Genomic DNA, 55,379 nt, shown 5'->3' with positions numbered 1-55,379 from the left:
CCGTCGAAGGCCACGGGACGGCGACCCCGCTGGGTGACCCGATCGAGGCGGAAGCCCTGATCGCGGCGTACGGCCGGGACCGCGACCGGCCGCTGTGGCTCGGTTCGGTGAAGTCCAACCTCGGCCACACCCAGGCCGCCGCCGGTGTCGCCGGGGTGCTGAAGATGGTGCTGGCCCTGCAGCACGAACAGCTGCCGCCGTCGCGGTACGCGGACAACCCGAGCCCGCGGATCGACTGGTCGGCCGGGAGTGTCGCCTTGCTCGACCGGGCGCGGCCGTGGCCCGCCGGGGACCGGCCGCGGCGGGCCGGGGTGTCGGCGTTCGGGATCGGCGGCACCAACGCCCACGTCCTGCTGGAGGAACCACCACCCGAAAATCCTTTGACGCGCAAGGACTTCCCGGCGGCGCCGTGGCTGCTGGCCGCGGCCGACGAGGACTCGCTGCGCGCCGTCGCCGCCGGGCTCGCGGACGTCCCGGACAGCCTCGACGTCGCCTACACCCTCGCGACCCGCCTCGCGCCCGGGCACCGCGTGCTCGTGCCCGCCGGTGACCGTGAAGCGCTGCGAGCGGTCGCCGACGGACGGGTCCGCGGGCGCACGGTCCGGAGCGCGCCGCGGCTGGCGTTCCTGTTCTCCGGCCAGGGCGCCCAGCGGGCGGGCATGGGACGTGAGCTCGCCCGGTCCTTCCCGGTGTTCGCCGGCGCCTTCGACGCGGCCTGGGCCGCGCTCGGCGTGGAGCCGGCCGACGACGATCCGGACCGCACGGACCACGCCCAGGCCGCGCTGTTCGCGTTCGAGGTCGCGCAGTTCCGGCTGCTCGAGTCGTGGGGTGTCCGCCCGGACGTCGTGGTGGGGCACTCGGTCGGCGAGCTCGCCGCGGCCCACGTCGCCGGGATCCTGTCGGTGCGCGACGCGGCCACCCTGGTGAGCACGCGCGGGCGGCTCATGGCGGAGTTGCCTGCCGGTGGTGTCATGATCGCCGTCGCCGCGAGCGAGGACGAAGTCACGCCGCTGCTCACCGGGTCCGTCGCGATCGCCGCCGTCAACGGCCCGCGTTCGGTTGTCCTCTCCGGCGAAGAGGCCGCGACGACGGCGGTGGCCGAGCGGCTGGGTGGCGGGTCCCGCCTGCGGGTCAGCCACGCGTTCCACTCACCGCTGATGGACCCGATGCTCGGCGAGTTCGCCGCCGTCGTCGCGTCGGTGCGCCACGAACGCGCCGAGATCCCGTTCGTGTCGAGCCTGACCGGCGCCCGGGCCGACGTCCTCGAGCCCGGGCACTGGGTGCGGCACGTGCGCGAGACCGTGCGGTTCGCCGACGCGCTGGCCACCGCCGCGCCCGACACCGGCCTCGAGCTCGGCCCGGCGGCCGTGCTCAGCCGGCTCGCGGGTTTTCCCGCCGTGACGACAACCCTGTCGGGGGAAGGGGTGCTCGCCGCGCTGGGCGCGGTGCACACCTCCGGCGTCCCGATCGACTGGCGGACGGTGTTCCGCGGCAGTGGCGCCCGGACCGTGCCGGTGCCCACCTACCCGTTCCGGCGGACGCGCTACTGGCTGGAGCCCTCGGCGCCGGTCGTCACCGGGCCGGGGCACGCGCTGCTCGGCCCGGCGCTGGAAGCCCCGGACTCACCGCGGGTCGTGCACGGCGGTTCCCTCGACCCGCGCGTGCACCCCTGGCTGGCCGACCACATGGTCGGCGGCACCCCGCTGGTCCCCGGCGCGCTGTTCGCCGAGCTGGCGTTGCACGCAGGGGAGGCCGTCGAGGAGCTCGCCCTGGAGGCGCCATTGCCGTTCGACGCGACCGAGGACACCCACCTGCAGGTGGTCGTCGACGGGCCGCGGCTGGACGTCTACGCCCGGCGGCGGAGCGAAAAGGACTGGCGCCGCCACGCGACGGGCCGGATCCGGCCCCGCGGCCCGCTGCCCGGCACGTGGACAGGGGAGTGGCCACCGGCGGGCACGGCCGAAGCCGACGTCACCGAGGCGTACGGGTTCCACACCTACGGGCCCGCGTTCCGGGCGGTGAAACGGCTTTGGCGGCGCGAAGGCGAGGTGTTCGCCGACGTCGAGCTCCCGCCGGGCGCCGCCGGCCGGTTCGGCCTGCACCCGATCCTGCTCGACGCCGCCGTGCACGCCGTGGCCCTCACCGGTGAGGCGGCCGTCGAGCCGCGGCTGCCGTTCCTGTGGAGTGGCGTCGAGCTGTACACGCCCGGCGCCCGCCGGGCCCGGGTGCACGGCGTGCTCGACTCCGGCGCGCTGCGCGTCGAGCTGTTCGACACGGGTGGTGAGCCGATCGCGCGGGTGGCGTCGCTGCTCACCCGGCCGGTGCACCCGCGTGACACGATGCTCTACCGTCCGAAGTGGACACCGGTGTCGCCGGTCGCCGCCCGGGAGCCGGTCGCCGTCGTCGAAGCCACGGCGGGTGATGTGCGCGAAGCGACCACGGCCGCCCTCCGGCTCCTCCAGGAGCGGCTGCCCGAGCGGCTGGCCCTGGTCACGCGCAACGCCACCGGCCCGGAGCCGGACCCGGCCGCGGCGGCCGTCTGGGGCCTCGGCTGTTCCGCGGCCGCCGAGTACCCGGGCCGGCTGACCATGGTCGACCTCGAGCCCGGCTTCCCGCTCGAGCGGGTCCCGGACTTCGCCGGGGACGGCCGGGAGCCGCAGATCGCGATCCGCGACGGGGTGCCGCACGTGTTCCGGGTCGCGCGCGCGACGCCGTCCGGCACCCGGCCGATCGACCCCGCCGGGACGGTCCTGGTCACCGGTGGCACCGGCGCTCTCGGGGGACTGCTGGCCCGCCACCTCGTCCGCGGCCACGACGTCCGGCACCTGCTGCTGGTGAGCCGCCGCGGCCCGGCCGCGCCGGGCGCCGAAGAGCTGCGCGCCGAACTGGCCGCGCTCGGCGCCGACGTCCGGATCGTCGCCGCGGACGTCGCGGACCGGGCCGTGGTGTCCCGGCTCGTGGACACCTGCGACCCGCCGCTGACCGCCGTGGTGCATTCCGCGGCCGTGGTCGACGACGGTGTCCTCACCGCCCAGACTCCCGAGCGGTTCGCCACGGTGCTCGGCCCGAAGGCGGACGCCGCCGTGGTGCTGGACGAGGTGACCCGGCAGCGGCCGCTGACGGCGTTCGTGCTCTTCTCCTCTATCGCCGGGACGTTCGGCAAGGCCGGCCAGGCCAACTACGCGGCCGCCAACCGGTTCCTGGACGCGCTGGCCGTCCGGCGGCGGGCGGCGGGCCTGCCGGCGTTGTCCCTGGCGTGGGGCCTGTGGGACGTCGGCACCGGGCTCGGTGACCGCATCTCCGCGACCGCCCGGCAGCGGATCCACGCTTCCGGCGTCGTGGGGCTCACCGCCGAGCAGGGCCTCGAGCTGTTCGACGCGGCTCTCGGGTCGGCCGAGCCGGTCCTGGTCCCGGTCCGCTTCACCCCGGTGGCGGTGGAAACCCCGCCGGCGGCCCGCGGAGTCGTGCCGTCGACGACGGGGGAGCGCAGCTGGCCGGCCCAGCCGTCGGAAGCCGAGCTGCGGGAGATGCTTCGCGTCGAGGTGGCCGCGGTGCTCGGCCACCCGGACCCGCGGGCGGTCACCGACGACCGGCCGTTCCCCGAGCTGGGGTTCGACTCCTTGACCACACTGGAGGTCCGTGCCCGCCTGACGACGCTGGCCGGCCGCGACATCCCGGCGGTGGCCCTGTTCGACCACCCGACGGTCGCCGAGCTGGCGGCGTACCTCCACGGCGCCCGGCGCCGCGCGTCGTGAGTGGTAATTAGGGTTCTAACCCTAAAAAACATTCACGACCAGCCGCGGTAGACCGGCGTGCCTTGCCTCGAATCCGGCTCAGGGCACGACCAGCACCGGCCAGTGGCCCGCCCGGATGAGCTTGGTCGCGACCGAACCCGCGAACCGGTGCCCCGCCTTCTGCGACGCGCCGACCACCACCGTGTCGACCTGGCAGCGGTCGGCGGTGTCGCGCAGCGCCGTGTACGGGTCGCCGAACATCTTGAGCAGCGTGACCGGCACCTCGAGCTCCTCGGCGCCGGTGCGGATCTGCTCGCGCAGCTCGGTGTAGAGCTGCACGGTCGTGTCGTGTTCGGCCGCGGCCGCGATCGGCGGCCCGAGCGTGGTCAGGGCCGAGCGGCCGGCGATGAAGGCGACGATCAGCCGGCCGCCCTGGCGGCGGGTCAGGCCGAAGGCGTAGGCCGCCGCGCGCATGGCCGTGTCGGAGCCGTCGACGCCGGCGAGGATGGCCCGCGCCGCGGTCTCCCGGCGCGGGCCGAAACGCTCCACTGTGGACTCGAAGGCGTTGATCCCGGCTGCGCTGCCGCTCACCCCACCCACCCCCTTACCGGGCGACGGGTTCGGTCGTCGCCGGCTCGCCGGCCGGCTGCTCCAGGTCGATCGTCGTGCGCAGGGTGATCGGCTTGAGCAGCAGCGCCGCGATCACCCCGACCACCGCCACCGCCGCGGAGATCAGGAAGATGTGCGCGGTCGCGTCGCCGTACACGGTGTGCACGACGGTCTGCACCTGAGGCGGCAGCGCCTTGAGGTTGAGCGCGCTGACGCTGCCCGTCGACGCCTGGCCCGCCGGCACGTGCAGGGCGGCCGAGAGGTCGGCGGTGACCCGGTTGGCGAGCACGGCGCCCAGCACCGAGACGCCGATCGTGCCGCCGAGCGAGCGGAAGAAGGTCACCGTCGCGCTCGCCGCGCCGAGGTCGCGCAGGGGGACGTCGTTCTGCACGGCCAGCACGAGGTTCTGCATGGTCATGCCGACACCGACGCCCACGACGGCCATCGCGACCCCGACGATCCACAGCGGTGAGGCGTGGTCGACCAGGCCGAGCCCGAGGAAGCCGAGCACCAGGATGATCGTGCCGGCCACGATGTAGGGCTTGATCTTCCCGGTGCGGCTGATCAGCCGCCCGGAGACGGTCGAGGAGACGAGCACCCCCGCCATCAGCGGCATGGTCAGCAGGCCGGCTTCGGTGGGGGTGTACCCGCGGCCGATCTGGAAGTACTGGCCGAGGAACACCGCGCCGCCGAACATGGCCATGCCGACCGCGAGGCTCGCGATGATCGCCAGCGCCGGGGTGCGCTGGACGACGATCTTCAGCGGCACGACGGGTTCGCGCACCTTCGTCTCCACCAGCACGGCGAGCGCGAGCAGCACCACGCCGCCCGCCACCATGACGCCGGTCTGCCACGAAAGCCAGTCGAACGAGTTGCCGACGAAGGACACCCAGATCAGCAGGACGCTCACGCCGGCGGCGATCAGGCCGGAGCCGAGGTAGTCGACTCCGGCGTCGTCGCGCCGCACGGTCTGCAGCTTGAGGGTGCGCTGCAGCACCACGAAAGCGATCGCCGCGATCGGCACGCCGACGAAGAAGCACCAGCGCCAGCCGAGCCACGGCACGTCCACGATGAGCCCGCCGAGCAGCGGGCCGCCGACGGTGGCGACCGCCATGACGGCGCCGAGGTAACCGTTGTAGCGGCCGCGTTCGCGCGGCGGGATGATCGCGGCGATCACGACCTGGACCAGCGCTTGCAGGCCGCCGACGCCGATGCCCTGGAACGCGCGGGCGGCGATGAGCTGCCCGGTGTCCTGGCTGAACCCGCTGATCATCGACCCGGCCACGAAGATCACGATCGCGACCTGGACCAGCGTCTTCTTGTTGAACAGGTCGGCGAGCTTGCCCCAGATCGGCGTGGTGGCCGTCGCCGCCAGCAGGGTGGCCGTGACCACCCACGTGTACTGCGTCTGGCTGCCGTTCAGCGAGCCGATGATCAGCGGCAGCGACGTCGACACGACCGTCGAGCTGATCATGGCCACGAACAGCGCGAGCAGCAGCCCGGACAGCGACTCCAGCACCTCGCGGTGCCGCATCGCCGCGTCCGCCGTGTTTCTCTCGGTTTTCACAGCACCCCTTCACGTCCGGGTAAATTATTGCCCACTGAGCAAACTTGCGCAATGGGCAGTGTATTCCCGTCGCTAGGCTGGGCGGCATGGACACCGTCGACACGCTGCGCACCCGCAAGAAGGCGGCGACCCGGCAGTCGCTGCACGAGGCGGCGCTGCGACTGGCGATGGAGCGCGGGCTCGACGCCGTGACGGTCGAGGACATCGCCGACGAGGTGGGGGTGTCCCGCCGGACGTTCTCGAACTACTTCGCGAACAAGGAAGACGCGATCCTGCACGGCGACCGCGAGCGCACCCGGGTGCTGGTGGCGCTGGCCGCCGGCCGCCCGCCCGCCGAGCAGCCGTGGGCGGCCCTGCGCGCGGCGAGCCGCGAGCTGTACCAGGACCGGACCGTCCCCGACCCGGAGTGGGTGGCGCAGCTGCGGCTGCTACGCCGCCACCCGTCCCTGCTCGCGCAGCAGGCCAGCGACCAGATCGCCCTGGAGCGCGACCTGGCCGGCGTCCTCACCGCCCGCGGCGTCGATGACGAGCTGGCTCGCCTCATGACGGCGACGTTCCTGGCGGCCACCCGCACCGGCATCCTGCGCTGGCTGGAGGGCTCGGGCGAGCAGCCGCTGCCCGCGGTGGTGGACCGGCTGCTGGGCCGCGTCTCCTTCAGCTAGCCGGCCGGGGCTTCACTTTCCGTGGGGATCCGTCTGGTTCAACGCCGCGACCACCTGGGCGTAGTCACCGCGAGCCTCGCCGTACCGTAGGAACTTGACCCGCTCGACCTGGATCTCGGTCGCGTCCGGCTGGGTTTCCAGCAGTGTCACCACTTCGGTGATGAACTCGGCCAGCGGCATGGCGTGCTCGTTGTCGGCCTGGCCGGGCATGAGGTCCGTCTGGACCGACGGCGGCACGAGCTCGAGCACCTTCACCGACGTGTCGGCCAGCTGGAGCCGCAGCGACTCGCTCAGCATGTGGATCGCCGCCTTGGACGCGTTGTAGCTCGGGGTGACCTTCAGCGGGGTGAACGCCAGTCCGGAAGAGACGGTGACGATGGTGGCGTCCGGGCGACTCTGCAGGTGCTCGACGAACGCCGCGATCAGGCGGATCGGGCCCAGGATGTTGGTCGTCACGACGTTCTCGGCCGACTCCAGGAACGTCTCGGGCCGGTGCCAGTCCTCCGCCCGCATCACGCCGGCCATGGTGACCAGCACGTTCAGCTCCGGGTAGCGGGCGAGCACGTCCTTCGCGGCGGCCTCGACGCTCGACGCGTCCGCGGTGTCGATCGCCACGGTGCCGAGGCCGGGGTGCTCGGCGGCGATCGTCTCCAGCCGGTCGGTGCGCCGGCCGCCGACGACCACGGTGTTGCCGCGCTCCCGGAGGGCCAGTGCGAGTGCCAGGCCGATGCCGCTGGTGGCGCCGGGGATGAAGAGGGTGTTTCCGGTGATGTCCATGTCCTGAGCTTCGGCCACCGGCGACGCCGCCGCCAGAGAGCGGCTATCGGGGGACCGGCGATCCCTGGCCGGCCGCCGGGAAGGCGGGATACTGGGGAGCATGGATCGAGCGGAGCTGGCGGCCTTCCTGCGTCGCCGCCGTGAGCAGCTGCGGCCCGAAGACGTCGGCCTCCCACCGGGGGCGCGCCGCCGGACGGCCGGGCTGCGGCGGGAAGAGGTCGCGTCGCTGGCCGCGATGTCGACCGACTACTACACCCGCCTGGAGCAGCAACGCGGGCCGCAGCCGAGCGAACAGACGCTGGCCGCGCTGGCCCGCGCGCTGCGGCTGCGCGACGACGAACGGGACTACCTGTTCGTGGTCGCCGGCCGCAACGCTCCTTCGCCCGCGGTGACGGCCACGCACGTCGCGCCCGCGTTGCTGCGGGTGCTCGACCGGCTGTCGGACACCCCCGCGCTGATCCTGTCCAACCTCGGCGAGGTCCTCGTGCGGAACCGCCTCGCCGAAGCGCTTTACGGCGGCCGGACCGACCACAAAGGACTGGCGCGCAGCGAGATCTACCGCTGGTTCACCGAGCCGGCGGAACGGCTGATCTACCCCGAGCACGACCGCGACCGGCAGAGCCGCGCGCTGGTGGCGAACCTGCGCGCCGCGCACGGCTCGATGGGCCCGAGCTCACGGGCGGGGGAGCTGGTCCGCGCGCTCAAGCGGGAGAGCGCGGAGTTCGCGGCCCTGTGGGAGCGGCACGAGGTCGCGAAGCGCTTCGAGGACCACAAGGTGCTCGTGCACCCCCAGGTCGGCGAGATCGAAGTGGACTGCCAAGCGCTGTTCACCGAAGACCAGTCGCAGGCGCTGCTGGTGCTGACCGCGGCGCCGCGCACGGAGGCGTTCGAGAAGCTGCAGCTGCTGGGCGTGCTGGGCAACCAGCGGTTCGAAGACGCTCGTTAGCGCGCGGCGAGGCGGTCGCCGGCCAGCAGGGTGCCGGACTGCTTGAGCTGCCGGAGCACGGGGGAGATCTCCATGCTCTGCAACCCCGGTAGCGACCCGACCCGGTCGGTGGTGAACTCGAACAGCTCGTCGAGATCGTGGCAGTGCGCCACGGCGTGGATGTTGTGCGGACCGGAAATGGCGGCGGCAAAAGCGATTTCCGGCTCCCGCGCGAGCGTCCGCCCGACGCTCTTGACCGCCGACGGGTGCACCCGCAGCCAGAGCAGCGCCCCGGCGCGGTAGCCCAGCGCCGCGGCGGCGAGCTCGACGTCGATGTGGACCACGCCGGTCCGGAGCAGGGTTTCGAGGCGGCGGGACGCCCGTCCGGGTGTGAGACGGGCCGCGTCGGCGAGGTCGACGAGGCTGGCGCGGCCGTCCTCGGCGAGGACGTCGAGCAGCTTCTCGTCCTCGGGCGTGAGGTCCAGCGGCTCGCGGCTGACGACCGGGACCTCCGGGAACGGACTGCCTTCGGTGCCCAGCGCGGCTTCCTGGGCGGGGGTGAGGATGCCGCGCAGCGCGGCCCAGTAGTGCCCGCGGCCGCCGACGAACTGGCGCAGCATCGCGGCCGCGTGGATGTCGAGGACCGCCGCGGTGCGCGGAAGGCGGTGCCCGAGCAGGTCTTCACGCTGCTCCGGCGTGCGGGAGCGCACCGCGCAGGTGATCTCGGAACCCGCGGCGCCGAGGGTCACCCAGCTGACGTCTTCGCGTTTCGTGAGCGCGTCGGCGATCGCCGTGACGCTGCCCGGGCGGCAGCGCAGCCGCACCAGCCAGCGGCTCTGCCCCAGCGCTCCCGGGTTGAGGATGCCGGCGACCCGCACGACACCGTCGGCGCGCAACCGCCGGTACCGACGGCCGACGGCGCTCTCGGTGACCCCGAGCACGGCCGCGATCGCCGCGAACGAGGCACGCGGGGCGACCTGCAGCGCGCGAATGATTCGCACATCCTCGGGCGCTACTTCGCCGGATTCGCTCATCTGTGACGCTGTCATCGAGGTGATTCTACGAACCGGCGTCTCGGACGAGCAAGCCGGCGAACACCGGAGGCAGACTGCGAGCATGAACGAACTCCCACAGACCGCCCTGATCGCCGGGGCCTCACGCGGCCTCGGCTGTGCGCTGGTGGCGGAGCTGCTCGACCGGGGCTGGGACGTCATCGGCACGGTCCGCGACCCCGCCGCCCGGACGCCCCTGCACGAGCTCGCGGACCGCTCCGGCGGCCGCCTCACGATCGAACACCTCGACGTCACCGACCCGGCCCAGCTCCCGCCGCTGCGCGAACGCCTGTCGCCGCGGAAGCTCGACCTGCTCTTCGTCAACGCGGGAACCACGAACAACGTCGAGACGCCGATCGGCGAGGTGCCGACCGAAGACTTCGTGGCGGTGATGGTCACCAACGCCCTCAGTCCACTGCGCGTCATCGAAGCGCTCGAAGACCTCGTGACGCCGGCCGGGCTGATCGGCGCGATGTCGTCGGGGCAGGGCAGCATCACCAACAACACCACCGGGCTGCGCGAGCTTTACCGCGGCAGCAAGGCGGCGCTGAACATGTTCATGCGCGGCTTCGCGGCCCGGCAGGCCGGGACGGAACGCGCGATCGTCCTGATGGCGCCCGGCTGGATCCGCACCGGCCTGGGCGGGCCGGACGCGCCGTTCACGCTCGAGGAAACCGTCCCGCTCGTGGTGGACGTCCTGGTGTCCCGGCTGGGCAAGCCCGGGCTCGAGTTCCTGGACCGGTGGGGCGAAACCGTGCCGTGGTGAGGTGCCCCTGGCTCGGCCCGCCCCGGTTGACCCCGGCTAGAAGAGGCACTTGACGAGCGAGCTCGTCGTGTTCCGTACCGAGGCTTCGAGGTTCGTGCCGTTGCCGTAGGGGTAGATGGTGGCGGCGCCGTTGTAACCGGCGTCGGGGAAGAGGCACCAGACCTCGCCGGAGCGCCGGTTCCAGACGCTTTCGATGGTGTTGTTCATCCCCTGCGGGCCGGAGGAGTCGGCCAGGTTGCCGTCCCCGCTGGTGAAGTAGGCGATCACGCCGCCGCCGTTGACACCGGAGAAGACGCAGAACTTGGCCGCGGGGCACCGCGCGTACCCGGTGGCTTCCGTGGCCGCGGCCGCGGTCCCGGTCACCGTCACCGCGGCGGTGATCGTGGCCAGCGAAACCGCGGCGAACCGGGTGCGCAGTGCTGAGGCGAGCTTCATGGGTGCGACTCCTCGACGAGTGGTCAGGCAGCTGGCGGCTGCTGCCGCCGTCTGCCTCACTCCTCACCCCGGCTCCGGTTGGTCGCCGGCGCCGGCTTTCACCCGGATGGCCGCCGGAGAGCCGGCCGCAGTGATAACTTCGCGGCGTGAGCGATCCGGCCGGCCCCTCCCCGTCCCGGCGCGCGTACGAGTCGCCGCTGCGTGAGGAGCGGGCCGTCGCGACGCGGGCCCGGATCGTCGACGCCGCGCGGGAGCTGTTCGCGGAGCAGGGGTTCGCCGGGACGACCGTCGCCATGATCGCCAAGCACGCCAAGGTCGCCACGCCGACGGTCTACGCGACCTTCGGGTCGAAGGCGGCGATCGTCGGCGAGCTGATCGCCCGCCTGGAGGCGGAGGCGGACCGCGCGGAGTGGGGCGCGCGCATCCAGGCCGAGCCTGATCCGCACCGCAAGCTCGGGCTCTACGCGTCGTTCCTCCGCAAGCTGTACTCGAACGGCCGGGACATGTGGGCCGCGGCGGTCAACGCCTCGAGTGATCCCGCCGTGGTCGAGCTGAAGAACCACGGTGAGCGCGAAGCGCGGGAGTGGCTCGTGCCGATCATCGCGTCGCTGGACGAGGCAGGCGTGCTGCCCGCGAACGTCACCCGCGAAGAAGCCGTCGAGCACGCGTGGATGCTCAGCGCGCTGGAGCTCTACTTCCGCGGCACCACCGGGCTCGGCTGGACCGACGACCGGTACGAAAGCTGGCTGACCGAGATCCTCGGCCGGCAGCTGACCCGCTGATCTTCGAGAACCCTCGTGACGGGGGTCACTACGGTCTCAATTGAGTAGATCAGACTATATTGATTACAGTGAAGCCTGACCAACCAGTGCTCAGTGAGGAAACAGTCATGCGAGTCATCATCATCGGCGCGGGCATCGGCGGCCTGACCCTCGCCCAAGCCCTGCGCACCCACGGGATCGACGTCGCGGTGCACGACCGCGACCCCCGCGCCGAGGCGACCGGCGGTTACCGGCTCCACATCGACGACGCCGCGTGCCAGGTCCTGCGCAGAGTCCTCCCGGCCGCGGCGTACCAGGCGTTGCTGGCCAGCTCACCGAACCGGGCGGCCCACCGCGGGATCACCTTCGCCGACCACCGGCTGCGCCCGCTCGCCAAGGCGACGATCCCGCTCGAGGAGGAGATGCTCTTCGTCGAACGCCTGCCGCTGCGCGTGCTGCTCACCCACGGCCTCGACGACGCGATCCACTGGAGGAGCGAGTTCGTCCGTCACGAAACCCACCCCGACGGCACAGTGACCGCGCACTTCGCCGACGGCTCGGCCGATCACGGTGACCTGCTCGTCGGCGCGGACGGCGCCACCTCGCGGGTGGTCACGGCGCTGGCGGGCAGACCCACGTCGACGCCCGTCGGCATCGGCGGTGTCGCCGGCCGCAGCCCGCTCACCCCGGAGATCCGCGAGCAGTTGCCGGAGCGGTTGCGCATCGGCTCGATCCTCGCCGTCGGCCCCGGTTCGACGAGCGCGTTCATCACGGTGCAGGACACCGAAGCCGGCCCCATGCTCGACCCGGCGCTGTGTGTCGACGTGCCGGCGTTCCCGGAGTCGCCGGTCGTCTACTGGGGGATCAACGTCCCGCTCGACCGGCTGCCGAACGCCCGCAAGATCGGCGCCGAGGCCGCCGTGCGCGCCGCGGCCGGTCTGGTGCACGCGTGGTCACCGGTGCTGCGGGAGATCGTCGAAGGCGCCGAGTTGCGCACGGTGGGTACTTTTCCTTACCACACAAGCGATCCGCGTGCGCACCTGACGCCGTGGGCCTCGGGCACGGTGACCGCGCTCGGCGACGCCGTGCACGCCATGCCCCCGACCGGCGGCCGCGCGGCCGCCACCGCCGTCCGGGACGCCGACCTGCTGGCCACCCACCTGGCCGACGCGGTGAAGGGCGGCACGACGATCGCGCTCGCCGTGCACGAGTACGAGCGCGGCCTCAACGCCTACGCCGCCCACGCGGTCCGCGTGTCGCTGAGGCCGATCGTGTGGCAGCGACGCCTCGCCAACCCGGCGTTCGGGCTGCTTGCCCGCGCCGCCACCACCCTCGCGGCACCGGTGACCGCCGCGCTCCGCTGAAGCGTTCAGAGGGTCAGGCAGATCGCCGCGTCCGGTTCGGTGACCCGGAAGCTGAAGCTCTCTTCCAGGTACAGCGTCACGTTCTCGGCGTCGTGGTGGCTGTAGCCCACCGCGAGGTCCTGGCCCAGCTCGAGGACGAAGTCACCGCCGTCGAGGCTGACGACCAGAGCGCCGTCGAGGCCGGGGGAGCGGACCACCTTGCCGCCGCCGAGGACCCGGCGGATGTGGTCGAACACCAGCTGCCCGCCGTGCTCGGTGCTCTCCACGATCCGCGTGTACCCCGCCGGGCCGATGGCCAGGCCGTACGGACCCTTGATGCCGGCCTGCCGGAGCTTGTCGACGGCGCGGGCGACCCCGCCGGGGTAGGCCTCGGGCTCGTCGCCCAGCGGCGCGGTCGGATACGGGCACGTCTCGGCGATGCCGGTGATCCCGGCGGCGGACCAGCCGTGGAAGACCGCGCGGTTCTCGATCATCGCGATCTGCTTCGCCGCGCGGTCGAGGTCGTCGAACTCCAGGTCGTCGGCGCCGCGCTCGGCGTCGTCCAGCTCGGCGCGCGACACCGTGAACGGCACCCGGACCTCGGCCAGCGGCAGGACCCGCCGCTGCCGCACCACGACCCCGTCGTCGACGTCGGTCAGCGACGCCGACGCGAGCGTGGTGGTCCGGCCGAGGTCGGTGGCCGAGTGGCCCCAGCCGCGCGGTCCGGCGACGTCGACCAGGCGCCGGGCCGCCAGGTGGGTCTGCAGCCGCTCCTTGGCCTCGGCGTCGACCTCCTTCCAGCCCGCGTCGGAGATCGGGGCGAGGGCGCGCATCAGGTGGTTCATGTCAGTCCTGCTCCTTGAGGCTGCCGATGCCGAGGGAGTCGCCGGCCGGGCGGTCGCCGCGCTCTTCCTCGACGTACTCCTGCGGGTCGATGTCGCTGACGTCGAGGTCGCGAGCGCCTTCGTGCTGCTTCTTGAAGGCGGTGAACTTGCGGCCGAGCTCTTCGCGCAGGCCGGGGTCGGCGTGGCGGCGGAAGTCGGCCAGCCCTTCGTCCTCTTCCTCGGCCATGTGCTCGCTGTTGGCCAGCCGGGCCTTGCGCACGGCGGCGAACCACGCCGTGCTGCCGACGGGGTGCAGCGCGGCCTCGTGCACGCCGTCGCGGATGTCGTTGTGGTCGCCGATCGCGTCGAGCGTCTCCGCTTCGGCGTCGTCGCCGCGGCGCAGCAGGTGGGGGTAGAAGATCTCCTCCTCCGCGCGGGCGTGCACGTCGAGCAGGTCGGCGAGGGGCTGCCAGACCTCGGCCAGGTCGGCGGCGTCGGTGAGGTCGTCGAGCCGGGCGAACTGGCGGCGGAACCAGTCGTGGTCGTCCAGGATCAGGCTCGTGATGTCGGCCATCGGCGCTCAGCCCGGGAGGAGGGCCGGCTCGTGGCCCGCTGTGGTGGAAGGTGCCATGCCGCTTTCTACCCCAACCCGGGGTTCAGCGCAGCCGCGGCAGCAGCGAGAGCCAGGTTTCGGCGTCGGCGCGGTCGGGGTGGATCGGCAGCACGCGGTCGAGCCGCAGGAGCCGGATCGGGCGCACGACACTGCGGTGGGTGGCGATGATCGCGCACGGCAGCCCGCGGGCGTGGGCGGTGGTGACGGTGTCGAGCAGGACGGCGAGGCCGCCGGAGGAGCAGAAGGTGACGCCGGTGAGGTCGATGACCAGCGCGGCGGAGTCGAACCGCAGCTCGTCCCGGAGTCTGTCCTGGACCCGCTCGGTGCTGGACAGGTCGATCTCGCCGGTGACGGCGACCGTGGTGTGCTCGTACGTCGTGGTCACCGTGACGGTCGTCGGGCCCGGGTGCGCCGGGGCCAGGTGGCGGGGGCTGGGGCTGGTGGCGGTGTCGAGCATGCGACGGCCTCCTCGTAGACGCGGGAAGCCTGTGCGGTCACGGCCGCCCGCGGTGCCGGCCGCCCCGGGCGGGCGCGGCCGTGCGGTTGCGGGGGCGGCTGCAGGTCTCAACCGCGGTACACGATCGGGTTATTGCCCAGCCTGCGGCGAGTTCAACCGTCCCGGGCTTCCGGGTGACGCCGCAGGCCGCGGATCGCCAGCGCCGCGAAGCGTCGTGAAGCCGCGACGCGAGTGGCCGGTGACGGCGCATGGATGCCGCTGTTGGCCGTGAGCACCAGAATGACGTCGTCCGGGACGACGTCGGGGTGCAGGTAGCCGGCTTCCTTCGCGCGGTGGGTCAGCTCCGCGAGGGACTTCGCTCCCTGCGCGCGGTCCGCAGCGAAGTCCATCGCGTGCGGGAACGCCGCCACGAAGGCCGACGTGAAGCCGCGGTCGCGGGCGTGGAGCTCGAAGAGCCGCTCGATCACCTCGCGGAAGCCGCGCCCGGGGTCCGGGTCGGCCAAGCCGTCGTCGACGATGGCGTAACACGCGTGCATCTGCTCGGCGAAAGCCTCGGTGACCAGGTCCTCCTTGGTCGGGAAGCGCCGGTAGAGCGTGGCGGGCCCGACCCCGGCGCGCCGGGCGATCTCGCGCATCGGCACGTCCAGGCCGTCGACGGCGAACACCTCGCGCGCCGCCTCGAGGAGGCGCGCGCGGTTGTCCCGGGCGTCGGAACGCAGGATGTGAGGCAACTGGTCGGGCACCCTCTCACTTTAGCCAACCGGACGCCCCCGTCCGTTACGGTCCGCCGGGTGAAAGCGATTGCGGTACAGGAGTTCGGCGGCCCGGACGGCCTCGCGGTGGTCACCCTCCCGGACCCGGGCCCGGGCGCCGGGCAGGTGCTCGTCACCACCGAAGCGATCGGCGTCGGCGGGGTCGACGTCCTGGTCAGGAGCGGCGCACTCGCCGCGTACGGCTTCACCGAGGGCCACGTCCTCGGCGGCGAGGTGGCGGGCACGGTGACGGCCGTCGGCGACGGCGTCGACCCGTCGTGGACCGGCCGGCGCGTGTGGGCGTTCACCGGGGTGGGCGGCGGGTACGCCGAGCAGGCGGTCGCCCCGGTGGCGACGTTGGTGCCCCTGCCGGAAACCCTGTCCGCGGTCGACGCCGTGACGCTCGGCAGCTCCGGGATGGTGGCCCACTTCGGCCTGCGCCACGCGCGCTTCGCGCCCGGCGAGTCCGTGCTCGTCCGCGGCGCGGCCGGGGGCATCGGGATCATGACGGTCCAGCTCGCGGCCCGCGCCGGAGCGGGCTCGATCGCGGTCACGACGTCGTCCCCCGAGCGCGGCGCCCGCCTGCGCGAGCTCGGCGCTACCGAGGTGCTGGGCCGCGACGGCGGGGGCTCAGGCTACGACGTCGTGATCGACGTCGTCGCGGGCGCGGACCTGCCGTCGTACTTCGCGAAGCTCAACCCCAACGGCCGACTGGTGGCGGTCGGCGCGGTGGCGGGCGACCCGCCGGCGGACTTCGGCACCGCGCTGTTCGCGGCGTTCCAGAAGTCCTTGTCCTTCGCGACGTTCAGCACGAACACAGTCCCGGAAGCCGACCGGCGCGCAGTGACGGCGGAGCTGTTCGGCTCGGCCGTCCGAGGTGAGCTGAAGGCAGTGGTGCACGAGGTGCTGCCGCTGGCGGAAGCCGTGCCGGCCCACCGGAAGCTGGCCGGCGGCGAGGTCTTCGGACGTCTCGTGCTCGTGCCCTAGCCGGTCAGTCCTCGTCCGCGCCTGCGTGGTCGCGCTGATGCACGGTGATATCGGTGAACATTCGCTTGAACCGCGCGTAGTCCTCGGCCCCGACCCGCTCGGCGTGCCGCCGCTGGATGGCGGCCATGATCGTGTCCGCGGCCCGCATCTGGGCCAGGCCGCGGACCGTCGGGCAGATCAGCTTCGCGCGGCGGTCGCTCGGGTCGGGGCGCCGCTCGACGTACCCGAGGGACTCGAGCTCGTCGATCAGCGTCCCGACGTTCTGCTTGTGCTGGCCGGAAAGCCGGGACAGGTCGGTCGCCCGCACGCCGCCGGGGTCGAGGTAGGCGAGCACCGCGCCGTGGCGGGGTTTCAGGTCGGCGAACCCCTCCTCGGCCAGCGTCGAGAACAGCTCACGCTGCACCGCGAACAACAGCCGGCCCGCCAGGACACCCAGGTCGGGGTCCGTCGCGTTCCGCTCCGCCCGCGTGACCATCGCCGCTCCTTCCGCTCGGGCTGCCGCCCCACCCTAACGATCGGGTCCTCAGCGGCGGACGAGCTCTCGCCCGAGGTCGTCGCGCAGGTGGACCTCGATGAACACCCGCAGGTACCGGTCGTTCGCGAGCGCGTCGAACGCGTCCACCAAGGACTGCTCCGGCGCTTCGGTCAGGTGCACGATCCGCCAGAGGTTGAGCGGGTCGTCCTCCGGACCGCCGACCGAGTGCTCCACGTGGAAGATCGGCTGCCCTTCGCCGGCGGTGAAGACACGGCCGTCCGGCGCCTCGAAGCGTTCGGCGCCGAGGAAGAACGCGCGCCGGTTCTCGTGGTCGAGACGCACGTGCTCGATGATCGTCGCGAACCGGTCCGGGTCGGCCCACAGCCGCTGGTCGGACACGCGGGTGAAGTCCTCGAACCGGCTATGGCGCACACTCGGGAACTTCTCGGCGCTGCCCGCCTTCACGACCGTCGGGATGTACTTGCCGGGCGCCGCGGCCTTGCGCACCTCCATGTCCCACAGCTGCGCGCCGGTGTAGGCGAACGGCGGCCGGACGTCGTAGCGCTCGCGCAGCACGGTGTTGACCCGGACCGGCGGGAGGTCGACCTTCGTGGCGCCCGGCGCGGCCCAGGCCTGTTCGAAGACCGCTTCGTGGTCGAGTGTCATGCCCGCTCCTCGTGGCTGGTGACGGTTTCCCGCAGCCAGCCGGTGACCACCGGCCAGACGGGGTGGTCCGGGTGCACGACGTCGAAGTGGGTGCCGCCCTCGACCTCGACGTACCGCGCGGTGCCGCCTTCGGCGTTGATCTTCTCGGTGTAGCGACGGCTCCACTCGGCGGGAACGGCTTCGTCGGCGGTGCCGTGCACGGCGAGCACCGGGACACCGGCGTCGGCCAGTTCGAGCGGAGACGTCCAGGCGTAGTGCTCCGGCCGGTCGGCGAAGTGCCCGCCCAGCAGGAGTCTCACGATCCCGTCGCCGACGGCTTCGGCGACCGCGGGCCACGCTTCGGGCCGCGCCGGCTCGGGCGCGTCCTTCGGCGGCTCGGCCGCCGGGTCGGCGAGGACGGCGCCGAACTCTGTGCTGTCGGCGGTCTTCAGGTCGAGCGCGCCGGCCAGCGCGACCACGCCGGCCGGGGTGATCTCGGGGTTCGCGCCGGGGGCTTCCGGCGGCAGCACACGGCGGTGCGCGGCCCACGTGGCCAGGGTTGCGCCGGCGGAGTGCCCGAGGAGCACCACGCGACCCGTGTCGAGCGCCGGGTCCATGCCTTCGAGGGCGTCGATCGCGGCGGCGACGTCGAGGAAGGTGCCGGGCCAGCCGCCACCCGGCTCGCCGATCCGCCGGTACTCGGCGTTCCACACCGCGTACCCGCGCGCGACGAGGTCGTCGACGACGTCGGTGCTCTGGCGGTGGTCCCACATCGCGGCCCAGTAACCGCCGTGGAGAACGGCCACGACCGGGAACGGGCCGTCGCCTTCGGGCAGGTACAGCTCGCCGACCTGCGACGGCTCGGGTCCGTAGGCGACCGTGCGGACGGTGCGTCGGCCGTCCTCGGCGTCGTCGTAGCGCGCGCCGCGCTCGGAGCCGACCAGCGCGCCGATCGTGGCGAAGAACGCCCCGATCGCCGGCAGGTTCGCGCCCTTGGCCTTCGACTCGTCCCACGCGGCGTCGTCGGTCCACTCGACGAAGTCGAGCCAGGTCTGCTCGTCGAGGCGGACGAGGCGCGCGGACCGGAACCCGCGCCGGTCGGCCCGGAACGCCGTCACCATGCCCGGGCGCGCGTCCAGCATCGCCTGCGTCTTCTCCGGCGCGACGGTGAACGTGGTCAGCTCGATGACCGACATCCTCAGCTCCTCACTTGGTCCAGACTCATGATAGTCACAATACATGACTAAATTGCCGGAAGAGGTCCGCAGCGAGCGGTTCGAGCCGGCGGGGGAGTACTACCGCGTCGACGGCGTGCCGCCCGGGCCGGCGCCGATCACGGCGTACCTGCCCTACGAGAAGCGGGCCGAAGCCCACCGCCTGATCGACGACGCGACCCGGCGTCGGTCCGCCGGATCGCGCAGGTGGCCGGCACGATCACCGGGACAACCGGCCGGTTGTCGACCGAAACCGGCGCCGCGCCCGTGCGCGGAACGGCCGACCAGTGGGTCGAACTGCTGGTGTGGCCGGCGTGAGCCGATCCCGCCGGAAATCGAGCCGTTCGGGCCTGTCCGCGGCGCACCGCGCGGTGGAGCATCGGCACGTCCTGTCGGCGCCCGGAAGGGAGAACTGAGATGCCGGTGCTCACCACCGACGACGGTGTGGAGATCTACTACAAGGACTGGGGTTCGGGGCAGCCGATCGTCTTCAGCCACGGCTGGCCGCTGTCCGCGGACGACTGGGACGGCCAGATGCTGTTCTTCGCCCGGCACGGCTACCGCGTCATCGCCCACGACCGCCGGGGCCACGGCCGCTCGGCGCAGGTCGGCGACGGCCACGACATGGACCACTACGCCGACGACCTGGCCGCGGTGACCGCGCACCTCGACCTGCACGACGCCGTCCACATCGGACACTCGACCGGCGGCGGCGAAGTGGTCCGCTACCTCGCACGCCACGGCGAGTCGCGGGTGGCCAAGGCCGCTCTCATCAGCGCGGTCCCGCCCCTGATGCTGCAGACCGACGCCAACCCCGGCGGCCTGCCCCTGAGCGTCTTCGACGACCTGCAGGCGCAGCTCGCGGCGAACCGCTCGGTGTTCTACCTTTCGCTGGCCGCGGGCCCGTTCTACGGCTACAACCGGCCCGGCGCCGAGAAGTCCGAGGCGATCGTCCGGAACTGGTGGCGCCAGGGCATGGAAGGCGGCGCGAAGGCCCACTACGACGGCATCGTCGCGTTCTCGCAGACCGACTTCACCGGGGACCTCGGGAAGATCACCGTGCCGACGCTGGTCATGCACGGCGACGACGACCAGATCGTCCCCTACGCCGACTCGGCGCCGCTCACCGCCGGGCTCCTCGCGAACAGCACGCTCAAGACCTACCCGGGCTTCCCCCACGGCATGCCCACCACCGAGGCCCAGACGATCAACGCCGACCTGCTGGAGTTCATCCGGTCCTGACCCCCTGGTCGGCGGGCTCATCGGCCTGGCCGGCGGGCTTCTACCCGGTTTCCCCGGCGAGCGGCAGGCCGTCGCACCGTGCGTGGCTCACCCATGACCAAGTGGTCCGTGAGCTGGTTCTCCGGACGAGCGCGACGCCGGACCGGGCGCGGGGCGCGGCGACCCGCCGCCGTCGCTGACCGCCGGCTGAGGTCGATCACCAGGCGCAACTCGCCCTTGACAACTCCGCGGGCGCCGTTCAATCTCTCTAATTAACCGTACGGTTCATACCGGACTGGTTAGTTACCTGGACTGCGACGGCGCACCCACGGAGGAGACTGACGTGACCGATCGTCCGAACGGCACCGCCCCGCCCGTGGGCCGGCCGGCCAAAGCGGCACTGGCCGCCTGGATCGGCAGCGCGCTCGAGTACTACGACTTCTTCATCTACGGCACGGCGGCCGCGCTGGTCTTCAACAAGATCTTCTTCCCGGCCTCGTCCCCGGCGACCGGCACGCTGCTGGCGTTGTCGACCTTCGGGGTCGGGTACGTGTCCCGCCCGCTCGGCGCGCTGTTGCTGGGGCACCTCGGTGACAAGTTCGGCCGCAAACGGGTCCTGCTGGCCACGCTCCTGCTGATGGGGCTGTCCACGGTGCTCGTCGGCTGCCTGCCCGGGTACGGCACCGTCGGGGTCGCCGCGCCGATCCTGCTGGTCCTGCTGCGGTTGCTGCAGGGCCTCTCCGCCGGGGGTGAGCAGGCCAGCGCCAACTCGATGAGCCTCGAGCACGCCCCGGAACACCGGCGCGCGTACTACACGAGCTTCACCCTCAGCGGCACGCAGGCCGGGCAGATCATCGCGACGGCGGTGTTCCTGCCGGTCGCCGCGCTGCCGCAGGAAGCGCTGCTGTCCTGGGGCTGGCGGGTGCCGTTCTGGCTCAGCGCCGTCGTGGTGCTGGTCGGGTACTACATCCGCCGTTCGCTGGAGGAAACCCCGGTGTTCCAGCAGGAGGTCGCGAGCGGCGAGGTCGCCAAGATGCCGCTGGCCGTGCTGCTGCGCGACCACTGGGCCGACGTCCTGCGCGTCGTCGTGGCGGCGCTGATCGCGTCCGTCAGCACGATCTTCACCGTCTACGCGCTCAGCTACGCCGTGAACACCGTGGGCCTGAGCCGGACGCCGATGCTGTGGGTCGGCGTGCTGGCCAACGTCGCCGCCGTGGTCACGATCCCGTTGTGGGCCAGGTTCTCCGACCGCGTCGGGCGCAAACGGATCTTCGTCGCCGGGTCGCTGGGCTGCGCGATCCTGATCTTCCCGTACCTCGGCGCGATCGCGGCCGGCAGCTACCTGTGGATCTTCGTGGTCGGCATCGGGATGTTCGGCATCGTCTACACCGCGACGAGCGCCGTGTGGCCGTCGTTCTACGGCGAGATGTTCCCCGCGCGGGTGCGCCTGTCGGGCACCGCGATCGGCACCCAGATCGGGTTCGCGATCAGCGGCTTCCTGCCGACGATCGCCGTCGGCGTGGCGGGGACCGGCCGGGGCGCGTGGCTGGGTGTCGCCGTCTTCACCGCGGCGCTGTGCCTGGTGAACGTGATCGCCGTGGCCACCAGCAAGGAGACCTACCGGGTGCCGACGGCACAGCTGGGGCTCAAGGAACCGGCGCGCAGCGAGGTCGGCGTTCCGCAGTGAGCGGCTTCGAGGTCTACGCGCTCTGCTACGGCCGGCGGAACGGGCACCGCGGAGAGCACTTCCTCGGCTACGACGGGAAATCCGCGGAACCCCACCCGACCGCCTACTACGTCTGGCTGGCGGTGTCGCCGGAGCACACGGTGCTCGTCGACACGGGCATCCGGGCCGGGCGCGCGCGGGAGGTGGACGGGCTCGAGTACGTCGAGCCCGTCCGGCTGCTCGCCGAGCTCGGGGCGGTCCCGGACACCGTCGTCCTCACGCACCTGCACTACGACCACTGCGGCACGGTCGCCGACTTCCCGGATGCGCGGTTCGTGGTCCAGCAGTCCGAAGTGGACTACTGGACCGGCCCGTGGGCGAAGCGGATCGCGCGGGAACGGTGGTTGCTCGACGAAGTGGCGCTCGAAGACCTGCGAGCCGACCCGGTCGACGGCGACGCCGAGGTGGTGCCGGGGTTGAGCGTCCACCTCGTCGGCGGGCACACGGCCGGGATGCAGGTCGTCCGGGTCGAGGCGGCGGGCGGCCCGGTCGTGCTGGCTTCGGATGCCGCCCACTTCCACGAGAACCTCGAGGACGACCGCCCGGCGCCGCTGCTGCACTCGATGACCGGCGTGTACGGCGCGTTCGACCGGGTCCGGGAGCTCGCCGGGGCCGGGCTGGTGGTGCCGGGGCACGATCCGGCCGTGCTCGCCCGGTACCCGCCGGTCGCGGACCGGGTCGTGCGGCTCAGCGCGTCGTCAGGTAGCTGACGAGCAGGTCGGCGACCATGCGCCGGTGGTGGTCGCGGTGCGCCGGGTCCAGCATGTCGCGCCCGAAGATGGCGTTGAACGTGTAGCGGTTCGCCGTGCGGAACACGCAGAACGCGCTGATGGCCATGTGGACGTCGAGCGCGTCGACGTCTTCGCGGAACTGCCCGGCTTCGCGGCCGCGGGCGAGGATGCGGGTGAGCACGTCGAGCGCCGGGTTGGCCAGGTTGGACAGCGCGGTCGAGCGGGCGATGTGCTCGGCGCGGTGGATGTTCTCGATGCTGACCAGCCGCACGAAGTCGGGGTGGGACTCGTGGTGGTCGAAGGTGAGCCCGGCGAGCTGCCGGATCGCCTCGGCGGGGTCGAGGTGGTCGACGTCGAGGTGCTGCTCGAGCGACCGGATGACGGTGTAGGCGCGTTCGAGCACCTCGACGAAGAGCTGGTCCTTGTTGGTGAAGTAGTAGTAGATCATCCGCTTGGTGGTGCGGGTCTTCGCGGCGATCTCGTCCACCCGCGCGCCGTCGAAGCCCTTTTCGGCGAACTCGCGGGCGGCGGTGTCGAGGATCTCGGCGCGGGTGCGGTCCGCGTCGCGGGTGCGCTTCGCCACCTCTTCCGACGATGGTGCTGCCACGGGCGTCCTTCCTCGCTTCGGCTGGTCGTGCCCACTCTAGGACGTCCGAGCTCTTCACGGCGGGAGCCGCGTGAGGTAACGTACTGGTTCGTACATTAAGGGAGGGCCGGTGTCTTTGTCTTCGGCGATCGAGGCGATCCACGCCCGAGCGGCCCGCGCAACGCCGGCCACGGTGCTCACGGGCCTGATCGGCGCGGGTATCGGGCCGTCGCTGAGCCCACCGCTGCACGAAACGGAGGCGCGCCGGCTGGGGCTGGATCTGGTGTACCCGAGGTTCGACCTCGACGAGCACGCGGTCCCGGCCACGGCGGTGGGTTCATTGGTGGCCGCGGCGCGCGACGCGGGGTACCGCGGGCTCAACATCACGCATCCCTGCAAGCAGGTGGTGCTGGAGTCGTTGGACGAGCTGTCCCCGGACGCGGCCGCCTTGGCGGCGGTGAACACGGTCGTCTTCCGCGACGGCCGGGCGATCGGGCACAACACGGACTGGTCGGGTTTCGCTCGTGGGCTTCGGGTGGGGTTGCCCGGGGTGGCGTTGGAGTCGGTGGTGGTGCTCGGCGCGGGCGGAGCGGGCGCGGCGGTGGCTTACGGCTTGCTGACGGCCGGAGCCGGGCATGTACGAGTGTTCGACCTCGACGGTGTGCGGGCTGCGGAACTGGCGGCGGCGCTCGCCGGTCGGTTCGGGGTGGACCGGGTGTCCTCGGGAGCGGGGCTGGCGGCAGCTGATCTCGCGGCCAGCGGTGGCGAGAGGGCGGCGACCGGCGGTGGCCGCGGGGGAATGGTTTCTGCGGCAGCGGATCCCGCAGTCCGCCTCGGCGCGGACCGGGTGTCCGCGGGAGCGGCCGCGATCTCGACCATGGACTTCGCGACCGCGGTCACCGCCGCCGACGGGCTGGTGCACGCCACCCCCACCGGCATGGCCGCCCACCCCGGCCTCCCCTTCCCCACCTCCCTGCTCCGCCCCGGTCTCTGGATCGCCGAAGTCGTCTACCGCCCCCTCGAAACCGAACTCGTCCGCACCGCCGGTGCCCTCGGGGCCCGGGTGCTCGACGGCGGCCGGATGGCCGTCTTCCAGGCCGCCGAGGCCTTCACCCTCTTCACCGGCGCCGAACCCGATGCCGCGCGGATGCTGCGTCACCTCGGCGCCCTCACCGGAACTCCCGAAAGGCAGCCCGCCGATGTCCTCGACTGAGCCGCGCCGTTCGATCGCCACCGTCTGCCTGTCCGGCACCCTCGAAGACAAGCTGACCGCGGCCGCCCGCGCCGGGTTCGACGGTGTCGAGATCTTCGAAAACGACCTCGTCGCCTCGTCGTGGCCGGCCAAGGAGATCCGGGACCACTGCGCCGAGCTGGGGCTCTCGATCGACCTCTACCAGCCCTTCCGCGACTTCGAAGCCGTCCCGCCCGCCGTGCTGCGCCAGAACCTCCGGCGCGCCGAGCTGAAGTTCGACGTCATGGCCGAGCTCGGCGCCGACACCATGCTGGTGTGCTCGTCGGTGTCACCGGACGCGGTCGACGACGACGATCTCGCCGCCGAGCAGCTGCACCTGCTCGCCGAGCACGCCGCCGCCCGCGGGATCCGGATCGCCTACGAGGCCCTCGCCTGGGGCCGGTTCGTCACCACTTACGAACACTCGTGGCGCATCGTGCGCCGCGCCGCGCACCCCGCGCTCGGGCTGTGCCTGGACAGCTTCCACATCCTCTCGCGCGGCAGCGACCCGGCCGCGATCCGCACGATCCCCGGCGAAAAGCTGTTCTTCCTGCAGCTGGCCGACGCGCCGCGGCTGCAGATGGACGTCCTGCAGTGGAGCCGGCACCACCGGCTCTTCCCCGGCCAGGGCTCGTTCGACCTGACCGCCTTCACCGGGCACGTGCTCGCGGCCGGCTACTCCGGGCCGATGTCGCTCGAGGTGTTCAACGACGTCTTCCGTCAGGCCGACCCGGCGCCGGCGGCCGTTGACGCCATGCGGTCCCTGCTGGCGCTGCAGGAAACCCTCGGTGTCACCGAGCTGCCGCCCGCTCCGGCGCTCGCCGGGCACGCGTTCGTCGAGCTGGCCGCCGACGACACCACCGAGCCCGAACTCGCGAAAGCGTTGCAGGGACTGGGTTTTACCGAGACGGGCGCGCACCGGTCCAAGTCCGTCCGGCTGTGGCAGCAGGGTGCCGCCCGGATCCTGCTCAACGGCTCCGGGGTCGCGGGCGCGTCGGTCGGCGCGGTCGCCGTCGAGAGCGCGGATCCGGTCGCTTCGGCCCGCCGGGCCCAGCGGTTGCTCGCCCCGATCCTGCCGCGCAGCCACCGCGCGGACGAAGCGGACTTGGCAGCGATCGCCGCCCCGGACGGGACGTCGCTCTTCTTCTGCCGCACCGCCGGCAAAACCGGCTGGCTGGGCGACTTCACGGTGACCGAGACGCCGGGCCCGGGCGCCGGGGTGACCGGGATCGACCACCTCGCCCTGACCCAGCCCTTCGACCACTTCGACGAGGCCGCGCTCTTCTACCGCGCGGTCCTCGGACTTGCACCCGAGCCCGTGACGGAGTTCGCCGCGCCGTTCGGGCTGGTGCGCAGCCGCACCGTGACCGACACCTCCGGCCGCGTCCGCATCGCGCTCGAATCGGCCCTGCTCCGCCGCGGTGACTGGGCGCCCGGCGTGCGCGAACCGCAGCGCGTCGCGGTGACCACCGGTGACGCGCTCGCGAGCGCCCGCCGGATGCGCGAGCTCGGGGCGCCGCTGCTGGACATCCCCCGGAACTACTACGACGACCTCGACGCCCGCCTGGCCCCCGATCCCGAGCTGCTCACCGCGCTACGGCAGCAGTCCGTGCTCTACGACCGCGACGAACACGGCGAGCTGCTGCACTTCTTCACGGTCGTCCTCGGCGGCCGCGTCTTCTTCGAAGTCGTGCAGCGGATCGGCGGGTACGCCGGTGACGGCGCCGTGAACTCGCCCGTCCGGATGGCGGCGCACCGGCGGCAGCGCGAGGCGGCCGCGTAACCCTCAGTCCAGCATCGAGTTCTTCGTCTCCGGCGCCCACTTCACCGACACGACCAGACCCACGACCAGCACGAGCGTCAGGATCAGCATCGTCGGGGAGAACCCGATCCCGTCCAGGGCCAGCGGGAGCAGGAACGTGCCGATGGCCGAGCCGATGCGGCTCAAGCCGTTCAGCAGCCCCACGCCCGAGCTGCGCAGGTCCGTCGGGAACAGTTCCGGCGGGTACACCTGGTCGAGGTTCACCGCCGCCGACATGGTGAAGGTGAACACCAGGAACAGCGGGAACAGCAACGCCGTCGGGGCGTCCGGCCAGACCGCCATCGGGGCCATCGACACGATGAGCACGACGAACGACCAGATGGTCAGGCCGCGGCGGCTCATCTTCGCCACCAGCCACAGCCCGCCGAGGCTGCCCAGCAGCAGGAACAGGTTGAGCAGGCCGTCGCTGGTCGTGTCCTCCTCGCCGATGCCGATCTTGAGCAGCACCAGCGGCAGGAACGTGTAGATCGCGAAGTACGGGATCACCTGGGCGTTGTAGAAGATCGCGCCGAACGCCGTGGCGCGCCGGTACTTCGGGCCGAACAGCTCGCGGTACTTCGCGCGCCGCTCCGGGCGGTGGGTGGCCACGAGCTGGTCGAACGCCGCTTCGTCGCCGCGCAGCCGGCGCACGACGGCGCGGGCCTGTTCGAGGCGGCCCTGCGTGAGCAGCCACCGCGGCGACTCCGGGACGCCGATGCGCAGCAGCACCACGGCGATCGCGGGCACACAGCTCGTCGCCAGCAGCCACCGCCACGAGTCGTCGCTGAGCGAGACCAGGTAGTTGCCCAGGAAGAACGCCGCGACGTACCCGACGGTCCACAACACCGTCAGCGAAGCCAAGAGCCCGCCGCGGTACTTGCGCGGCACGAACTCGGCGACGAGCGTCGGCCCGAGCGCGTAGTCCGCGCCGATGCCTATCCCGATCAACAGCCGCAAGACGAACAGCTGCACCGGGTCCTGGACGAAGAACTCCGCCGCCGAGGCGACGGCGATCAGCAGGAAGTCCAAAGTGTACAGCCGCTGTCGGCCGATCTTGTCCGCCGCCCAGCCCACGAGCACGCTGCCGAGGAAGATCCCGATCAGCGCCGACGCGCCGAGCAGGCCCTCCCACACCGTGCCGAAACCGAGCCGCGAGGCGATCACGGGCAGGGCGATGCTGATGATGCCCAGCTCGTAGCCGTCGGAGTAGTTGGCGCAGAACGTCAACGCCGTGATGCGCAGGTGGAACCGGTTGAGGGGGACGTCGTCGAACGCCGTGACCTCACTCGGGGACGAAGAGGTCGTGCTCTGCGGCATAGTCTTCGAAGCCTTCCAGTCGTTGCCGGGCCGTGGCGCCGGCCGCGTCGGCCATCGCCTCGACCAGCGCCACGGTCAGCGAGACGACCGCGGCGTGGGAGTCGAACACGGACTCCGACGCGACACCCGCGCTCAGCACGTCGTCGGCGTGCGGGGTGAGCGCCGTGACGGGCCGGTCCGTGATCAGGAGGGTGCGCAGGCCCAGCGTGCGGGCGTCTTCGAGCGCGGCCAGGCTTTCCCGCGGGTAGCGGGGGAGCGCGACCAGAACGAGGGACCGCGCGCCGCACCGGTGGGCGTGGCGCAGGGAGTCGCCGAAAACGCTGCCGGAGTCGGTCAGCAGCCGGACGTCCGGGTGGATCTTCCGGGCCAGGTAGGCGAAGGAAGCCGCCTGCGCCGAGGAGACGCGGTAGCCCGCCACGACGAGCGGGTCCGAGTCCATCAGCCTCGCCGCGATGGCGCGCAGCCGCGTGTCATCGGCCAGCTGCGCCCGCAACGCCGCGAGGGTGCGCAGGTCGGCGTCGATGGCCTCCTGGAACTTGTTGCCGCCCGGCTCGGGCGCGGGCTCGGCGGAGGCCTCCCGCAGGTAGCGGCGGAACCCGGCGTACCCGTCGAACCCGAGGAGCGCGACGAACCGGGTGACCGACGGCTGGCTGACCTGCGCGTACTCGGCGAGCTCGGCGCTGGTGAGCGCCACGGCCTCGGCCGCGTGGTCGGCCAGGTAGCTGGCGATGCGTCGCTGCGCCGGGGTCAGCCGGTGGGCGGTGAGCAGCTCGTGCAGCGACCGGGACACCCGGGTCTCCTTGTGTGAATGAGTAGTTTCATGTCACCTTAAGAATGAATGAAAACTTGTCAAGAGAGGTGGCGATGACCGACACCAACCGCATCGAGATAACCGGCGCCGGCCTCCGGTGCGCCGACGTCGTGCGCGTGGCCCGGCGCAGCGCGTCGACCGAGCTCGGCGCCGACGCGGTGAAGCAGGCCGAGTCGAGCTACCAGCTGGCCGTGGAGCTGGGCGCGAAGCGCGCGGTGTACGGCCGCACGACCGGGGTCGGCGCCAACCGGCACACCGTCGTCGACCCGGAGTCCGCCGACCACCACGGCCTGCGCCTGCTGCGCAGCCACGCGGGCGGCACCGGCGAGCCGCTGCCCGACGACGCCGTGCGCGCGGTGATGGCGATCCGCCTCAACCAGCTCGCCGCCGGCGGCAGCGGCGTGCACCCCCGGCTGCTGGAGGTGCTGCAGACGGCGTTGCGCGTCGGCGCGCTCCCGCACGTCCACTCCCGCGGCGCCATCGGGACCGGCGACCTCGCCCAGCTCGCCGAGATCGCCCTGACGCTGGCGGGGGAGCTGCCGTGGGCGGCGGGTGACCTGGACCCGGTCGCGATCAGCCCGGGCGACGCGCTCGCGTTCATCTCCAGCAACGCCGCCACGCTCGGCGAGGCGGTGCTCGCCTGGCACGACCTGAGCCGGCTGCTGGCGGCGAGCCACGTCGTCACGGCGTTGACGTTCTGCGCCCTCGGCGGCTCGGCCGAGGCGTATTCGGAACGCGTGCACGCCGCGCGCCCGCACCCCGGCGCCGTCCGGTGCGCGGCGGAGCTGCGCCGCCTGCTGTCGGGCGTCGCGGAGGGACGGCGGCTGCAGGACCCCTTCGGGCTGCGCGCGTTCCCGCAGGTGCAGGGCCCGGCGCTGGACGCCGCGGCCGCGGTCGAGCGAGTGCTGGCCATCGACATCAACGCCGCCGCGGAGAACCCGCTGATCGACGTCGAGACCGAGCAGGCCTACCACCACGGCCAGTTTTCGACCGCCCACGTGGCGCTGGCCTTCGACCAGCTCCGGGCGGCGCTGCACCACGTCGCGGAGCTGTCCACCGCCCGGCTCGGCGACCTGGTGGAGCCGGATCTGAGCGGCCTGCCGCCGTTCCTCGCCGAGGGACCGGCGGGCAGTTCGGGGATCATGATCCTCGAGTACGTCGCGCACGACGCGCTGGGAACGCTGCGCCACGCGGCCTCCCCGGTCACCCTCGGCACGGCGGTGATCTCCCGCGGGCTGGAGGACCACGCGAGCTTCTCGACGCACGCGGTCCGCAGCACGGTCGCCGCCACGGCGGCGTACCGGACGGTGCTGGCGTGCGAGCTGCTCGGCGCGGTCCGGGCGTTGCGCCTGGCGGGGACGTCGTTGCCCGACACGCCGTTGCGGGAGGCGTTCCGCCTTGCCGACGGGGGCCTTCCGCACATCCCGGAGGACCACCCGCTCAGCGCGGAGGTCAAGCAGGCAGAGCGCCTCTTGGACCGGCTCGCGGTGCTGTGAGCAGAAGTTGTTGAAACGATTTAGCGAGAATTGACCAGATGTGCCAGGCGGAGTACTTTCGGTCCGCCCAGGTTGTGAAACCTTTCAATCACGAGGAGGCGCCGTGAAGGTCGCCGTGCTGGTCATGTGCGTCAACGACGCCCTCTTCCCGGACACCGGCAAGGCCGTGTTCCGGTTGCTGCGCCGGCTCGGGGTCGACGCCGACTTCCCCGCCGCGCAGACCTGTTGCGCCCAGCCGATGGTCAACACCGGCTACCTCGACGAAGCCGTGCCGGTGGTGCGGACCTTCGTCGACGCCTTCGAGGGGTACGACACGATCGTCACGCCGTCCGGCTCGTGCGCCGGTTCGGTGCGGCACCAGCATTCGATCGTCGCGCGCCGTGCTGGTGATGAGCGGCTGGCGGCGGCCGGGCCGCGGGTCTACGAGCTGAGTGAGTTCCTCGTCGACGTCCTCGGGGTGACCGACGTCGACGCCTACTTCCCGCACCGCGTCACCTACCACCCGACCTGCCACTCGCTGCGGATGCTCGGCGTCGGCGACAAACCCCTGCGGCTGCTGCGGAACGTGCGCGGGCTGGACCTCGTCGAGCTGCCCGCGGCCGACGAGTGCTGCGGTTTCGGCGGCACGTTCGCGGTGAAGAACGCCGAGACGTCGACGGCGATGGGCGCGGACAAGGCCCGGCACGTCCGCGCCACCGGCGCCGAAGTGCTGGTGGCGGGGGACAACTCGTGCCTGCTGCACATCGGCGGCTTGCTCTCGCGCGAACGCGGCGGCGTCCGGGTGATGCACCTGGCCGACGTGCTCGCCTCGACCGAGGAGGACGCGTGAGCGCCACGTTCGTCGGCATGCCCGCCTTTCCCGAAGCGGCGCGGAAAGCACTTGCCGACACCCAGCTGCGCCGCAACCTCGCCCACGCCACCGGCACGATCCGCGCCAAGCGCGCGGCGGTCGTCGGTGAGGTCGAAGAGTGGGAGGAGCTGCGCCTGGCCGGCGCGGCGATCAAAGACAACACGCTGCGCCGCCTCGACGAGCACCTGCTGAAGCTGGAGGAGTCCCTGCAGGCCCGCGGCGCGACGGTGCACTGGGCACGCGACGCGGCGGAGGCGTGCGAGATCGTCGCTAAGATCGCGCACACCCACGGCGTTGAGGAGGTCGTGAAGGTCAAGTCGATGGCCACCCAGGAGATCGGCCTCAACGAGGCGCTCGCCGAGCGAGGCGTGACGGCGTGGGAGACCGACCTGGCGGAGCTGATCGTCCAGCTCGGCGACGACCTCCCGAGCCACATCCTGGTCCCGGCGATCCACCGCAACCGAGCGGAGATCCGCGAGATCTTCCGCACCGGCATGGCCGGCGCGGGCCGCCCCGCGCCGGCCGGCCTCTCGGACGACCCCGCAGACTTGGCGGCGGCGGCGAGGCTGCACCTGAGGGAGAAGTTCCTCCGGGCCCGCATGGCGGTGTCCGGCGCGAACTTCGCGGTGGCCGAGACCGGAACGCTCGTGGTCGTCGAGTCCGAGGGCAACGGCCGCATGTGCCTGACACTGCCGGAGGTGCTGGTCTCGGTGGTCGGCATCGAGAAGCTGGTGCCGACGTGGGCCGACCTCGACGTGTTCCTCCAGCTGCTCCCGAGGTCGAGCACGGGCGAGCGGATGAACCCGTACACATCAACGTGGTCAGGGACAACACCGGGCGACGGCCCGCAGGAGATGCACGTGGTGCTGCTGGACAACGGCCGCACCCGAGCCCTGGCCGACGAGGTGGGCCGCCAGGCGCTGCGCTGCATCCGCTGTTCGGCGTGCTTGAACGTCTGCCCGGTGTACGAGCGCACGGGCGGCCACGCGTATGGATCGGTCTACCCGGGCCCGATCGGAGCGATCCTCAACCCGCTGCTCAAGGGCGTCGGCGTCGACGACCAGACGGATTCCCTCCCGTACGCGTCAAGCCTCTGCGGCGCGTGCTTCGAAGCGTGCCCGGTCCGCATCGACATCCCCGAGGTCCTGGTCCACCTACGCGCAAAGGTGGTCGACGCCCATCGCGAAGGCGTCCCGAAACCCGAAGCGGTGGCGATGAAGTCGGCGGCATGGGTGCTGTCGGACGCCCGACGTCTGACCAGAGCCGAGCGCGGCCTGGGCATCGCACACTCGCTCCTGACCCGCTTCGGGCGCCGAGTGCTCCCGGGCGGCCGCCGAGCCGTAGGCCGCCTCCCGTGGCCGGGCTCCCTGTGGACCAACGCCCGCGACCTGCCCGCACCACCCGAGGAGTCGTTCCGCTCGTGGTGGCGAAAGGGAGGCCGATCGTGAACGCACGCGAGGAAATCCTGGCCGCGGTCCGCGGAGCACTGCGAGAAGCGGACCGCACGGAGACCCCGGTCTCGCGCGCCTACCGATCGACCACGACGCCGGACATCGTGAACCTGTTCGCCGAGCGGGTAGCGGACTACCGCGCAACGGTGACCCGCTGCACAACGCCCGAACTCCCGGAGGCAATCCGCACGGCGCTGGGCCCGGCAAGCAAGGTGATGGTCCCAGAGGGTTTTCCGATCAAGGTAGCGGGCACCACGGACCTGGACACGTTCGACGCGGTCGTAACCACAGCAACGTTGGGCATAGCAACAACAGGAACGTTGGTGCTGGAACACGGCCCCGGCCAGGGCAGAAGAGCATTGACCCTGCTCCCGGACAGGCACGTGTGCGTACTGGAGGAGGACCGAATAGTGCCAGGAGTGACCCAAGCGATAGCGGCACTGGACCCAGGACGCCCCCAGACCTGGATCAGCGGCCCAAGCGCAACAAGCGACATAGAGCTGACCAGGGTGGAAGGCGTCCACGGCCCAAGAACCCTCCACGTGATCATCGTCCAAAAGTAAGAGAAGACGCGACTGACACAACCGGACAGAATCCCGACTACACCCCGAATCGCATGGTGCAATGATCTCCGGCCCCGGAAGCCTCCCGGAGCCGGGAGAGGCCCTCGGCATGAGTCGGCGAATAGCGCTCGTCCTCCTAGCCTTGTCCACGACGGTAGTCGCCGCGGCGCCGGCGAAAGCGGAGCCCACCACACCGTCCCTGGAGTTCACGAACCCCACCAGCGAAGCGTTGTTCACCACGGCGTACAACACCGCCCTGAACAACCTCCTGACCACGAACACGATGGCCTACAACGCCACGTACAACAAATCCGGCCTGCTGGACCCGACGGCCGGCGTAGTCCGAGCAGGCGGCGGGTACAACCAGCCGTGGACCCGAGACGCGTCGATCAACAGCTGGAACGCAACAAGCCTCCTGTCCCCACGGACGGCCCGAAACACCCTCTGGGCGGTAGTGGACAAGGACACCACCGGCGCCCTGCAGGTCCAACAGGACGACCAACAGTGGGACCAGGTCATCTGGGTAACGGCGGCCTGGAACCACTACCTGGTGACCGGCGACCGCGAGTTCCTCGACAACGCATACCGCACCGCGGGGAACACCCTCGCCATCCGCGAACACGCCACCACAGCGGGGTTCAACCCGAAGTACGGCCTGTTCACCGGAGCATCGTTCTTCAACGACGGAATCGCGGGCTACCCCGCACCGCCCGCAGACGCGACGGAGTCGGTCAGCACCGGCAGCATGCCCTGGCCGGGAGTGGCAACCGGCATGTACCTGAGCACGAACGAGGTCTATTACGCGGCATACGTGAACGCGGCAAACATGGCCGGCCAGCTGGGACAGCGGAGCGAAGCCACCGCCTACCGGACCAAGGCGGCCGCGCTGAAGACCGCCATCAACCGCAACTTCTGGAACCGCGACACCGGCCTGTACGACTACCAGCTGCTCGCGGACGGCACCCGAGGCGCTTACCAGGAGGGCACCGGACTGTCTTTCGCGATCCTCTTCGGCGTGGCAGACCCCACCCAGACGCGGTCAATCCTCACGCACACCCGGGAAATGTCCTGGGGCATCCCCGACACGTACCCGAACTGGGACCGTTACTCCGACACGCAGCCCGGCCGGCACAACGCGATCGTCTGGCCGCTGGTCCAAGGCCTGTGGGCAAAAGCGCTGGCCAAGCAAGGAGACCAGAGCTCCTTCGCATCGGAAACAGCACGTCTGGCGAAACTGGCGAACAACAACAGCGGATTCTGGGAGATCTACAACGGCGTCACCGGGGTGGTGGACGGCGGCTGGCAGCGCCTCGGCGACACGGTGAAGTTCCATTGGGGCTCCCAACCCGACCAGACCTGGTCGGCGACGGCGTTCCTCGACATGATCCACAGCGGTCTGTTCGGCCTGACGTTCACCGACCGCGGCCTGACGCTCGCACCGGACCTGCCCGCGGGCTGGGGCGACGTCACGCTGCGGAACCTGCATTACCGCGACGCCGACCTGACGATCACCCTGCGCGGCGCGGGCACCAGGGTCCGCTCGGTGACGCTCGACGGCCGGCCGTCCCGCGCCGAGATCCCGGCAACGCTCAAGGGCGCACACACCCTCGAGCTCACCCTCACCGGCGCGGCGGGCGGTGACCGCGACGGCGACCAGGTGCCCGACGCGAGCGACCGCTGCGCCGACACCGCGGGCACCGTCGCCGGCTGCCCCGCGCCCGCCCACCTCGAAGCCGAAGACGCCCGCAACACCGGCGGGGTGAAGACGAACGACAACCACACGGGCTACTCCGGGCGGGCGTTCGTCGACGGGCTCTGGGCCGAGGGCGCGTCCTCGTCGTTCACGCTGCACCGCGCGTCGGCCGGTCCGGAGTCCGGCGCGCTGACCCTGCGGTACGCGAACGCCAACGGCGACGCACGCACGATGACGCTGTCGGTCGACGGGCAGCCCGTGCGGCAGGTGAGCTTCCCGAAGGTGTCCGACAGCTGGGACACCTGGGGCACGGTGACCGTCGGCGACCTGCCTCTGACCGGCCTGGACCCGGTGGTCACGCTCGCGTACGCGCCAGGGGACACGGGCCGGATCAACCTCGACTGGCTCGAGTACCGTCACCCGGTCCGGTGAATGCGGGCACCCGGCCGTCATTCCGGCGGCGGGGAGCCCTCATGTCGGGTGTTGCGGTGGCCGGGCGGCACGCCCCCCGACCGGCCGGCCACCGCGCACGCATACTGGAGGGGTGAGCGAACCGATCCCGCTGTTCCCGGTCACCCGGGTCGACACGGAGCGGTTCGCGGCCGCGCAGCACCGCCTCTTCACCGGCATGCGCCTGCACATCGGCCGGTCGGGCATCGCCCACCGGGTCGCGTGGGTGCCCTGGCTGGACGAGCTGACCCTGCCGGCGCCCGCGTGTCACCAGGGCTGGTCGGGAGTCGGCGCGGCGGGCGAGATCACCCCGACCCACGACCCGGTCAGCTGCCGCAAGTGCCTCCGCCTCGGCGGTGAGCCCGACGACCCCGGCCAGCACACCCTCTTCGCGCTGCCGGAGACTCAGCACGCCGGGGAGCCGGTGAGCGCCGCCCAGCCGGCCAAGCCGAAGTAGGCCAAGCCCTCGAACCGGGGTTGCGCGGCGCCGATCCGGGGCCGGCGTCGCAGCCACCCGCCGATCGCGCCCGACGCACACGCGAACGCCAGGTCCCAGGCCGCTCCGAGGACCCAGAACACCGCGCCCAGGACCAGGATCTGGCCCGCCGCCGAACCGCGGTCCGGGTGGATGAACTGCGGCAGGAACGCCAGGAAGAAGACCATCATCTTGGGGTTCGCCAGCCCGACGACCAGCCCCCGGCGGATCGACCCGGCGACCGCCGTGCCGGACGCGGTGAGCGGGCTCGCGCGCCAAGCCTGGACGCCAAGCAGCACCAGGTACCCGGCGCCGGCCCAGCGGACGACGTCGAACGCCACCGCGGACGTCGCCACCAGCGCGGACAGGCCGGTCGCGGCCAGCAGGACCCGGACGAGCGACGCCGTTTCGATCCCCGCGGCGGCGGCCAGCGCGGCCCGGCGGCCGTGCCCGACGCCCTGCGCGAGCAGGAAGAAGTTCGACGGGCCCGGCACGAGCACGATGCCCGCCGAGACGAGTGCGAACGCGATCAGCGTCTGCTGCGTGGGCATTCCCGGAAGCTCCTTCTGCCACGTCGGCGAGCGCCCTGCCCGCCGACGCCCACGGTCGCGCGCCGGTCGGTGCAGCACAAGCGAATGTTCCTACCGGACCGTTAAGCCGCGCTGTACGCTCCCCGCATGCTGGACATGCGGCACCTGCGGGCCCTGCACGCCGTGGTGGCCACGGGGTCGGTCCGCGGCGCGGCCGCGCGGCTCGGCTACACGCCGTCGGCGATCAGCCAGCACATCACCGCGCTGGAACGCCGGACCGGCACGGCGTTGCTCGAGCCCGCGGGCCGGGGCGTGCGGCCCACGGCGGCCGGGGAGCTGCTCGCGCGGCACGCCGGCGGTCTCCTGGACCAGCTCGCCGAGGCCGAAGCGGCGCTCGCCGCGTTGACCTCGGGGGAGCTGGGCGTGCTGCGGCTCGCGTCGTTCGCCACCGCCGGGGCTGAGCTCGTGCCGCCCGCGCTCGCGCGGATCCGAGCCGAGCTGCCCGGCCTGGAGATCAGCCTCCGCAGCGCCGAGACCGAGCACGCGCTCGGGCTCCTGCGCCAGGGTGAGCTGGACCTGGCCGTGATCGAAGCCCACGACTTCCCCGAGCCGGACGGCGGGCTGACCTACCACCGGCTGTGCGCCGACCCGTTCCGGATCGTCCTGCCCCGCGGCCACCGGCTCGCCGCCAAGCGCACCGTCACGCTCGCCGACACCGCCGCCGAACCGTGGATCGACATCAGGTGTGAGATCGGCTGTTGCCGCGAGGCCACCACGGCGGCCTTCGAGACGGCCGGCTTCGAGCCGCACCGGGCGATCGAGGCGGACGAATACTGGCCCGCGCAAGGGTTCGTGGCCGCCGGGCTCGGGCTGGCGCTGATCCCCGCGCTGGCGCTCGGCGTGCTCCACACCGGCGTCGTCGTGCGGCGGCTGGCGCACCCGGCCGAGCCCGTCCGGCACGTCCTGGCCGCCACCCGCCCCGCGGTCGACGGCACCACGCCGGTGCGCACGATGGTCGCCGCCCTCCGCGCCGAAGCCGGGGCGCAGGCTGGACCGGCTCGATGAGGTTGCCTTCCGGGTCCTTGACGTAGCCGAACCGCGCGCCCGGCTGGACGGCGTCGGCCGGCGGCCACACCGCTTGCGCGCCCGCGCCGGTCAAGCGGCTGTACGTCGCGTCGAGGTCGTCGACTTCGAGGGCCCAGTGGCCGTAACGCTGGGCGCGCAGGGCGTCCATCGCGTCGGCGGCCTGATCGGCGACCGCTCGCCGGACGCCGTGGTGGCCGGGACGGTGCACACCCCGGTGTCCGGCCTGCGGCCCCGGGACTGACTTTCAGAGGCCGAGGAGCACGTCCCGGGTCAGCTCGAGCTGGCCGTGGTGCTGGGCCAGCTCCTCGTACACGTGCTGCAACGCGCCGCCTTGGGAACGGCCCGCCGGCGTGTCGCGGTACTTGACCGGCACCGGGCCGCGAAGCGGTTCGTCAGGTGAAGCGGCGGCCACGTCCAGCGGGAGCTGCGCCTTCGCGGCGGCGACCCGGTCGAGCAGCCCGGCGACCGGGCCCGACGCCGTGAACTCGGCCTCCCGGTCGCGTTCCACCGAACGTCCCGCGACCAGCGCGCCGGCCCAGAAGTCCAGTACTCCGAGGCAATGCGTGACGATCGCGTACGGCGTGTTGGCTCCCGGCAGCGGTGGCCGCCGGTTGGCGAGCTCGTCGCCGAGCTCGGTGAGGATCGCGGCCAGCCCGTCGAGGGCGCGCCCGCAGAACCAGAGGTAGTCCTCGTCGGTGATCCGCATCGGGCGCTCAGCTCGCGGAACCGACGCGGGTGACCAGCTCCCGCACCGTGGTGAGGACCTCGTCGGGGTGGTCGAGGTGGACGCTGTGCGTGGAGCCCGGCCAGTTCACCAGGTTCCCGCCGAACGCGGCGGCGAGCCGTTCGTGGGCGCGGCGGACGGCGTGGTCCGGCTTGCGGTCGGCGGTCACCACCACGGCCGGAAGGCGCGGGAGGTCGGCTTCCCTTACGCCGCGCGAGAGTTCGGTGATGCCGCGGACCGCGCGGGCCAGTGTCGGGATGTCGAGCTCGGCGGTGCGGGCGAGCGCTTCCGCGCAGTCGGGCCGCAGCTCACGGCCGCGTGCGGTCCGCAGGGCGGCGGAGCGGACGGCCGCGGTCAGCACCCGGCGCAGCCCGGGCACGGCCGCGAGCGCCCCGAGCACGCGCGTCATGCGCTCCAGGCCCGCGCAGGTGCGGGCGTCGTTGATCGGCGTCGGGTCGAGCAGGACGAGCCCGGCGACCTGGTCCGGGTGGTCGCGGGCGAGCAGCACCGCGACGGCGCCGCCGAGGCTCTGCCCGACCAGCACGGCCGGGCCGTGGCCGAGGCGGTCGACGAGCGAGCTGAGGTGGGCCGCGGCGCCGGCCAGTGATCCGTCCACAGTGGACGTTCCGGTGCCCGGGCGGTCGTGCACGACCACTCGCGCGGAGAGTCCTTCGACCAGGCCCGGGAAGAAGCCGTCGCAGGCCTCGGCGCCGCCGGGCAGGAGGATGACCGGTGGGCCGGACTCGCCGTGCACCCGGACTCCGTCGATCTCCATGCGCGCCCCTCATCGTCGGTCCGTGTCTCAGAGCGTACACGAAGATTGTGACACAATCTGCCGGAGTACTGTGACGCGATCAGCGAGACGAGGGGGAGTTATGGTGGTGCCCGCCGCTCCGGAGCGGATCGCCGCGGCGGTGCGTGACGAGCTGCTCGACGGGGCGCACCCGGTCGGCACCCGCTTCCGCGAGGAGGACCTGGCGGAGCGGTTCGACGTCGGCAGGCACACGGTCCGCTCGGCGTTGCGGCTGCTGGTCGAGCGCGGCCTGGTGGCCCACGAACGCCACCGTGGCGCGGTCGTCGCGCCGCTGACCCGGGCCCGCATCGACGAGGTCTTCGACTACCGCAAGGTGCTCGAGCTCGGCGCGTTGCGCCTGGCGCTGGCCGCGGGCGCGGACCTGACCCCGGTGGTCACCGAGGTCGAGCGGCTCGAAGCGCTGGCCGCGCGCACCCCGCGGCCGTCGTGGCGGGAGCTGACCGGCGTGCACAGCGCGGTCCACCGGGCGATCGTCGCGGCCGCCGGCAACCAGCACGTCCTGGACGGCTACCGCCGCTGCGAGGACGAAGTGCGGCTGCTGCTCACGTTCGTCCGGCCGGACTTCGACGCCGCGAGCCTGGCGGCGGTGCACCGGGGCCTGGTCGACAAGCTCCGCTTGGGTGGCGAAGCCGCGACGGACGCGCTGACCGAGGACATCGACCACACCGGCCGGGCCGCGCTGCTGACGGCGTTGCGCCGCGCCGAGGAGAGCGCGCGCCTGCTGGGGCACTGACGGGCGGCCGGCCGCTTCACCCGGACGGCGCAAAAATTTCGTAAATTCCCCCTCGACACCCGCTCTGTCGCGCCGGAGCTGCCCCGTCCGGCCACAGTGGACCGGTAGGGTCCGCCGCGGGCCGGCCCGCCGGTCGCCCGGGTCGAAGGGGGAGCGGTGCGCGCGGAAACCAAGCCGGTGCGGGACACGGTGCGGCCGGTGCTGGTGATCGGCGCGCTCGGGGTCGTCTTCGGCGACATCGGCACGAGCCCGATCTACACCCTGCAGACCGTCTTCAACCCGGCCGACCCGCACCCGGTGCCGGTGACCACGCAGAACGTCTTCGGGGTGGTGTCGCTGATCTTCTGGTCGGTCATGATCATCGTGACCGTCACCTACGTGCTGCTCGCGATGCGCGCCGACAACAACGGCGAGGGCGGCATCATGGCCCTCATCACGCTGCTGCGGCGCTGGGGCGCGCAACGCGGCAAGCGCGCCGCCGTCGTCCTGGCCGGTGTCGGCATCTTCGGCGCCGCGCTGTTCTTCGGCGACAGCATGATCACCCCCGCGATCTCCGTGCTCTCCGCGGTCGAAGGGCTGAAAGTCGTTTCGGACGGGCTCGACGCCTGGATCGTGCCGATCACCGCCGTCATCATCATCGGGCTGTTCCTCGTGCAGCGGCGCGGGACCGCCGCGGTCGGCCGGGTGTTCGGGCCGGTGATGATCGCCTGGTTCGTCGTGATCGGCGGCTGCGGCATCGCCGGGATCACCGGGAACCCGGCGATCCTCAAGGCGCTCTCGCCGACCTACGCGCTCGAGTTCCTGGTGGGCCACTTCGACATCGCGTTCTTCGCCCTCGCCGCCATCGTGCTCGCGGTCACCGGCGCCGAAGCGCTGTACGCCGACATGGGCCACTTCGGCCGGCGGGCGATCACCCGCGGCTGGCTCTTCCTGGTGCTCCCCGCGTGCGCGCTCAGCTACCTCGGCCAAGGCGCGCTGATCCTCGAGGACCAGGCGAACATCAGCAGCCCGTTCTTCCTGCTCGTGCCGGAGTGGGGCCGGCTGCCGATGGTCGTGCTGGCCACCGCCGCGACCGTGATCGCCTCCCAGGCGGTGATCACCGGGGCGTACTCGGTCGCGTCGCAGGCCGCCCAGCTCGGGTACCTGCCGCGGCTGCGGATCGCGCACACGTCGGAGACCGAACGCGGGCAGATCTACGTCCCGTGGATCAACTGGCTCCTCCTGGTTTCGGTGCTGACGCTCGTGTTCGCCTTCCGCAGCTCGACGGCGCTGGCGTTCGCCTTCGGCATGGCGGTCACCGGCACGATCACCATCACCACCCTGCTGTTCTTCTACCTCGCCGGGTCGAAGTGGGGGACCCCGCGCTGGCTGATCGGCATCGGCGCGACCGTGCTGCTGACCGTCGACCTGCTCTTCGTCGGCGCCAACCTGACCAAGCTCGTGCACGGCGCGTGGCTGCCGCTGCTGATCGGGCTCACCGCGTTCACGATCATGACCACCTGGCAGCGCGGCCGGCAGATCGTCACCGCCGAACGCGAACGGGACGAAGGCTCGCTGACGGAGTTCGTCGAGGAGCTGCGCGACCGCGACCTGCCGATCCAGCACGTCCCCGGCACGGCCGTGTTCCTCAACCGGGGCAACCGGACGGCGCCGCTGGCCCTGCGTGCCAACGCCGAGCACAACCACGTGCGCCACGAGCACGTCGTGATCCTCTCGCTCGAGACCGAGCCGATCCCGCGTGTGCCACCCGAAGAGCGCGTGACGGTGGCGGATCTCGGGCACAAGGACGACGGGATCATCTTCGTCACCGCCCGCTACGGCTACATGGAGACCCCGGACGTCCCGGGCGCGCTGGCGCGCCTCGACCCGGCGGTCACCGAAGGCCGGCTGCGGCTGGACGAGGCGTCGTACTTCCTGTCGAAGATCGAGCTGCAACGCGGCAAGCAGCCGACGATGGCGGGCTGGCGCAAGCGTTTGTTCATCGCGACGTCGTACATCACCGCGGACGCCGCGGAGTACTTCGGCCTGCCCCGCGACCGCACGGTCATCATGGGGTCGCACATCGAGGTCTAGTCCGTCATCACCGCGCGCCGGACGGTCTCGCGCAACCACGCGCGGCGCCCGTCGTGGTGGTCGGCCGGCTCGTCGGCGGTCGCGGCGTAGACGTTGCTGACCGGCGACCACGCCATCGACATCGCGATGACCATCGCCATCACGTCGAACGGGTCGCCGGGCCGCACCAGACCGGCGGCCTGGGCCTCGGCGATCGCGCGCAGCTTGTGGTCGTCGACCCGGTCGGCGTCCGCGACCAGGTGCCCGGCCGGGCGCCGTTCCAGGCGGGCCCAGGTGGCCAGCCGGATCAGGTCGGGGCGGCGCAGGTACTCGTCGTAGAGGCGCACGGCCCAGTCCGCTAGGTCGGTGGCGTCGATCGGGACGACGTTCATGATCCGCTCGAGCGAGGCGAAGAAGATGGCGTCGAAGAGCCCGTCTTTGCTGCCGAAGTAGGCGTAGAGCTGCGCCTTGTTGGTGCGCGCGGCGCTCACGATCCGCTCGACGCGTGCCCCGGCGATGCCGTGGTCCGCGAACTCGCGGGTCGCCACCTCGAGGATGCGGTCACGGGTGGCGGTGCCGCGGGACGTCAGGGGCCGGTCGACCATGCCGGCAGCTTACCAAACAGAACAGTCGGTTTGCTTTTCGGTCCGGGCGTGGCTACCGTGGAATAGACCGAACAGTCTGTTTGAAGGAGCGGCATGAGGACAAGCACGGCCTGGGGAGTGGACGGCGACGCGAAAACGCTACGGCAGGTGCGTCTCGACCGGCGCGACCTGCGAGGCGACGACATCGCGGTCCGCGTGGACTACTGCGGCGTCTGCCACACCGACCTCCATTCCGTCGGCGCCCACACCGGCGGCTTGCTCGTGCCGGGCCACGAGTTCACCGGCGTGGTGACGGAGGTCGGGCCGGCGGTCACGACGTTCGCGGCCGGCGACCCGGTCGCCGTCGGCAACATCGTCGACTCGTGCGGGGTGTGCGTGATGTGCGAAGCCGGGCAGGAGAACTTCTGCCGCGACTTCCCGACCCTGACCTACGGCGGCACCGACCGTGTCGACGGCTCGACGACGGCGGGCGCGTACTCGCGCGAGTACGTCGTCCGTGACCGTTTCGCCTACCGTCTCCCGGCGGGCCTCGACCCGGCGGCCGCGGCGCCGCTGCTCTGCGCCGGGATCACCGTCTGGGAACCGTTGCGCAGCCTCGGCGTGGGTCCGGGCACGCGGGTCGCGGTCGCCGGGCTGGGTGGGCTCGGGCACCTCGCGGTCAAGTTCGCCGTCGCGCTCGGCGCCGAGACGGCGGTCATCAGCCGCTCGGCGGACAAGACCGCCGACGCCAGCCGGCTGGGGGCCGGGGACGTGGTCGTCTCCATCGACGCGGATGAGATGACCGCCGCGCGCGACCGCTTCGACGTCGTCATCGACACGATTTCAGCGCCCCACGACCTCGGTCCTTACCTGGGACTCGTCGCGATGGACGGCACGCTCAGCCAGGTCGGCCACCTCGGCCCGGTGACCGTCCGGACGATGGACCTGGTGGTGGGACGCAAGAAGCTCACGTCCGCCGGCAGCGGCGGCCGCCCTTCGACGGCGGCGATGCTGGCATTCTGCGCCGAGCACGGCGTGACCGCCGACGTCGAAGTGCTGCCGTCGGCTCGGGTGAACGAGGCGTTCGACCGGTTGCGGCGTAACGACGTCCGCTACCGGTTCGTGCTCGACCTGGCCGATTTGCCGTGAGGACGCCGGGCCGGCCACAACACGCCGATCCGGGTGTCGCCGGCCCGGGCGGTGTACAGCCCTGGCGAGGCGCGCCCGAAGTCGATCTTAGCTCCGGACGCTCGTCACGTCCCCAAGCCGAACCGCTGCGCCGCCGTCGCGTTGCAGTCGTGGATCCTCAGCCGGTCACCCGCGCGGCCCGCGTTGTCCGGGTCGTCGAGGCAGCGGCCCGAGCTCACGGTGCGCAACGACCCGTCCGTCCCCGAAACCCACTGCTGCGCCGCGGTTCCGTTGCAGTCCCACAGCTGCACGGGTGTGTTGTTCGCGGTCGCGCCGTTGACGACGTCGAGGCACTTTCCCAGCGTCCGCAGTGAAGTGTCACCCGGTGCGGACCAGCGCTGCGCGTCGGTGCCGTTGCACCCGTAGAGCTGCACCGCCGAGCCGGACGCGGGATAGCCGTCGACGACGTCGGCGCACAGCCCGGCCGGGCCGGTGACCGGCGCCGGGGGGAAGCGCCACGTCTGGTCCGCGGTCCCGGCGCAGTCGGCCAGGCGCAGCCCGTCCCCGGCCGCCAGGCAGCGGCCGGAGTTGACCAGCGTGCCCGCGGTGGTCAGGCGCCACGCCTGCGCGGCCGTGCCGTTGCACGTGTAGAGCTGGACCGGCGTGCCCGCGGCCGTCGAGCCGCCAGCGACGTCGAGGCACTTGCCGAGGACGTGCACCGCGCCCGCGGTCGGCGGGGTGAACTGCTGGCCCGCCGAGTGGTCACACGCGGCCAGCTCCAGCGGTGTGCCGTCGGCCGTCTGTCCGTTGTGGACGGCCAGGCAGAGCCCGTCGCGGCCGTTCACCTGGCCCGCCAGGGGATTGTCGGCCGCGCTGCCGGTCAGGGTGACCGTGTGCCGGGCGTTCGACGGCAGGCTCGCCGTGGTCACCGTGACCGTGCGGGAATGGGCGTTGTACGCCCACGCCGTCTCGGGCAGCCGCTGGCCGTCGACCGACACCGCGGTGGGTGCGGCGGAGTTGGCCAGCCGGAGCGTGTAGGCGCGGGCCGGGCCGGACGACGGGTCGACGGTCAGGGTCTTCGCCGCGTCCTGCCAGCCGAACCGGGTGGTCGTCGACGCCGCGGAGCCTTCACCGGCGTCGTCGTAGAGCGAGAAGCTGCCGTCGGCGCCGGCCGTCACGGTGAGCGTGAGCTGGTCGAGCGGCGCGGTCGTGTTGTCGACGTAGTTGGTGCGCAGCGGGACGATGCCGCCGGCTTTCACGAGCACCGGCATCTCCGACAGCGGCTTGGTGATCGTCGCGGTCGACGGTCCCGTGTAGACAGTGCCGGTGAAGTAGTCGGTCCAGGTGCCCGGCGGGATCCACGCCGAGACCGAGCCGCCGGCCGCGGTGATCGGCGCGACCAGGACGTTGTCACCGTAGAGGTACTCCTGCGGATGGGTGTAGGCCGCGTCCTGGTCCGGGTAGTTCAGGTAGAGCGGCCGGGTGATCGGCACGCCGGTCTGGTTCGCCTGTTCGGCGAGCGTATAGGTGTAGGGCACCAGCGATTCGCGCAGCCGCAGGAACTTCTCCGCGCTGTCGCCGGCCGCGCCGGGGTAGTCCCACGGCAGCCGGTCGCCGTGGTCGGAGTGCAGCCGGTCGACCGGCTGGAACGTCCCGAGCTGCAGCCACCGCGCGTAGAGCTCGTCGGGCAGGTGACCGCCGTGGAAGCTGCCGATGTCGTGGCTGACGTTGCTGAGCCCGGCGGCGGCCTCGTCCGGCGTGAAGCGGGCTTCGTAGGCGAGCATGTCCCAGCTCAGCGGCGTGTCGCCGGTGAACTGAAGGGTGTTGCGCCGCTCCGACCACGGGCCGAGCGGGTAACTGCTGTGGATGCCGCCCTGCTCCGCGCCGCCGATGCGGCCGAAGGAGAACCCGCGCAGGCCCTGCGCCGCCGCGTGGTCGGCGTAGGCCTGGTTGATGAAGTTGTCCGGCGCGATCCCCGGGTCCGACGCCGTCGAGCGGCCGCAGCCGGAGCAGTAGTCCAGCCACCACGTCCGGACCCCCTGGGCGTCGAACGGCTTGTGCAGGTCGAAGTACGACCGCAGGTGGGCCGGGTTCGACCAGTCCCAGACGTAGTTCCCGCCGTCGGGAAGCAGCCCGCCCGCCGTGGTGTTCGCCGCCGCGAACCGCGGGTCGTTGCCCGCGATGGACGTGTGGATGTTCAACGACACGGCCAGGTTCTGCTGTTTGGTCCAGTTCAGGAAGCCCGGTGGGTCCGGGAAGAGCCCGGTGTTCCAGTTCCAGCCGTTCCACTGCGACGGCGACTTCCAGTCGGTGTCGACGACCAGCCAGTCGATCGGGGTGAACGTCGAGCGGAACTTCGGCAGCAGCGACGTGCGGTAGTCGTTGTCCGAGTAGGCGAAGTAGCGGGAGAACCAGACGCCGTAGGCGGACCGGGGGAGCAGCGCCGTCCCGCCGGTCAGCGAGTTGAGGTCGGCCAGGCCCTGCTTGAAGTCCTTGCCGTAGCCGAAGAAGTAACCGTCCTGATAGGGCTGCGCGCCGTGCGAGGGCCGGTCGGTGACCGTGCGGTCAACGTTGAGCAGCGCCGCGCGGGTGTCGTCGAGCAGGTACCAGCCGTCGCGGTCGAGCAGGCCGGGGTGCTGGGGTGTCGGGACGGCCTCGGGGTTGTCCAGCGAACGGTCCCAGCCGCCGAGCACGGACTTCGGGCCGGCGCCGTAGGCCGTGGTCAGCAGCGAGGTGTCGGCGGCGGGAAAGCCCGCCGTGGCCGTGGTGACGGCGACGCTGTCGACGTTGACGTTGCCCGAGTCGCCGGACTTCCGCTCGACGCGGACCGAGTTCGTCCCGGCGTTGAGGGGGATCGTCACCGAAGCGGTCGCCCAGGTGTCCCAGGACCCGGTCGCCGACAGGGTGAACCGCGGCCCGGGCGCGCCGTTGACGGTGGTCGACAGGGTGCGCGTGGTGTTCTGGCCGTCGCCGCCCTGCGCGTTCGCGTACCGGACGGTGAGCCGGTACTGCCCGGCCGCCGGCACCGCGGAGACGTCCTGGGCGAGGGCCGACCCGGTCGCGCCGAACCCGGCGAGGAAACCCGAACCGGTGTACCCGCCGTGGTCGTAGGCGGTCGACGCCGACCCGATCGGCACGCCGTTCTCGGCCTCGCAGGCGGTGCCGAAAGCGCAGTAGGACGGGAACAGGGGAGCCGCGGTGACGTTCGTCGTGGTGAGCTGCACCGACGTGTTGTCCCGGGTGAACGGGCCGCTGTTCTGCCGGTACCGCAGGGTGAGGTTCGCGGTCCGGATCTCGCGGACGCCGCCGGTCACGGTGGTCGTGTAGGCCGGGGCGGGCTGCGACCGGTTGACGGCGGTGAAGGTGGTCTGGTCCTGGAAGCGGTCGTCACCGGCGTACTCGAGCCGGATCAGCGTCGGGGTCAGGACCTCGAACCGCGCGTGGCCGTCCTGGACGACGGCCTGGTCCGCGCGCGGGGCCGGCGGGGCCTTCGCGGCGGCGGTTCCGGTGATCGTGACCAGGCCCGTCAAGAGGGCCACCAGCGTCTTCGACGACTTTGATCGGAACACGCGCACTCCTCGTCCACGCCCGAGCCGGAACCACCACTGTCAACGTTGTCCACAAGACATGTCAGCCGCCGAATGCAGCAGCATTTACCTCCGGGGGAATTGGTTCGCCGCCGCGGCCGCCGCAGACTCGTCGCCATGACCCAGTACCCGATCCACACTGTCGACACCGCGCCCGAAGCCGCGAGGGAGCCGCTCACGGTCCTGCGGGACGCGTTCGGTTTTGTCCCGCAGGGGGCCGGCCTGATGGCGAACTCCCCGGCGTTGCTGAACACGTTCTTCGCCGCGTTCGGGCACTTCCGGGGCGGTGGCACCTTCACCCCCGCGGAGCGCCAGGTCCTGCTGCTGTCCAACGCCGTCGCGAACGGCTGCGAGTGGGCGGTCGCGTTCCACACGTTGGAGGCGCTGGCCGACGGCGTCGAGCCGACCGTCGTCGAGGCCATTCGTCACGGCGAGCGGCCGGACGACCCGCGGATGGCAGCGTTGTCGGCGCTGACCCGCGCGTTCATCGAGCACCGCGGGCACCTCGACGAGGCGGCCGTGGCGGCGTTCACGGCGGCGGGCTTCACCACGCAACAGCTGTTCGAGGTGGTCACCGGCGTGGCGATCTCGGTGATGACGAACTACGCGGCGAACGTCGCCGGGCCGCCGTTGGAGGCGGCGGTGCGGCCGCACGCGTGGCGCGCGGGATACTTGAGCGGTGTCTGACGTCGGCCCGTTGCTCAAGCACTGGCGGAGCGCTCGGCGGCTGAGCCAGCTGGCTCTGGCCGCCGAGGCCGCCGTCTCGATCCGGCACCTGTGTTTCCTCGAAACCGGGCGCGCGAACCCCAGCCGGGCGATGGTGCTCAAGCTCGCGGAGGTGCTCGACGTGCCGTTGCGCGAGCGCAACACCTTGCTGCTCAAGGCCGGGTTCGCACCCGAGTACCCGGAGTCCGCATTGGACGAACCTTCGCTGGCCGCCGTGCGCGACGCGCTCGACACGATTCTCGCGCAGCAGGAGCCGTTTCCCGCGCTGGTGATGGACCGGAGCTGGGACATCCGGCACACCAACACCGCCGCCCGCCGGTTCTTCGCCTACCTCCAGGACGGGCAGGCGGCGGCCGCGCCCGGCCCGGCGAACGTGCTGCGCCGGATGTTCCACCCGGACGGCGTCCGCCGGCACGTGACGAACTGGCCGGAGGTCACCGAGGCCCTCGTCCGGCGCGTGCGCCGGGAGGCGCTCGGCGGTGTCACCGACGAACGCGCCCAGCGCGTCCTCGACGAGGTGCTGGACTACCCGGGCGTGCCGTCGTCACTGCGCTCGCTCGACGCGGCGGTCCCGGTGCTGCCGATCGTGCCGATCCGCTACGCGTCCGGCGACCGGCGGTTCGACTACTTCTCGACCGTGACGACGCTCGGCACCCCGCAGGACGTGACCCTGCAGGAGCTGCGCATCGAGTGCTTCTTCCCGATGAACGACGAGACGCGGGAACACGCGCGTCAGCTGGCGGAAGCCGGTCAGCCGAGCTCCTGAACCGCGGCCCGGACCCGGTTCCGCAGCCATCGGTGCGCTTTGTCGTTTTCGTACCGCTGGTGCCAGCGGACCACGAGCGGCGCCGGCGGCGCGGGCAGCGGCAGCGGCACGGTCACCAGGCCCAGCGCCTCGACCATCCCGCCGCACATCCGCTCGGGCACCACCGTGACGAACTCGCCGAGCCGGACGACCCCGAGCGCCGCCGTGGTCGTCGGCGTCGTCGCGACCATCCGGCGTTCGAGCCCGTGCTCGGCCAGGACGTCGTCCAGCGGATCACGGAGCTGTCCGTGCCGGGTGACCCGCACGTGGGTCGCCTCGGCGTAGCGGCGCATGCTCGGCTTCCGCCGGGCGAAGGGATGGTCCGCGGCGACGGCGAGCACCAGCCGGTCCTCGAAGAACGTCTCCGAGTGGATCTCGGGGGACTCCGGCGCCGCGCTGCCGAGCTCGAGGTCGACCTGGCCGCGGCGCAGCTCGTGGGTCTCCGCGCGGCCTTCCGCGAGCAGCCGCACCCGCGCGTTCGGCGCTTCGCGGTGCACCGCCGTGACCAGGCCGGGGCCCAGCGCGGTGCTGATCGCGTCGTGGCAGATCAGGGTGAAGACGCGGTCGAGCGCGGCGAGGTCCGGCTCGCGCGCCGGCGCGAGCACGCTTTCCGCCTGCTGCACCAGGTCCCGGACCTGGGCGCGGATTTCGAGCGCGTACGGCGTCGGGGTCATCGTGCGGCCGGTCCGGACCAGGATCTGGTCGCCGGTGACTTTGCGGATCCGCCCGAGCGTCCGGCTCATCGCGGGCGACGACAGGTGCAGGCGGTCCGCGGCCGCGGCCACGCTGGTCTCCTCCAGCAGCGCGTCCAGCGCCGTCAGGAGGTTCAGGTCCAGGTGCATGCCGGGGATCCTACCTTCAAGTGTGTCTGGGTAAATCATCAAGTGCAAAAGATGCATTTGAAGTCAACGGCTTTTCTGCCTACCTTCGAAGACATCAGCTTTTCCTTCGACGAACGGGGCACACCATGACCGCCACCACTCCTTTCCCGCAGACCGGAACCGACGACGCCGCCGTGCTCGCGGGTGCGGTCGAAGCGGTGCGAGCCGCCGGCCGCCGGCTGCGCGCCCGCTACTCCACCGACGCGCGTCCGGCCGACTGGGCCGGGCTGGTCGCCGCGGGCGAGGCGAACGAAAAGGCCTCGGGCGAAGACCTGCAGCCCGCCCTCGCGCGGGCCCGGCCCGAAGCGAACTGGGTGACCGAAGAGCTGGAGACCACCGAGCTGCCGCCGGGGGAGTGGTGGTCGGTGGACGCGGTCGAGGGCAACGTCAACCACGTGCACGGGCTGCCGGAGTGGTGCGTCAGCGCGACCCTGCTCCGCGACGGCGTCCCGGTGCTGGCGGCCGTGTACCAGCCGGTCGGCGACGTGCTGCACACCGCGGTCCGCGGCGGCGGGGCGTTCGTGAACGGGCGGCGCCTGAGCGTCTCCGCCAAGACCGACCTCAGTGTCGCCGTCGCCACCACCGGGCAGGCCGAAGCCGGCCAGAGCGAGACCTACCGCCGGATCGGCGAGTCGATCACGGCGATGCTGGGCAACACCCTCCTGGTCCGCGCGACCGTGCCGTCGACCTTCCCGATGCTGCTCGTGGCCGCCGGGCACGCCGACGTCTTCTGGCAGTACGAGCCGACGCTGCCCGGGGTCGCCGCCGGCGCCCTGCTCATCACCGAGGCCGGCGGGACCGTGACCGACCTCGCCGGCGCGCCGTGGCACCCCGGCAGCACCGGCATCCTCGCCGCCCCGCCCGCGCTGCACACCGCCGCGCTCGGCGTTCTGTCCACAGTGAACTGACCGGGGAAGACCATGGAAATCACGATTCTCGGCGCCAGTGGCGCCACCGGGGCCGAACTGACGCGCCAGGCGCTGGAACGCGGACACAGTGTCACGGCCGTCGCCCGCAACCCGGACCGGATCACGCTGCCGGTGACCCGGGTGGCCGGCGACGTCCTCGACCCGGACTCGATCGGCCGGGCGCTCAAAGGAGCACGGGTTGTCCTTTCCGGACTCGGGATCAGCGGCAAGGACGCGCCCGGCGCGCTGACCGCGGGAGCCCGGGCGGCCGTCGAAGCCGACCCCGAGTTCATCGTCTGGCTCGCGGCCTTCGGCACCGGCGAGTCGGCGTCCCAGGCCGGCGCCTTCACCCGCGGGCTGCTGAAGACGTTCATGAAGAAGGAGATGGACGACCGCACCACGGCGGACACGATCGTGCGCGCCGCCGGCGGGTCGGTTTTCCACGCCGGTCCGTTGTCCACCGGCGAGCTCAGCCCGGCCCGGCGCACCGTGCCGCTCGCTTCCGCGCCGCGGCGGTTCTTCCCGGCGCGGGTAAGCCGGGCGACGGTGGCGGCGGCGATGCTCGACGAGGCCGAGCAGCGGCGTTACGGCGGGGGCATCGCGGTCCCGCTCGAGCGGTAGCGGGTGCTCAGCCCGGCGTGATCGCCTGGGTGCCCAGCACGGACAGCAGCGCGAGGCGCTCGGCGTCGTCGGATCCGGGCTCGGCGGTGTAGACCATGATCCGCTGGTTGCTGCCCGCGACGGTGAGCATGTCGCAGTCCAGCAGCAGCGCCCCCACCTCGGGGTGGTCGACGGTCTTGCGCGCGCTCTCGTAGTGCTCGACCGCGCCCGAGTCCCAGAGCTCGCCGAACCGGTCGCTGTGCGCGCGCAGCTCGGTGACCAGCCGCCGCAGCTGCCGGTCGGCGGGGTACCGGCCCGCGGCGGACCGCAGGTCGGCGACCAGGCTGTGTTCCATCGCCCGCCGCGAGTCCGGCGTGTGCCGGACCCGGGTGCCCGGCCCGACCAGGTTGCGCCACACGGCGTTGCGTTCGTGCGCGCGCCACCCGGTCGGGTCCCCCATCAGGGCCGCGTACGGCGGGTTGGCGACCAGCAGCGTCCAGCACGCGTCGAACACGGCGACGGGGGTGCCGGTCAGCCGGTCGAGCAGGCGCTGGACGCTCGGGGTGAGGTAGGCGGGCACCGTGTCCGGCCCGGGCGGGGCCAGCTCGGCCAGGTGGAACAGGTGCTCACGCTCGATCCGGGACAGCCGCAGAGCCCGGGCGAGGGTCTCGACGATCTGGACCGACGGGTGGGACGCCCGGCCCTGCTCGAGCCGCGTGACGTAGTCGACCGAGATCCCGGCCAGCAGGGCCAGCTCCTCCCGTCGCAGCCCGGCCGCGCGCCGCTGCCCGCCGGCGGGCAGGCCCACGGCGTCCGGCGAAACCCGGTCCCGCCAGCGCCGCACCGCCTGCCCGAACTCGGTGTCCACCATGCCGTCCAGTGTGCCCCGCCCGGGGCGGCGCTGCCTGGTACCGCCGGTCCCAGGAAGACGGGACGGCTGGCAGTCCCCGCCACCCGGCGCGAACGTGGGCCGGGCAAGCGGAAACCGACACCGAGGAGTCCTCATGACACTCACCGCCGCCCCCGTCTGGTTCATCACCGGGTGCTCCACCGGCCTCGGCCGCGCCCTCGCGACGCACGTCCTGGACCGCGGCTGGCGCGCCGCCGTCACCGCCCGCGACCCGGAGACGGTCGCCGACCTGGTCGCCCGCCACGGCGACCGGGCGGTGGCGCTGCCCCTCGACGTCACGGATCCCGCGCAGGTCGCCGAAGCGGTCGAGCGGGCCGAAGCGGCGTTCGGCCGGATCGACGTCCTGGTCAACAACGCCGGGTACGGCTACCTGGCCGCCGTCGAGGAAGGGGACGACGCCGAGGTGCGCGCGCTGTTCGACACCAACGTCTTCGGGCTCGCCGAGGTGACCAAGGCCGTGCTGCCGGGCCTGCGCGCCCGGCGGGCCGGGCACGTGGTCAACATCTCTTCGCTCGGCGGCCTGGCCGGGTTCGGCGCGACCGGCTACTACCACGCGACGAAGTTCGCCGTGGAAGGCTTGTCCGAGTCGCTGGCCGCCGAAGTCGCGCCGCTGGGCATCGGAGTGACCATTGTGGAGCCCGGCGCCTTCCGCACGAACTGGTCCGGCCCGTCGATGAAGCAGTCGCCGAACCACATCGACGACTACGCCGAGACGGCCGGCCGACGCCGTGCGGCGACGCTGGCCACCTACGGCAGCCAGCCGGGTGACCCGGCCCGCGCCGCCGAAGCGATCGTCACCGTGCTGGAAGCCGACGAGCCGCCGTTGCGCCTGCTCCTCGGCACGGCCGCGCTGAAGGTGGCCCGCGGCAAGCTGGACGCCCTTCAGCGCGACTTCACCCGTTGGGAAGACCTGAGCAAGAGCACGGAACAGGCTCTAGTCGCGGGCGCCGGTGGAAGGATGCGGTCCATGACCGACGCCAGACCGCCGGGTGCCGACGAGGCCACGTTCCTCGCGGCCGCTCGTTCCGGCGACACGGCGGGCTTCGCGCTGGTCACCGAGCGCCACCGGCGTGAGCTGCAGGTGCACTGCTACCGGATGCTCGCCAACTACGACGACGCCCAGGACGTCACGCAGGAGACGTTCCTGCGGGCGTGGCACAAGCGGGAGTCGTTCAAGGGCGACGCCGCGCTGCGGACCTGGCTGTACCGGATCGCGACGAACGCCTGCCTCGACTTCCTGGAGAAGCGCGACGACCGGACCCCGGTGCCGTCCGGGCTGTCGGAACCCGGCTCCGAGCTGCTGTACCTGCAGCCCTATCCCGACCGGATGCTCCCCGAGGACCCGCAGGAGTCGGTGGTGGCGCGGGAGACGATCGAGCTGGCGTTCATCGTCGCCGTCCAGCACCTGCCGCCGCGGCAGCGGGCGGTGTTCGTCCTGCGTGACGTCCTCGGCTGGCCGGCGCCGAAGGCGGCCGACGCGCTCGAGCTGACGGTCGCGTCGGTGACCAGCGCGCTGCAGCGGGCGCGGGTGACGATGCGGGAGCGGCTGCCGGGCCGCCGCCTCGACTGGCGGAGCCCGGCGACGCGCGAGCTGTCGGACGACGAGCGCGGCGTGGTGAAGTCCTACATCGACGCCCACGAGCGCAACGACCTCGACGCGTTGATGTCCCTGCTGCGCGCCGACCTGCGCTTCGCGATGCTGCCCGATCCGGGCACCGTGGTCAGAGGGGCCGGCGACGCGGCGGACGGCTGGGTCTCGGGCGGGCTCTTCCAGCCTGGCTACGACGACTGGCGCGGGACCATCACGACGGTCAACCGCATGCCGGCGGCCGGGCTGTACGTCCGCACCGCCGGCGACGCGGAGTACCGCCTGCTGAACATCGCGGTCCTGCACGTCGCCGACGGGCAGATCGCCGAGCTCACCGGGTTCGACGCCACGGACAAACCGTGGCTGGGCCTGCCCTCGACCCTGTGATCGGGGGCAGGACGCTCATCGCCTCGTCTCGTACCGGGTCAGCACCGCGCCGCCGGGAAAGGCCCGCGTCTCGACGAGGTTCAGGTTCACCCAGCTGTCCAGCGCGGTGAAGAACGGCGTGCCGCCGCCGACCAGGACCGGATGGGTGACGATCGTGTACTCGTCGACGAGCCCGGCTCGCAGGGCGGCCCCGGCGAGCGTCGCACCGCCGATGCTCATCGGGCCGCCGTCCTCGGCCTTGAGCCGGGTGATCTCGGCGACCGCGTCGCCGGTGACCAGGCGGGTGTTCCAGTCGACCTTGTCGACGGTCGAGGAGAACACGACCTTCGGCGTGTCCCGCCAGTTGCGCGCGAAGGTGATCTCCGCCGGGGTGGCGCCGGGCTGCTGGTCGCCGGTCGGCCAGTAGGAGCTCATCGCCTCCCACAGCTTGCGCCCGTAGAGGGAGACGCCGATCGCCAGTTCCTGCTCGAGCCAGAACCGGAAGAGCTCCTCGCTCGGCTGCCCGCTCCACCCGATGTCGTCTCCGGGCGCGGCGATGTAGCCGTCGACGGTCACGTTCATCCCGAAGATCAGTTTCCGCATGCTGCCAGCCTCTCGTGAGTGGGTCTCGTAGGTACAGACGAGCGGGGCGCGGAAACCTAATCGGTCCTCGGTGGGGCTGCCGGTGCCAGATTCGAGTCCGCCGCGGTGCGAGTCAGCCGACCGCGGCGAGGTAGTCCGTCACCGCCGAGGCATCACCGGCGTCCGAGATCAGCCCGACGTAACCGTCGGGCCGGATCAGCACAAGACTTCGCTCCGTCGCACCGTACGCAGCCGCCAGCTGCCCCTCGGTGTCGGTGACTTCACCAGGCCCGGAAGGCGTGCCGACGACACGCACGGTCTTCACCTCGACCGCCGCCGCGGAGCCGAAGTCCACCAGGGTGAACTGCCCGCCGCGAGTCAGCTCGAACAGGCGCCGGTCGCCCTCCACCGTCCGCAAGCCTTTCGCGTCCGGAGCGCGGTCCCCGGCGCGGAGCGACGCCGTCTCCTCACGGTCGTCGCGAGCCAACGCCGAGCCCCGGTAACCAAGGGAAAGCTGCATGGTCTCCGCGTCGCGGCGGAGCGGAATTCCCTTCTCCTCGACGGCCTGCGCGAGCCGCGCGTTCGACAGCGCGAGCACACCCTCCGCGATCGGCCGTCGCTCGGCGCCGTAACTGTCGAGCAGGGCGGGCGTGCCCCTCGCGAGCTTCCAGGCGAGGTTGTGCGCGTCCTGGATGCCGGTGTTCATCCCCTGGCCGCCGGCGGGGGAGTGGATGTGCGCCGCGTCGCCCGCGAGGAACACCCGGCCTTCGCGGTAACGGTCGGCCAGGCGGATGTTGGCCCGCCACAACGTCTTCCACTCCGGGCTGTGCAGCCGGAGGTCGGTGCGGCCGGCGCGGCGCTCGAGGATCGCCTGCAGGTTCGCGAGGCCGAGCTCCGGATCCTGGCCCGGCGCGAGCACGGCCTGGTACTGGAAGACGCCGGTCGAGGGCAACGGACACAGCCCGACCATGCCTTCCTCGTGCTGCCACAGGTGCCACGCGTCGCGGTCGAGGCCGTCGACCGCGAGGTCGGCGACGATCATCCGCACCTCCTCGCGGGTCTCACCCTCGAAACCGATCCCGGCCTGCTTGCGGACGACGCTGTGGCCGCCGTCGCAGCCGACCAGCCAGCGCGCGGTGATGGTTCCCGTCGAGACCGTCGCCGTCACGGAGTCGTCCGACTGCTCGAAGCCGGTGAGCGCGGTGCCGAACTCGACCTTCCCACCGAGCTCCGCCAGCCGCAGCCGCAGCGCCTCTTCGACCCGCCATTCGGGCGTGATCAGGCTGGCCTGGTAGGGGAGGCCGGGCCGCGACGGCTCGGCGCCGGTCAGCGTCACCCGGCCGTCGGGCGCGGTCGACCGCATCGGCATCGCCGCCCGGCCGTTCGCGAGCACGCGGTCGACGATCCCCAGGTCCTCGAACACCTCCAGCGTCCGTGGCTGGACACCCTTGCCGCGGGAGCCGGGCTGCGGGCCGGGCGCGGCCTCGACCAGCCGGAACGGGACACCGAGCCGGGCGAGCTCGCACGCCAGTGTCAGCCCGGTGGGCCCGGCGCCGGCGATCAGGACCTCGGTCATCATGCGCTCCCGTCAAGAAAGGAATCACTTTCTAACGACGGTAGCCGCGGTTGCGGAGAAAGGCAAACCTTTCTATCGTGCCGAGGATGGTCACCGAACCCGCCCGCCGTCGCCGGCACGGCAAGCAGCTCGAGGCGGAGCTGCTGGCCGCCGGCTGGGAAGAGCTGGTCGAGGCCGGGTACGCCCGCCTGACGATGGA

Annotated in this window: 53 protein-coding genes and 2 pseudogenes (2 of these 55 running past the window's edge); 30 read left to right on the top strand and 25 right to left on the bottom strand. The window is 72.2% G+C overall.

Features of this window, described 5'->3' with window-relative positions:
- On the top strand, positions 1-3,755 hold the 3' portion of the coding sequence (locus ACZ61C_RS41360) for an SDR family NAD(P)-dependent oxidoreductase (protein ID WP_465313405.1). 2,584 nt of this gene lie to the left of the window's left edge; the window shows 3,755 of its 6,339 coding nt (coding positions 2,585-6,339); the start codon falls outside the window, past its left edge; it ends in the stop codon at positions 3,753-3,755.
- A gap of 78 nt (positions 3,756-3,833) precedes the next feature.
- Here the strand turns inward: ACZ61C_RS41360 and ACZ61C_RS41355 are convergent, their stop codons facing one another.
- Entirely contained in the window at positions 3,834-4,325 is a 492-nt protein-coding gene (locus ACZ61C_RS41355) for a universal stress protein (protein ID WP_465313404.1), read from the bottom strand.
- A 13-nt stretch (positions 4,326-4,338) separates the two neighbouring features.
- Positions 4,339-5,877, bottom strand: coding sequence for an MFS transporter (locus ACZ61C_RS41350; RefSeq protein ID WP_465313471.1), 1,539 nt, complete (start codon positions 5,875-5,877; stop codon positions 4,339-4,341).
- Between the two features lie 119 nt (positions 5,878-5,996).
- On the opposite strand from ACZ61C_RS41350, the gene ACZ61C_RS41345 reads away from it, so the two are divergent.
- Positions 5,997-6,572 carry a TetR/AcrR family transcriptional regulator gene (locus tag ACZ61C_RS41345; protein WP_465313403.1) on the top strand — a complete coding sequence of 192 codons (576 nt, stop codon included), beginning with the start codon at positions 5,997-5,999 and terminating at the stop codon, positions 6,570-6,572.
- A gap of 12 nt (positions 6,573-6,584) precedes the next feature.
- On the opposite strand, the gene ACZ61C_RS41340 is transcribed toward ACZ61C_RS41345, so the two are convergent.
- Entirely contained in the window at positions 6,585-7,349 is a 765-nt protein-coding gene (locus ACZ61C_RS41340) for an SDR family oxidoreductase (RefSeq protein ID WP_465313402.1), read from the bottom strand.
- 100 nt (positions 7,350-7,449) lie between these two features.
- Here ACZ61C_RS41340 and ACZ61C_RS41335 point away from each other — a divergent pair, with 100 nt between their 5' ends.
- Positions 7,450-8,295, top strand: a complete 846-nt coding sequence (locus ACZ61C_RS41335; protein WP_465313401.1) for a helix-turn-helix transcriptional regulator — start codon at positions 7,450-7,452, stop codon at positions 8,293-8,295.
- Here ACZ61C_RS41335 and ACZ61C_RS41330 read toward each other — a convergent pair.
- A complete protein-coding gene (locus tag ACZ61C_RS41330) occupies positions 8,292-9,323 on the bottom strand; it encodes an Lrp/AsnC family transcriptional regulator (RefSeq protein ID WP_465313400.1) in 1,032 nt (343 codons plus the stop codon). The genes ACZ61C_RS41335 and ACZ61C_RS41330 overlap by 4 nt on opposite strands.
- Positions 9,324-9,390: 67 nt before the next feature.
- Here ACZ61C_RS41330 and ACZ61C_RS41325 point away from each other — a divergent pair, with 67 nt between their 5' ends.
- Positions 9,391-10,092, top strand: a complete 702-nt coding sequence (locus tag ACZ61C_RS41325; protein WP_465313398.1) for an SDR family NAD(P)-dependent oxidoreductase — start codon at positions 9,391-9,393, stop codon at positions 10,090-10,092.
- A 36-nt stretch (positions 10,093-10,128) separates the two neighbouring features.
- On the opposite strand, the gene ACZ61C_RS41320 is transcribed toward ACZ61C_RS41325, so the two are convergent.
- Positions 10,129-10,527, bottom strand: coding sequence for a peptidase inhibitor family I36 protein (locus ACZ61C_RS41320; protein ID WP_465313397.1), 399 nt, complete (start codon positions 10,525-10,527; stop codon positions 10,129-10,131).
- 146 nt (positions 10,528-10,673) lie between these two features.
- Here ACZ61C_RS41320 and ACZ61C_RS41315 point away from each other — a divergent pair, with 146 nt between their 5' ends.
- Entirely contained in the window at positions 10,674-11,309 is a 636-nt protein-coding gene (locus tag ACZ61C_RS41315; RefSeq protein ID WP_465313396.1) for a TetR/AcrR family transcriptional regulator, read from the top strand.
- 107 nt (positions 11,310-11,416) lie between these two features.
- Complete coding sequence (locus ACZ61C_RS41310; RefSeq protein ID WP_465313395.1) at positions 11,417-12,652, top strand: FAD-dependent oxidoreductase; 1,236 nt, start codon at positions 11,417-11,419, stop codon at positions 12,650-12,652.
- Positions 12,653-12,657: 5 nt separating this feature from the next.
- On the opposite strand, the gene ACZ61C_RS41305 is transcribed toward ACZ61C_RS41310, so the two are convergent.
- The 4 genes from ACZ61C_RS41305 to ACZ61C_RS41290 form a co-directional block, all read right to left on the bottom strand.
- On the bottom strand, positions 12,658-13,476 hold the full coding sequence (locus ACZ61C_RS41305; protein ID WP_465313394.1) for a family 1 encapsulin nanocompartment shell protein: 819 nt from the start codon (positions 13,474-13,476) through the stop codon (positions 12,658-12,660).
- Position 13,477: 1 nt separating this feature from the next.
- The gene (locus ACZ61C_RS41300; protein WP_465313393.1) at positions 13,478-14,029 is read right to left on the bottom strand and encodes a hemerythrin domain-containing protein; all 552 of its coding nucleotides are present in this window, start codon (positions 14,027-14,029) and stop codon (positions 13,478-13,480) included.
- Between the two features lie 82 nt (positions 14,030-14,111).
- The gene (locus tag ACZ61C_RS41295) at positions 14,112-14,525 is read right to left on the bottom strand and encodes an STAS domain-containing protein (protein WP_465313392.1); all 414 of its coding nucleotides are present in this window, start codon (positions 14,523-14,525) and stop codon (positions 14,112-14,114) included.
- Between the two features lie 152 nt (positions 14,526-14,677).
- The gene (locus ACZ61C_RS41290) at positions 14,678-15,268 is read right to left on the bottom strand and encodes a TetR/AcrR family transcriptional regulator (protein ID WP_465313391.1); all 591 of its coding nucleotides are present in this window, start codon (positions 15,266-15,268) and stop codon (positions 14,678-14,680) included.
- Between the two features lie 48 nt (positions 15,269-15,316).
- On the opposite strand from ACZ61C_RS41290, the gene ACZ61C_RS41285 reads away from it, so the two are divergent.
- On the top strand, positions 15,317-16,264 hold the full coding sequence (locus ACZ61C_RS41285) for a zinc-dependent alcohol dehydrogenase family protein (RefSeq protein ID WP_465313390.1): 948 nt from the start codon (positions 15,317-15,319) through the stop codon (positions 16,262-16,264).
- 4 nt (positions 16,265-16,268) lie between these two features.
- Here the strand turns inward: ACZ61C_RS41285 and ACZ61C_RS41280 are convergent, their stop codons facing one another.
- The 3 genes from ACZ61C_RS41280 to ACZ61C_RS41270 are packed head-to-tail and all read right to left on the bottom strand — an operon-like array spanning position 16,269 to position 18,580.
- A complete protein-coding gene (locus ACZ61C_RS41280; RefSeq protein ID WP_465313389.1) occupies positions 16,269-16,739 on the bottom strand; it encodes a MarR family winged helix-turn-helix transcriptional regulator in 471 nt (156 codons plus the stop codon).
- 48 nt (positions 16,740-16,787) lie between these two features.
- Positions 16,788-17,405 (bottom strand): hypothetical protein, encoded by a 618-nt coding sequence (locus tag ACZ61C_RS41275; RefSeq protein WP_465313388.1) that lies wholly within the window; start codon positions 17,403-17,405, stop codon positions 16,788-16,790.
- On the bottom strand, positions 17,402-18,580 hold the full coding sequence (locus tag ACZ61C_RS41270; protein ID WP_465313387.1) for an alpha/beta hydrolase family protein: 1,179 nt from the start codon (positions 18,578-18,580) through the stop codon (positions 17,402-17,404). The genes ACZ61C_RS41275 and ACZ61C_RS41270 overlap by 4 nt, the downstream gene beginning before the upstream one ends.
- A gap of 435 nt (positions 18,581-19,015) precedes the next feature.
- On the opposite strand from ACZ61C_RS41270, the gene ACZ61C_RS41265 reads away from it, so the two are divergent.
- From ACZ61C_RS41265 to ACZ61C_RS41255, 3 genes are all read left to right on the top strand, one after another.
- The gene (locus tag ACZ61C_RS41265; RefSeq protein WP_465313386.1) at positions 19,016-19,840 is read left to right on the top strand and encodes an alpha/beta fold hydrolase; all 825 of its coding nucleotides are present in this window, start codon (positions 19,016-19,018) and stop codon (positions 19,838-19,840) included.
- A 322-nt stretch (positions 19,841-20,162) separates the two neighbouring features.
- The gene (locus ACZ61C_RS41260; protein ID WP_465313385.1) at positions 20,163-21,506 is read left to right on the top strand and encodes an MFS transporter; all 1,344 of its coding nucleotides are present in this window, start codon (positions 20,163-20,165) and stop codon (positions 21,504-21,506) included.
- Complete coding sequence (locus tag ACZ61C_RS41255; RefSeq protein ID WP_465313384.1) at positions 21,503-22,255, top strand: N-acyl homoserine lactonase family protein; 753 nt, start codon at positions 21,503-21,505, stop codon at positions 22,253-22,255. Before ACZ61C_RS41260 ends, ACZ61C_RS41255 begins: the two co-directional genes overlap by 4 nt.
- On the opposite strand, the gene ACZ61C_RS41250 is transcribed toward ACZ61C_RS41255, so the two are convergent.
- Positions 22,233-22,883 carry a TetR/AcrR family transcriptional regulator gene (locus ACZ61C_RS41250; RefSeq protein ID WP_465313383.1) on the bottom strand — a complete coding sequence of 217 codons (651 nt, stop codon included), beginning with the start codon at positions 22,881-22,883 and terminating at the stop codon, positions 22,233-22,235. The genes ACZ61C_RS41255 and ACZ61C_RS41250 overlap by 23 nt on opposite strands.
- A gap of 115 nt (positions 22,884-22,998) precedes the next feature.
- On the opposite strand from ACZ61C_RS41250, the gene ACZ61C_RS41245 reads away from it, so the two are divergent.
- Positions 22,999-24,075 (top strand): shikimate dehydrogenase, encoded by a 1,077-nt coding sequence (locus ACZ61C_RS41245; RefSeq protein ID WP_465313470.1) that lies wholly within the window; start codon positions 22,999-23,001, stop codon positions 24,073-24,075.
- Complete coding sequence (locus ACZ61C_RS41240) at positions 24,062-25,876, top strand: bifunctional sugar phosphate isomerase/epimerase/4-hydroxyphenylpyruvate dioxygenase family protein (protein ID WP_465313382.1); 1,815 nt, start codon at positions 24,062-24,064, stop codon at positions 25,874-25,876. The genes ACZ61C_RS41245 and ACZ61C_RS41240 overlap by 14 nt, the downstream gene beginning before the upstream one ends.
- A gap of 3 nt (positions 25,877-25,879) precedes the next feature.
- Here ACZ61C_RS41240 and ACZ61C_RS41235 read toward each other — a convergent pair whose 3' ends face one another.
- Together ACZ61C_RS41235 and ACZ61C_RS41230 are read right to left on the bottom strand one after the other, a co-directional pair.
- Positions 25,880-27,211, bottom strand: a complete 1,332-nt coding sequence (locus ACZ61C_RS41235; RefSeq protein WP_465313381.1) for an MFS transporter — start codon at positions 27,209-27,211, stop codon at positions 25,880-25,882.
- Positions 27,177-28,001 carry a MurR/RpiR family transcriptional regulator gene (locus tag ACZ61C_RS41230; protein ID WP_465313380.1) on the bottom strand — a complete coding sequence of 275 codons (825 nt, stop codon included), beginning with the start codon at positions 27,999-28,001 and terminating at the stop codon, positions 27,177-27,179. The genes ACZ61C_RS41235 and ACZ61C_RS41230 overlap by 35 nt, the downstream gene beginning before the upstream one ends.
- 74 nt (positions 28,002-28,075) lie before the next feature.
- On the opposite strand from ACZ61C_RS41230, the gene ACZ61C_RS41225 reads away from it, so the two are divergent.
- The 6 genes from ACZ61C_RS41225 (at position 28,076) to ACZ61C_RS41200 (ending at position 34,982) form a co-directional block, all read left to right on the top strand.
- Positions 28,076-29,518 (top strand): aromatic amino acid ammonia-lyase, encoded by a 1,443-nt coding sequence (locus ACZ61C_RS41225; protein WP_465313379.1) that lies wholly within the window; start codon positions 28,076-28,078, stop codon positions 29,516-29,518.
- 103 nt (positions 29,519-29,621) lie between these two features.
- Positions 29,622-30,347: a (Fe-S)-binding protein gene (locus tag ACZ61C_RS41220; protein ID WP_465313378.1), complete on the top strand. Its 726-nt coding sequence runs from the start codon at positions 29,622-29,624 to the stop codon at positions 30,345-30,347.
- A gap of 17 nt (positions 30,348-30,364) precedes the next feature.
- The gene (locus ACZ61C_RS41215) at positions 30,365-31,816 is read left to right on the top strand and encodes a lactate utilization protein B (RefSeq protein ID WP_465313469.1); all 1,452 of its coding nucleotides are present in this window, start codon (positions 30,365-30,367) and stop codon (positions 31,814-31,816) included.
- On the top strand, positions 31,813-32,382 hold the full coding sequence (locus ACZ61C_RS41210; RefSeq protein WP_465313377.1) for a LutC/YkgG family protein: 570 nt from the start codon (positions 31,813-31,815) through the stop codon (positions 32,380-32,382). The genes ACZ61C_RS41215 and ACZ61C_RS41210 overlap by 4 nt, the downstream gene beginning before the upstream one ends.
- Before the next feature lie 142 nt (positions 32,383-32,524).
- Positions 32,525-34,507 carry an MGH1-like glycoside hydrolase domain-containing protein gene (locus ACZ61C_RS41205; protein ID WP_465313376.1) on the top strand — a complete coding sequence of 661 codons (1,983 nt, stop codon included), beginning with the start codon at positions 32,525-32,527 and terminating at the stop codon, positions 34,505-34,507.
- A 112-nt stretch (positions 34,508-34,619) separates the two neighbouring features.
- On the top strand, positions 34,620-34,982 hold the full coding sequence (locus tag ACZ61C_RS41200; protein WP_465313375.1) for a hypothetical protein: 363 nt from the start codon (positions 34,620-34,622) through the stop codon (positions 34,980-34,982).
- On the opposite strand, the gene ACZ61C_RS41195 is transcribed toward ACZ61C_RS41200, so the two are convergent.
- Positions 34,931-35,551: a LysE family translocator gene (locus ACZ61C_RS41195; RefSeq protein ID WP_465313374.1), complete on the bottom strand. Its 621-nt coding sequence runs from the start codon at positions 35,549-35,551 to the stop codon at positions 34,931-34,933. The two genes, ACZ61C_RS41200 and ACZ61C_RS41195, sit on opposite strands and share 52 nt — an antisense overlap.
- Positions 35,552-35,677: 126 nt before the next feature.
- Here ACZ61C_RS41195 and ACZ61C_RS41190 point away from each other — a divergent pair, with 126 nt between their 5' ends.
- Positions 35,678-36,595, top strand: coding sequence for a LysR family transcriptional regulator (locus tag ACZ61C_RS41190; RefSeq protein ID WP_465313373.1), 918 nt, complete (start codon positions 35,678-35,680; stop codon positions 36,593-36,595).
- A gap of 52 nt (positions 36,596-36,647) precedes the next feature.
- On the opposite strand, the pseudogene ACZ61C_RS41185 reads toward ACZ61C_RS41190, so the two are convergent.
- Positions 36,648-36,764 (bottom strand): annotated as a pseudogene (locus ACZ61C_RS41185) (VOC family protein); the annotation flags it as partial.
- Between ACZ61C_RS41185 and ACZ61C_RS41180 the strand changes: the two are divergent.
- Positions 36,732-36,857, top strand: a complete 126-nt coding sequence (locus tag ACZ61C_RS41180; RefSeq protein WP_465313372.1) for a hypothetical protein — start codon at positions 36,732-36,734, stop codon at positions 36,855-36,857. The pseudogene ACZ61C_RS41185 and the gene ACZ61C_RS41180 overlap by 33 nt on opposite strands.
- A gap of 3 nt (positions 36,858-36,860) precedes the next feature.
- Here ACZ61C_RS41180 and ACZ61C_RS41175 read toward each other — a convergent pair whose 3' ends face one another.
- Both ACZ61C_RS41175 and ACZ61C_RS41170 read right to left on the bottom strand, forming a co-directional pair.
- Complete coding sequence (locus ACZ61C_RS41175) at positions 36,861-37,322, bottom strand: mycothiol transferase (protein WP_465313371.1); 462 nt, start codon at positions 37,320-37,322, stop codon at positions 36,861-36,863.
- A 7-nt stretch (positions 37,323-37,329) separates the two neighbouring features.
- Positions 37,330-38,115: an alpha/beta fold hydrolase gene (locus tag ACZ61C_RS41170; protein WP_465313370.1), complete on the bottom strand. Its 786-nt coding sequence runs from the start codon at positions 38,113-38,115 to the stop codon at positions 37,330-37,332.
- Between the two features lie 100 nt (positions 38,116-38,215).
- Between ACZ61C_RS41170 and ACZ61C_RS41165 the strand changes: the two genes are divergently transcribed.
- Positions 38,216-38,887 carry a GntR family transcriptional regulator gene (locus ACZ61C_RS41165; RefSeq protein WP_465313369.1) on the top strand — a complete coding sequence of 224 codons (672 nt, stop codon included), beginning with the start codon at positions 38,216-38,218 and terminating at the stop codon, positions 38,885-38,887.
- Between the two features lie 156 nt (positions 38,888-39,043).
- Entirely contained in the window at positions 39,044-40,960 is a 1,917-nt protein-coding gene (locus ACZ61C_RS41160) for a potassium transporter Kup (RefSeq protein ID WP_465313368.1), read from the top strand.
- On the opposite strand, the gene ACZ61C_RS41155 is transcribed toward ACZ61C_RS41160, so the two are convergent.
- The gene (locus ACZ61C_RS41155) at positions 40,957-41,544 is read right to left on the bottom strand and encodes a TetR/AcrR family transcriptional regulator (RefSeq protein ID WP_465313367.1); all 588 of its coding nucleotides are present in this window, start codon (positions 41,542-41,544) and stop codon (positions 40,957-40,959) included. The two genes, ACZ61C_RS41160 and ACZ61C_RS41155, sit on opposite strands and share 4 nt — an antisense overlap.
- Before the next feature lie 93 nt (positions 41,545-41,637).
- Between ACZ61C_RS41155 and ACZ61C_RS41150 the strand changes: the two genes are divergently transcribed.
- Positions 41,638-42,672 (top strand): NAD(P)-dependent alcohol dehydrogenase, encoded by a 1,035-nt coding sequence (locus ACZ61C_RS41150; protein ID WP_465313366.1) that lies wholly within the window; start codon positions 41,638-41,640, stop codon positions 42,670-42,672.
- 104 nt (positions 42,673-42,776) lie between these two features.
- Here the strand turns inward: ACZ61C_RS41150 and ACZ61C_RS41145 are convergent, their stop codons facing one another.
- Complete coding sequence (locus ACZ61C_RS41145) at positions 42,777-46,220, bottom strand: ricin-type beta-trefoil lectin domain protein (protein ID WP_465313365.1); 3,444 nt, start codon at positions 46,218-46,220, stop codon at positions 42,777-42,779.
- Between the two features lie 135 nt (positions 46,221-46,355).
- On the opposite strand from ACZ61C_RS41145, the gene ACZ61C_RS41140 reads away from it, so the two are divergent.
- Both ACZ61C_RS41140 and ACZ61C_RS41135 read left to right on the top strand, forming a co-directional pair.
- On the top strand, positions 46,356-46,925 hold the full coding sequence (locus ACZ61C_RS41140) for a carboxymuconolactone decarboxylase family protein (protein ID WP_465313364.1): 570 nt from the start codon (positions 46,356-46,358) through the stop codon (positions 46,923-46,925).
- Positions 46,918-47,730, top strand: coding sequence for a helix-turn-helix domain-containing protein (locus ACZ61C_RS41135; protein WP_465313363.1), 813 nt, complete (start codon positions 46,918-46,920; stop codon positions 47,728-47,730). The genes ACZ61C_RS41140 and ACZ61C_RS41135 overlap by 8 nt, the downstream gene beginning before the upstream one ends.
- Here ACZ61C_RS41135 and ACZ61C_RS41130 read toward each other — a convergent pair.
- Entirely contained in the window at positions 47,715-48,611 is an 897-nt protein-coding gene (locus ACZ61C_RS41130; protein WP_465313362.1) for a LysR family transcriptional regulator, read from the bottom strand. The two genes, ACZ61C_RS41135 and ACZ61C_RS41130, sit on opposite strands and share 16 nt — an antisense overlap.
- A 125-nt stretch (positions 48,612-48,736) precedes the next feature.
- Here ACZ61C_RS41130 and ACZ61C_RS41125 point away from each other — a divergent pair, with 125 nt between their 5' ends.
- A complete protein-coding gene (locus tag ACZ61C_RS41125; RefSeq protein ID WP_465313361.1) occupies positions 48,737-49,558 on the top strand; it encodes an inositol monophosphatase family protein in 822 nt (273 codons plus the stop codon).
- A 12-nt stretch (positions 49,559-49,570) separates the two neighbouring features.
- The gene (locus ACZ61C_RS41120) at positions 49,571-50,179 is read left to right on the top strand and encodes an NAD(P)-dependent oxidoreductase (protein WP_465313360.1); all 609 of its coding nucleotides are present in this window, start codon (positions 49,571-49,573) and stop codon (positions 50,177-50,179) included.
- A gap of 7 nt (positions 50,180-50,186) precedes the next feature.
- Here the strand turns inward: ACZ61C_RS41120 and ACZ61C_RS41115 are convergent, their stop codons facing one another.
- Positions 50,187-51,029, bottom strand: a complete 843-nt coding sequence (locus ACZ61C_RS41115; RefSeq protein ID WP_465313359.1) for a helix-turn-helix transcriptional regulator — start codon at positions 51,027-51,029, stop codon at positions 50,187-50,189.
- 133 nt (positions 51,030-51,162) lie between these two features.
- Here ACZ61C_RS41115 and ACZ61C_RS41110 point away from each other — a divergent pair.
- Positions 51,163-51,996 (top strand): annotated as a pseudogene (locus ACZ61C_RS41110) (oxidoreductase); the annotation flags it as partial.
- Between the two features lie 30 nt (positions 51,997-52,026).
- On the top strand, positions 52,027-53,043 hold the full coding sequence (locus ACZ61C_RS41105; protein WP_465313468.1) for an RNA polymerase subunit sigma-70: 1,017 nt from the start codon (positions 52,027-52,029) through the stop codon (positions 53,041-53,043).
- A gap of 15 nt (positions 53,044-53,058) precedes the next feature.
- Here ACZ61C_RS41105 and ACZ61C_RS41100 read toward each other — a convergent pair whose 3' ends face one another.
- On the bottom strand, positions 53,059-53,625 hold the full coding sequence (locus ACZ61C_RS41100) for a dihydrofolate reductase family protein (protein ID WP_465313358.1): 567 nt from the start codon (positions 53,623-53,625) through the stop codon (positions 53,059-53,061).
- Positions 53,626-53,737: 112 nt separating this feature from the next.
- The gene (locus ACZ61C_RS41095; protein WP_465313357.1) at positions 53,738-55,180 is read right to left on the bottom strand and encodes an FAD-dependent oxidoreductase; all 1,443 of its coding nucleotides are present in this window, start codon (positions 55,178-55,180) and stop codon (positions 53,738-53,740) included.
- 86 nt (positions 55,181-55,266) lie between these two features.
- Between ACZ61C_RS41095 and ACZ61C_RS41090 the strand changes: the two genes are divergently transcribed.
- On the top strand, positions 55,267-55,379 hold the start of the coding sequence (locus tag ACZ61C_RS41090; RefSeq protein ID WP_465313356.1) for a TetR/AcrR family transcriptional regulator. 496 nt of this gene lie beyond the right edge of the window; only the first 113 of its 609 coding nucleotides appear in the window; the start codon lies at positions 55,267-55,269; the stop codon falls past the right edge of the window.

This window comes from Amycolatopsis sp. NPDC104587 (genome assembly GCF_055583645.1).
This window is presented reverse-complemented; position numbering and strand designations above follow the sequence as displayed.

Bases quoted from the DNA above. Each gene is read 5' to 3' on its own strand.
- ACZ61C_RS41240 (WP_465313382.1), top strand. From the start codon at position 24,062: ATGTCCTCGACTGAGCCGCGCCGTTCGATCGCCACCGTCTGCCTGTCC.
- ACZ61C_RS41300 (WP_465313393.1), bottom strand. From the start codon at position 14,029: ATGGCCGACATCACGAGCCTGATCCTGGACGACCACGACTGGTTCCGC.
- ACZ61C_RS41115 (WP_465313359.1), bottom strand. From the start codon at position 51,029: ATGGTGGACACCGAGTTCGGGCAGGCGGTGCGGCGCTGGCGGGACCGG.
- ACZ61C_RS41170 (WP_465313370.1), bottom strand. From the start codon at position 38,115: ATGGAGATCGACGGAGTCCGGGTGCACGGCGAGTCCGGCCCACCGGTC.
- ACZ61C_RS41310 (WP_465313395.1), top strand. From the start codon at position 11,417: ATGCGAGTCATCATCATCGGCGCGGGCATCGGCGGCCTGACCCTCGCC.
- ACZ61C_RS41165 (WP_465313369.1), top strand. From the start codon at position 38,216: ATGGTGGTGCCCGCCGCTCCGGAGCGGATCGCCGCGGCGGTGCGTGAC.
- ACZ61C_RS41130 (WP_465313362.1), bottom strand. From the start codon at position 48,611: ATGCACCTGGACCTGAACCTCCTGACGGCGCTGGACGCGCTGCTGGAG.
- ACZ61C_RS41140 (WP_465313364.1), top strand. From the start codon at position 46,356: ATGACCCAGTACCCGATCCACACTGTCGACACCGCGCCCGAAGCCGCG.
- ACZ61C_RS41350 (WP_465313471.1), bottom strand. From the start codon at position 5,877: ATGCGGCACCGCGAGGTGCTGGAGTCGCTGTCCGGGCTGCTGCTCGCG.
- ACZ61C_RS41195 (WP_465313374.1), bottom strand. From the start codon at position 35,551: ATGCCCACGCAGCAGACGCTGATCGCGTTCGCACTCGTCTCGGCGGGC.
- ACZ61C_RS41120 (WP_465313360.1), top strand. From the start codon at position 49,571: ATGGAAATCACGATTCTCGGCGCCAGTGGCGCCACCGGGGCCGAACTG.
- ACZ61C_RS41095 (WP_465313357.1), bottom strand. From the start codon at position 55,180: ATGACCGAGGTCCTGATCGCCGGCGCCGGGCCCACCGGGCTGACACTG.
- ACZ61C_RS41100 (WP_465313358.1), bottom strand. From the start codon at position 53,625: ATGCGGAAACTGATCTTCGGGATGAACGTGACCGTCGACGGCTACATC.
- ACZ61C_RS41125 (WP_465313361.1), top strand. From the start codon at position 48,737: ATGACCGCCACCACTCCTTTCCCGCAGACCGGAACCGACGACGCCGCC.
- ACZ61C_RS41270 (WP_465313387.1), bottom strand. From the start codon at position 18,580: ATGTCGGTCATCGAGCTGACCACGTTCACCGTCGCGCCGGAGAAGACG.
- ACZ61C_RS41275 (WP_465313388.1), bottom strand. From the start codon at position 17,405: ATGACACTCGACCACGAAGCGGTCTTCGAACAGGCCTGGGCCGCGCCG.
- ACZ61C_RS41265 (WP_465313386.1), top strand. From the start codon at position 19,016: ATGCCGGTGCTCACCACCGACGACGGTGTGGAGATCTACTACAAGGAC.
- ACZ61C_RS41345 (WP_465313403.1), top strand. From the start codon at position 5,997: ATGGACACCGTCGACACGCTGCGCACCCGCAAGAAGGCGGCGACCCGG.
- ACZ61C_RS41155 (WP_465313367.1), bottom strand. From the start codon at position 41,544: ATGGTCGACCGGCCCCTGACGTCCCGCGGCACCGCCACCCGTGACCGC.
- ACZ61C_RS41225 (WP_465313379.1), top strand. From the start codon at position 28,076: ATGACCGACACCAACCGCATCGAGATAACCGGCGCCGGCCTCCGGTGC.
- ACZ61C_RS41330 (WP_465313400.1), bottom strand. From the start codon at position 9,323: ATGACAGCGTCACAGATGAGCGAATCCGGCGAAGTAGCGCCCGAGGAT.
- ACZ61C_RS41335 (WP_465313401.1), top strand. From the start codon at position 7,450: ATGGATCGAGCGGAGCTGGCGGCCTTCCTGCGTCGCCGCCGTGAGCAG.
- ACZ61C_RS41295 (WP_465313392.1), bottom strand. From the start codon at position 14,525: ATGCTCGACACCGCCACCAGCCCCAGCCCCCGCCACCTGGCCCCGGCG.
- ACZ61C_RS41235 (WP_465313381.1), bottom strand. From the start codon at position 27,211: ATGCCGCAGAGCACGACCTCTTCGTCCCCGAGTGAGGTCACGGCGTTC.
- ACZ61C_RS41280 (WP_465313389.1), bottom strand. From the start codon at position 16,739: ATGGTCACGCGGGCGGAGCGGAACGCGACGGACCCCGACCTGGGTGTC.
- ACZ61C_RS41215 (WP_465313469.1), top strand. From the start codon at position 30,365: ATGCCCGCCTTTCCCGAAGCGGCGCGGAAAGCACTTGCCGACACCCAG.
- ACZ61C_RS41105 (WP_465313468.1), top strand. From the start codon at position 52,027: ATGCGGTCCATGACCGACGCCAGACCGCCGGGTGCCGACGAGGCCACG.
- ACZ61C_RS41325 (WP_465313398.1), top strand. From the start codon at position 9,391: ATGAACGAACTCCCACAGACCGCCCTGATCGCCGGGGCCTCACGCGGC.
- ACZ61C_RS41175 (WP_465313371.1), bottom strand. From the start codon at position 37,322: ATGCGGATCACCGACGAGGACTACCTCTGGTTCTGCGGGCGCGCCCTC.
- ACZ61C_RS41190 (WP_465313373.1), top strand. From the start codon at position 35,678: ATGCTGGACATGCGGCACCTGCGGGCCCTGCACGCCGTGGTGGCCACG.
- ACZ61C_RS41320 (WP_465313397.1), bottom strand. From the start codon at position 10,527: ATGAAGCTCGCCTCAGCACTGCGCACCCGGTTCGCCGCGGTTTCGCTG.
- ACZ61C_RS41305 (WP_465313394.1), bottom strand. From the start codon at position 13,476: ATGAACCACCTGATGCGCGCCCTCGCCCCGATCTCCGACGCGGGCTGG.
- ACZ61C_RS41150 (WP_465313366.1), top strand. From the start codon at position 41,638: ATGAGGACAAGCACGGCCTGGGGAGTGGACGGCGACGCGAAAACGCTA.
- ACZ61C_RS41340 (WP_465313402.1), bottom strand. From the start codon at position 7,349: ATGGACATCACCGGAAACACCCTCTTCATCCCCGGCGCCACCAGCGGC.